The organism is Mucilaginibacter sp. OAE612, assembly GCF_041806395.1.
GTDB lineage: Bacteria > Bacteroidota > Bacteroidia > Sphingobacteriales > Sphingobacteriaceae > Mucilaginibacter > Mucilaginibacter rubeus.
In genome coordinates this window covers 5,247,528-5,305,198 of sequence record NZ_JBGMUW010000001.1, presented here as the reverse complement: position 1 = coordinate 5,305,198, position 57,671 = coordinate 5,247,528, and the positions used below count along the sequence as shown (strand labels likewise).

Annotated in this window: 51 protein-coding genes (1 of these 51 only partly in view); 19 read left to right on the top strand and 32 right to left on the bottom strand. The window is 41.7% G+C overall.

Annotation, left to right across the window (positions count from 1 at the left end):
* The 31 genes from ABID99_RS21910 to ABID99_RS21760 all read right to left on the bottom strand — a co-directional run.
* A protein-coding gene (locus ABID99_RS21910; RefSeq protein WP_373615112.1) for a glycosyltransferase crosses the window boundary here: on the bottom strand, positions 1-1,207 show its 5' portion. The gene continues 77 nt to the left of window position 1, outside the view; only the first 1,207 of its 1,284 coding nucleotides appear in the window; it begins with the start codon at positions 1,205-1,207; its stop codon lies off the left edge, out of view.
* 3 nt (positions 1,208-1,210) lie between these two features.
* Entirely contained in the window at positions 1,211-2,428 is a 1,218-nt protein-coding gene (locus ABID99_RS21905) for a hypothetical protein (protein WP_373615111.1), read from the bottom strand.
* Complete coding sequence (locus ABID99_RS21900) at positions 2,425-3,453, bottom strand: glycosyltransferase family 4 protein (protein ID WP_373615110.1); 1,029 nt, start codon at positions 3,451-3,453, stop codon at positions 2,425-2,427. The genes ABID99_RS21905 and ABID99_RS21900 overlap by 4 nt, the downstream gene beginning before the upstream one ends.
* Entirely contained in the window at positions 3,450-4,448 is a 999-nt protein-coding gene (locus ABID99_RS21895; protein WP_373615109.1) for a glycosyltransferase, read from the bottom strand. Before ABID99_RS21895 ends, ABID99_RS21900 begins: the two co-directional genes overlap by 4 nt.
* Positions 4,448-5,377 (bottom strand): glycosyltransferase family 2 protein, encoded by a 930-nt coding sequence (locus tag ABID99_RS21890; protein WP_373615108.1) that lies wholly within the window; start codon positions 5,375-5,377, stop codon positions 4,448-4,450. Before ABID99_RS21890 ends, ABID99_RS21895 begins: the two co-directional genes overlap by 1 nt.
* A gap of 11 nt (positions 5,378-5,388) precedes the next feature.
* Positions 5,389-6,321 (bottom strand): hypothetical protein, encoded by a 933-nt coding sequence (locus ABID99_RS21885; RefSeq protein WP_373615107.1) that lies wholly within the window; start codon positions 6,319-6,321, stop codon positions 5,389-5,391.
* 3 nt (positions 6,322-6,324) lie between these two features.
* Positions 6,325-7,149, bottom strand: a complete 825-nt coding sequence (locus ABID99_RS21880; RefSeq protein ID WP_373615106.1) for a hypothetical protein — start codon at positions 7,147-7,149, stop codon at positions 6,325-6,327.
* 484 nt (positions 7,150-7,633) lie between these two features.
* Positions 7,634-8,107 carry a hypothetical protein gene (locus tag ABID99_RS21875; protein ID WP_373615105.1) on the bottom strand — a complete coding sequence of 158 codons (474 nt, stop codon included), beginning with the start codon at positions 8,105-8,107 and terminating at the stop codon, positions 7,634-7,636.
* Positions 8,097-9,023, bottom strand: a complete 927-nt coding sequence (locus ABID99_RS21870) for a glycosyltransferase (RefSeq protein ID WP_373615103.1) — start codon at positions 9,021-9,023, stop codon at positions 8,097-8,099. Before ABID99_RS21870 ends, ABID99_RS21875 begins: the two co-directional genes overlap by 11 nt.
* Positions 9,016-9,957 carry a glycosyltransferase family 9 protein gene (locus tag ABID99_RS21865; RefSeq protein WP_188834437.1) on the bottom strand — a complete coding sequence of 314 codons (942 nt, stop codon included), beginning with the start codon at positions 9,955-9,957 and terminating at the stop codon, positions 9,016-9,018. Before ABID99_RS21865 ends, ABID99_RS21870 begins: the two co-directional genes overlap by 8 nt.
* A gap of 42 nt (positions 9,958-9,999) precedes the next feature.
* The gene (locus ABID99_RS21860) at positions 10,000-10,860 is read right to left on the bottom strand and encodes a glycosyltransferase family 2 protein (RefSeq protein ID WP_373615102.1); all 861 of its coding nucleotides are present in this window, start codon (positions 10,858-10,860) and stop codon (positions 10,000-10,002) included.
* Complete coding sequence (locus tag ABID99_RS21855) at positions 10,857-11,966, bottom strand: hypothetical protein (protein WP_090529997.1); 1,110 nt, start codon at positions 11,964-11,966, stop codon at positions 10,857-10,859. The genes ABID99_RS21860 and ABID99_RS21855 overlap by 4 nt, the downstream gene beginning before the upstream one ends.
* Complete coding sequence (locus tag ABID99_RS21850) at positions 11,966-13,354, bottom strand: MBOAT family protein (protein ID WP_129569966.1); 1,389 nt, start codon at positions 13,352-13,354, stop codon at positions 11,966-11,968. The genes ABID99_RS21855 and ABID99_RS21850 overlap by 1 nt, the downstream gene beginning before the upstream one ends.
* 55 nt (positions 13,355-13,409) lie before the next feature.
* Complete coding sequence (locus ABID99_RS21845) at positions 13,410-14,561, bottom strand: glycosyltransferase family 9 protein (RefSeq protein WP_373615101.1); 1,152 nt, start codon at positions 14,559-14,561, stop codon at positions 13,410-13,412.
* Entirely contained in the window at positions 14,558-15,490 is a 933-nt protein-coding gene (locus tag ABID99_RS21840; RefSeq protein ID WP_373615100.1) for a glycosyltransferase family 2 protein, read from the bottom strand. The genes ABID99_RS21845 and ABID99_RS21840 overlap by 4 nt, the downstream gene beginning before the upstream one ends.
* 9 nt (positions 15,491-15,499) lie before the next feature.
* Positions 15,500-16,645 carry a glycosyltransferase gene (locus tag ABID99_RS21835; protein WP_373615099.1) on the bottom strand — a complete coding sequence of 382 codons (1,146 nt, stop codon included), beginning with the start codon at positions 16,643-16,645 and terminating at the stop codon, positions 15,500-15,502.
* Positions 16,624-17,523 carry an NAD-dependent epimerase/dehydratase family protein gene (locus ABID99_RS21830; RefSeq protein WP_373615098.1) on the bottom strand — a complete coding sequence of 300 codons (900 nt, stop codon included), beginning with the start codon at positions 17,521-17,523 and terminating at the stop codon, positions 16,624-16,626. Before ABID99_RS21830 ends, ABID99_RS21835 begins: the two co-directional genes overlap by 22 nt.
* A complete protein-coding gene (locus ABID99_RS21825) occupies positions 17,520-18,146 on the bottom strand; it encodes a DapH/DapD/GlmU-related protein (protein WP_373615097.1) in 627 nt (208 codons plus the stop codon). Before ABID99_RS21825 ends, ABID99_RS21830 begins: the two co-directional genes overlap by 4 nt.
* Positions 18,146-19,054 carry a hypothetical protein gene (locus ABID99_RS21820; protein WP_373615096.1) on the bottom strand — a complete coding sequence of 303 codons (909 nt, stop codon included), beginning with the start codon at positions 19,052-19,054 and terminating at the stop codon, positions 18,146-18,148. Before ABID99_RS21820 ends, ABID99_RS21825 begins: the two co-directional genes overlap by 1 nt.
* Positions 19,055-19,058: 4 nt before the next feature.
* A complete protein-coding gene (locus ABID99_RS21815; protein WP_373615095.1) occupies positions 19,059-20,081 on the bottom strand; it encodes a glycosyltransferase family A protein in 1,023 nt (340 codons plus the stop codon).
* Between the two features lie 54 nt (positions 20,082-20,135).
* Positions 20,136-21,131 carry an STELLO glycosyltransferase family protein gene (locus ABID99_RS21810; protein WP_373615094.1) on the bottom strand — a complete coding sequence of 332 codons (996 nt, stop codon included), beginning with the start codon at positions 21,129-21,131 and terminating at the stop codon, positions 20,136-20,138.
* The gene (locus tag ABID99_RS21805) at positions 21,119-22,036 is read right to left on the bottom strand and encodes a hypothetical protein (protein WP_176625123.1); all 918 of its coding nucleotides are present in this window, start codon (positions 22,034-22,036) and stop codon (positions 21,119-21,121) included. The genes ABID99_RS21810 and ABID99_RS21805 overlap by 13 nt, the downstream gene beginning before the upstream one ends.
* Before the next feature lie 21 nt (positions 22,037-22,057).
* A complete protein-coding gene (locus tag ABID99_RS21800) occupies positions 22,058-22,606 on the bottom strand; it encodes a hypothetical protein (protein WP_373615093.1) in 549 nt (182 codons plus the stop codon).
* On the bottom strand, positions 22,599-23,129 hold the full coding sequence (locus ABID99_RS21795; RefSeq protein ID WP_188834428.1) for a hypothetical protein: 531 nt from the start codon (positions 23,127-23,129) through the stop codon (positions 22,599-22,601). Before ABID99_RS21795 ends, ABID99_RS21800 begins: the two co-directional genes overlap by 8 nt.
* A 98-nt stretch (positions 23,130-23,227) precedes the next feature.
* Positions 23,228-24,493 (bottom strand): polysaccharide ABC transporter ATP-binding protein, encoded by a 1,266-nt coding sequence (locus ABID99_RS21790; RefSeq protein WP_373615092.1) that lies wholly within the window; start codon positions 24,491-24,493, stop codon positions 23,228-23,230.
* Positions 24,494-25,357, bottom strand: coding sequence for an ABC transporter permease (locus tag ABID99_RS21785; protein ID WP_176625115.1), 864 nt, complete (start codon positions 25,355-25,357; stop codon positions 24,494-24,496).
* The gene (locus ABID99_RS21780) at positions 25,350-26,471 is read right to left on the bottom strand and encodes a glycosyltransferase family 4 protein (RefSeq protein ID WP_176625113.1); all 1,122 of its coding nucleotides are present in this window, start codon (positions 26,469-26,471) and stop codon (positions 25,350-25,352) included. The genes ABID99_RS21785 and ABID99_RS21780 overlap by 8 nt, the downstream gene beginning before the upstream one ends.
* Positions 26,461-28,248 carry an asparagine synthase (glutamine-hydrolyzing) gene (asnB, locus tag ABID99_RS21775; RefSeq protein WP_176625111.1) on the bottom strand — a complete coding sequence of 596 codons (1,788 nt, stop codon included), beginning with the start codon at positions 28,246-28,248 and terminating at the stop codon, positions 26,461-26,463. The genes ABID99_RS21780 and asnB overlap by 11 nt, the downstream gene beginning before the upstream one ends.
* Before the next feature lie 160 nt (positions 28,249-28,408).
* The gene (locus ABID99_RS21770; protein ID WP_090529947.1) at positions 28,409-28,906 is read right to left on the bottom strand and encodes a UpxY family transcription antiterminator; all 498 of its coding nucleotides are present in this window, start codon (positions 28,904-28,906) and stop codon (positions 28,409-28,411) included.
* 36 nt (positions 28,907-28,942) lie between these two features.
* A complete protein-coding gene (locus ABID99_RS21765; protein ID WP_090529945.1) occupies positions 28,943-31,363 on the bottom strand; it encodes a tyrosine-protein kinase family protein in 2,421 nt (806 codons plus the stop codon).
* On the bottom strand, positions 31,364-32,146 hold the full coding sequence (locus ABID99_RS21760) for a polysaccharide biosynthesis/export family protein (RefSeq protein ID WP_090529941.1): 783 nt from the start codon (positions 32,144-32,146) through the stop codon (positions 31,364-31,366). It lies immediately after the preceding gene.
* A gap of 106 nt (positions 32,147-32,252) precedes the next feature.
* On the opposite strand from ABID99_RS21760, the gene ABID99_RS21755 reads away from it, so the two are divergent.
* The 7 genes from ABID99_RS21755 to ABID99_RS21725 all read left to right on the top strand — a co-directional run bounded on the left by ABID99_RS21755 (position 32,253) and on the right by ABID99_RS21725 (position 39,503).
* On the top strand, positions 32,253-32,990 hold the full coding sequence (locus tag ABID99_RS21755) for a glycosyltransferase family 2 protein (RefSeq protein WP_373615091.1): 738 nt from the start codon (positions 32,253-32,255) through the stop codon (positions 32,988-32,990).
* 79 nt (positions 32,991-33,069) lie between these two features.
* Positions 33,070-34,173 (top strand): MraY family glycosyltransferase, encoded by a 1,104-nt coding sequence (locus tag ABID99_RS21750; protein WP_090529935.1) that lies wholly within the window; start codon positions 33,070-33,072, stop codon positions 34,171-34,173.
* A gap of 92 nt (positions 34,174-34,265) precedes the next feature.
* Positions 34,266-35,273: a type I glyceraldehyde-3-phosphate dehydrogenase gene (gene gap / locus ABID99_RS21745; protein WP_188834424.1), complete on the top strand. Its 1,008-nt coding sequence runs from the start codon at positions 34,266-34,268 to the stop codon at positions 35,271-35,273.
* Positions 35,274-35,397: 124 nt separating this feature from the next.
* On the top strand, positions 35,398-35,832 hold the full coding sequence (locus ABID99_RS21740; protein ID WP_188834423.1) for a GNAT family N-acetyltransferase: 435 nt from the start codon (positions 35,398-35,400) through the stop codon (positions 35,830-35,832).
* Positions 35,833-35,933: 101 nt separating this feature from the next.
* Positions 35,934-37,124 (top strand): phosphoglycerate kinase, encoded by a 1,191-nt coding sequence (gene pgk, locus ABID99_RS21735; protein WP_090531276.1) that lies wholly within the window; start codon positions 35,934-35,936, stop codon positions 37,122-37,124.
* Between the two features lie 137 nt (positions 37,125-37,261).
* Positions 37,262-38,977 carry a GMC oxidoreductase gene (locus ABID99_RS21730; protein ID WP_188834422.1) on the top strand — a complete coding sequence of 572 codons (1,716 nt, stop codon included), beginning with the start codon at positions 37,262-37,264 and terminating at the stop codon, positions 38,975-38,977.
* A gap of 94 nt (positions 38,978-39,071) precedes the next feature.
* Positions 39,072-39,503, top strand: coding sequence for a GNAT family N-acetyltransferase (locus ABID99_RS21725; protein ID WP_188834421.1), 432 nt, complete (start codon positions 39,072-39,074; stop codon positions 39,501-39,503).
* A 44-nt stretch (positions 39,504-39,547) separates the two neighbouring features.
* Here ABID99_RS21725 and ABID99_RS21720 read toward each other — a convergent pair whose 3' ends face one another.
* A complete protein-coding gene (locus ABID99_RS21720; protein ID WP_188834420.1) occupies positions 39,548-40,777 on the bottom strand; it encodes an endo-beta-N-acetylglucosaminidase H in 1,230 nt (409 codons plus the stop codon).
* A 390-nt stretch (positions 40,778-41,167) separates the two neighbouring features.
* Here ABID99_RS21720 and ABID99_RS21715 point away from each other — a divergent pair, with 390 nt between their 5' ends.
* From ABID99_RS21715 to ABID99_RS21660, 12 genes are all read left to right on the top strand, one after another.
* On the top strand, positions 41,168-43,039 hold the full coding sequence (locus ABID99_RS21715; protein WP_373615090.1) for a CocE/NonD family hydrolase: 1,872 nt from the start codon (positions 41,168-41,170) through the stop codon (positions 43,037-43,039).
* 98 nt (positions 43,040-43,137) lie between these two features.
* Entirely contained in the window at positions 43,138-43,563 is a 426-nt protein-coding gene (locus ABID99_RS21710; RefSeq protein ID WP_373615089.1) for a hypothetical protein, read from the top strand.
* 142 nt (positions 43,564-43,705) lie between these two features.
* Entirely contained in the window at positions 43,706-46,165 is a 2,460-nt protein-coding gene (locus tag ABID99_RS21705) for a TonB-dependent siderophore receptor (RefSeq protein ID WP_373615088.1), read from the top strand.
* 57 nt (positions 46,166-46,222) lie between these two features.
* Positions 46,223-47,458, top strand: a complete 1,236-nt coding sequence (locus ABID99_RS21700) for a PepSY-associated TM helix domain-containing protein (protein WP_373615087.1) — start codon at positions 46,223-46,225, stop codon at positions 47,456-47,458.
* 679 nt (positions 47,459-48,137) lie between these two features.
* Complete coding sequence (locus ABID99_RS21695) at positions 48,138-48,599, top strand: division/cell wall cluster transcriptional repressor MraZ (RefSeq protein WP_373615086.1); 462 nt, start codon at positions 48,138-48,140, stop codon at positions 48,597-48,599.
* Positions 48,596-49,498, top strand: a complete 903-nt coding sequence (gene rsmH / locus ABID99_RS21690; RefSeq protein WP_090529906.1) for a 16S rRNA (cytosine(1402)-N(4))-methyltransferase RsmH — start codon at positions 48,596-48,598, stop codon at positions 49,496-49,498. Before ABID99_RS21695 ends, rsmH begins: the two co-directional genes overlap by 4 nt.
* Positions 49,495-49,902 carry an FtsL-like putative cell division protein gene (locus ABID99_RS21685; protein WP_090529904.1) on the top strand — a complete coding sequence of 136 codons (408 nt, stop codon included), beginning with the start codon at positions 49,495-49,497 and terminating at the stop codon, positions 49,900-49,902. The genes rsmH and ABID99_RS21685 overlap by 4 nt, the downstream gene beginning before the upstream one ends.
* Positions 49,892-51,991: a penicillin-binding protein gene (locus ABID99_RS21680; protein WP_373615085.1), complete on the top strand. Its 2,100-nt coding sequence runs from the start codon at positions 49,892-49,894 to the stop codon at positions 51,989-51,991. Before ABID99_RS21685 ends, ABID99_RS21680 begins: the two co-directional genes overlap by 11 nt.
* Positions 51,988-53,448 carry a UDP-N-acetylmuramoyl-L-alanyl-D-glutamate--2,6-diaminopimelate ligase gene (locus ABID99_RS21675; protein ID WP_373615084.1) on the top strand — a complete coding sequence of 487 codons (1,461 nt, stop codon included), beginning with the start codon at positions 51,988-51,990 and terminating at the stop codon, positions 53,446-53,448. The genes ABID99_RS21680 and ABID99_RS21675 overlap by 4 nt, the downstream gene beginning before the upstream one ends.
* A gap of 117 nt (positions 53,449-53,565) precedes the next feature.
* The gene (mraY, locus tag ABID99_RS21670; RefSeq protein WP_090531268.1) at positions 53,566-54,807 is read left to right on the top strand and encodes a phospho-N-acetylmuramoyl-pentapeptide-transferase; all 1,242 of its coding nucleotides are present in this window, start codon (positions 53,566-53,568) and stop codon (positions 54,805-54,807) included.
* 132 nt (positions 54,808-54,939) lie between these two features.
* Positions 54,940-56,316 (top strand): UDP-N-acetylmuramoyl-L-alanine--D-glutamate ligase, encoded by a 1,377-nt coding sequence (gene murD / locus ABID99_RS21665; RefSeq protein WP_373615083.1) that lies wholly within the window; start codon positions 54,940-54,942, stop codon positions 56,314-56,316.
* Positions 56,317-56,419: 103 nt separating this feature from the next.
* Complete coding sequence (locus ABID99_RS21660; protein WP_090531265.1) at positions 56,420-57,604, top strand: FtsW/RodA/SpoVE family cell cycle protein; 1,185 nt, start codon at positions 56,420-56,422, stop codon at positions 57,602-57,604.
* Positions 57,605-57,671 lie beyond the last annotated feature (67 nt).

Sequence of the window (57,671 nt, the reverse complement as noted above, 5' to 3'; positions counted from 1 at the left end):
TGGCTTCAGCATTATATTCAACAGTCTGGAAATTACCCTTAATTAATTGCTCAAAAAATATAAATAGGTTTTCGGAGGTAACGTCATCATAGTTGTAAACATGTTCTACACCATACTGCTGCATAATAGGTATAGCAGAGCTTGCGGCATTAAATACGGCCAAAACAGGCCTTTTTGTGAGCAGGTATGGAAATATTTTTGAAGCTGTGTATTTAGGATCATCTGACCCAGGGATAAAAAGCGCGTCGGCCTGCTGCAGTGTGAGCAAAGCTTGATAGTAGCTGATACGGTCGGTAATTTCAACAATACGTTCTTCCACATTATATTGTTTTGCCAGGGGAAGTATAGTGGTTATCCCCTGTCCGGCAGGGGCATAACTGGTACCTATGAAGTAGAGTTTGATTTTTTCAAACTGCTCTTTATTGGTATTCAAACCGGTCCTTAATGCATCGAACACCGGGCTAATGGCCTTGTGAAGATCCTTCCCGCCGCGGCCGATATATACCACATTGATAAAGCCATCGTCAAGCAACCCTGCAAAAAGCTTTTGGTTAGTTTTAGCTATTTGCAGGTCGGGTTCAAATGCTCCGAAGGTTATAGTAGCGCCCGGAAGCTTTTGAATTACCGGATAACGTAATTTGAGCTCATCAATGTAACCTGCAGATACACTGATGAGCCCGGACGCATTTTTTATGGCGATGGGCTCCAGGTATTTATTTAAATGGTAAACGAACCAATATTTTGGCGGCCGCTCGCTTTTAGGTTTGTTGATATAATAATCGGAATGCCAGGGATCCTGCATATCAATGACGTAGGGAACCCCAAATCGCTTTTTCCAGTATGCACCCAACGTACAAACCGGGAACTGTGTGGTTGAGAAATAAATAAGATCAAATTTGTTGTCCTTCAGCAGGCGGTTAACCGTTTTGCAGTAATGCCATAACGAGCGGATGGCAATACTGCCCAAACCAACTTTTGAAGTGAGTGCCTTGCGGAATGCTTTCACTTTGTGAACTTTAATGCCCGGAGGGATACTTTGCAACAACAATTCGTCTTTTGCCAGGTCGGCATACTGGGCATCAATGGTTACCACTTTGGCATCCCAGCCGCAGGCTGCAAAATAAGGGAGGCTCATCCTCACGCGCTGCATATCCGCGGCATTTACCGGCGGGAAGTATGGCGAAATAATGAGCAGCTTTTTATTCAATCGTTATACTTTTTGAACAAGACTTAAAAAGGTACGGCTTTCGGTTTCCCAGTTTAATGCTGTTTGGCCAAGCCGGTAGTTTTGTAAACGGGTTTGGTATAAAATATCCGGGTTTTGGAGGTAAAAGCTAATGCAATCCGTTAGTGATTGCAGGTTGCTTTTTTGGTATAGTTTTCCTGTATCCGGATATTGCTCCATAAATAAGGCTTGCGCCTGCGTATCGCTCACTATCATTGCCAGTCCACATTGTATGTAGGTAAAGATCTTATTGGTAAGGCAGATGTCCCTGTTTAAAGGAATGCCTGTTTCGGTGGCTATGCCAATATCAAACTGGCTCGCGAAATCGAAAATCTCGCCCGCTCCAATGGGCTCATGAAACCAAAGTTGATCATCACTTATTTTAAGTTCTTTGGCGAGGTTCAACAATGCAGATCTGTAAGTTTCATTACTACTGCCTAACAAGTGTAACCGAACATGGCCATTTGTAGCAGCTATCGCTTTAATTACATCTTCCAATCCTCGTTTGGGGCCTACCGTTTGCGAAAACCAAAACAGTTTTAATGGTTCGTGAGCTTTATAATTAGGGCTGATTTGCAGCGCTGTTTTAGGAAACACGTTGTTTATTACAACAGGTTTTAAATAGCGGTATTCGCGTTGATAAAATTCTGCAATGAGCGGGCTGGCGGCAGTAAAATAATCAACATGGGGAAAGTATTTTTCCTCAATGTATTTATTGAGCTTGTAACTTTCATTGTGAGTTGATGCAAACTGTCCCGAATGCAAATCTTCCGCATCGTAACCAACTTTTACGTTGTAATGTTTTGCTGCCTGTATGGCTGCGGGCAAGGCGCCGAGGTTATGGGCGATATAAAGATCTGTTTTTATTTTTTTAGCTATAGACAACGCTTCGGTATGTGTGCGGCTGATAGCGTTTTCAGGTATATCGAAATGCCGGGTATATTTAAACAGCAGCGTACTTAACTTTTGGCGAATACGGGTTTTAAGGTAAGTTGCTTTTTGTATCACCGGATCGCCTCCGCAATAAATGTACATACCGGGATATTTGCCTGTTAAAGCTTCATCGGTTTTTTGGGCCCATTGCTGGTAAAAACAGCAGATCACTTTAACATTATAACCAAGCTTGTGCAAAGTTTCGGCTTCCTTCACGAGGCGAGGGTTAGTAGTTGGCTGGCCGGTAGTTATAAAAGTAACGTTTTTCAATCTTTACGCGTTGCCAGCTGGTATAATTCCTCGTATTGTTTGGCCAGTACACCGGCGCTAAATTTTTGTTCCGCTATCTTCCGGCAGTTGGCCCTGCTGATTGAGTCAATGCTGTTAATCGCCGTTATCATGTCGGCTTCTGTGGCGCATACAAAGCCATTTGACCCGTTAATGACTATCTCCGGTATTGCGCCGCGATTAAAACCGATAACGGGTGTACCACAGGCCAGTGCTTCGGCCATTACAATACCAAAGGGCTCATCCCAGGTTACCGGCATCAGGAAAGCTTTTGAGTTACGAAGCAAGTCATTTTTCTGAAGGTTATTGACCGGGCCTATGTACTTGATCTGCTCGCCATCAATATAGGGTTTTACCTGTTCATTAAAATATTGCTGGTGTATTGGCTCATTGGGTACATTGCCTGCTATTACCAGTTTTTGATTTGTTTTTTTTGCCGTGTGTATAGCAATAGCTGTCCCTTTTTCATGCTGGATCCGGCCTAAAAAAGCGAGGGGGGCATCATTGGGAACACCTGCATTAAAATCGTAGTCGTTTAAATCCACCCCGTTATAAATAGTAGTTACATCAGCAAACGCATTGATTTGATTGGCTATGTAATTGCTGCAAGCGGTAAATTTCAATGTGTTTTTATGAGCGATACTTACTGCCTTTTTTACCTGCGATACGGTAGGGGGCAACTGATAGGATACGATTTTTGGGATTCGGCTTAACATTAGCAACGCAATATTGCTCATGCGACCGAAGGTATGTACAATATCAAAATGCTGAAAAGCAATTTTTGATGTAAGCCGGTTAATTTTCACCAGATCTTTAACGCCATAATTTGCCGATTCATGGTAGCTAATGAGTTTACAGCCCGGCTGCGAATGTTCTTTGGCATACAGGGTAATATCGTGGCCTTTTTTTTTAAGTTCCTGGATCAGCATAAAAGCAATGCGTTCGATGCCGCCGTATTGCTCGGGAGGCACCGGGATCAGCGGGTTTACTATAATGGCTATTTTCAATTTTGTGCGTGTTGCTCAGCTTCCCGGTATCTTAACCCGGTTTGTCTGAGGAGGAACTGGTAAGTGTCCGAGTGCAATGCAATGTATTGTTTGATGTAATTTAATTGACGGCCGTTGCCAATTAGCCATTTTCCAAACAGCAGCCAGTCGGCAATGGTAAAGTATTTGTATATTCGATTGTCCTTCAGGATAAAGATATTGGCAAGGAAAAATGTAGCCGTAGGGACTGGTCTTTGCAGCCGGTGGTATGCAAGACTTTCCTTCATGGTTTTCGTTTTGTCTGGAGATGCCGTAATGAAGCTTGCCAACAGCATGACCTGTGTAGCTATCCAGCTATACCGATCGTTATCGCGCGCCGTAGCCAGGGTAACAGCAAAATTGGCTAATGGTTTACCATGAAGGTAAATCGGATGCTCAAAAGAACGCTCCCTGATCAGTTCGACTGCATTAAATAGTATAGACTGCGGCACTAAGTATGCTGATGCATGCTCCCCGCGGTACAACATAGCTCCGTTCGAGTGTAAAGCACTTATGGCCTGCCTGTGTTGTGGCCACCAAAAGTATTGAGATTGCCCGTCAGGCCAGATAGTTTTATGTGTATTTGTCCAAAGGTTACCCGGTTCTTCATACCAAAGTACCATGTTGCACCATGAAACTTTTATGTTAGCATCGTTATCCATAACCGCCGTCATCTCTTTCAAAAAGTCGGGCTCCCACCAGTTGTCGTCTTCCAGGATACTGACGTATGGCTCATCGCAACCGGCAAAAGCGAGGTTAAAGCTAGCGACAGCTCCAAGGTTCTTAGCGTGGTTTTTCATGATAAACCGATGGTCATTTAATGACGAAATAAACGCCGCAGGGAAAGGATCCTCGGGGCAATCATTGTGCACTTCGCAGACCCAACCGGTAACAGTTTGGTTAAGCAGGCTTTTTACAGCGCGCGTCAACAGGTGGTTCCTTTTATAAGTAAATAAGTAAATGCGGCAACGCGTCATTATTGGGGTGCGTCTGATAGCAGCAATTTTAATTTTTTCACGATTTTCCAGCCGATAATTTTTTGAAGTAAGCGGGTGTAACCGCCTGCCGGAAATGTTGAAGTTGTGCCGCCAAGGTCTTTTATCTTGTGTTCCGCCCCTTTAATAAGTGTTTTATGGAAGGGGTAAAAAGAGTATATAAAGTTTTGAAAACAGGAAGCGCATACCTTTTTAACGCGGGTGCTGGGTTCAAAGGCCAGCATGTGTGAAGTACCCATATTGATGGAATCATAGGCGGATTGGGCGCCTTTTGTCGATTTTAATGACGACAAGGAGCTTTGCAGCCCGCTTCTGTAATAGAGCAGCGAATTTTCGGCGAAACGAATTTCGCTGGCATTGAGCAATACCCTGATGATAAATTCAAAATCATTGATCAGGCTCAGGCGCTCATCCCACAATCCCGATTTTCTAAGCACAGCCCTTGGGATTAGCCATAAGGCACATTGCATCATGGCTTGTTTGCCATCCATTGACGATACCAGCCAGTCAATGGGTTTACAATCCTCCCTGATGAGGTCTTCATTTACTTTAAAGGAACTAATATCATCGTGATAAAAACGGCCCCAGGCGGCTGAAGCTACTACATCATCGCTATCACCAATCCGTTTAACCTGTTCTGCAATATAACCGGGCGAGATCAGATCGTCGGCATCCATAAATTTAATAAGCCGGCCGCTTGAAAGACCAAAGGCCTTGTTTGCTGCAACGCACTGCCCGCTGTTTTCCTGCTGATGAACGCTGATGCGCGGATCGGTAAACTGTTTAAGTACCCTGGCGGTGTCATCCGTAGAACCATCGTTAACAATAATGAGCTCCCAATTGGTATAGGTTTGCTTAAGCACCGAATCAACAGCTGCGGCAATATATTTGCCAGCGTTGTAAGCGGGCATGCAGACTGAAACTATCGGATTACTTTTTTCCACTCAGTAGTAAAATAAGGCAGTTTAGCCTTAAAGATATAATGACGAACAATATCAGACGAATTTGTTTTTTCGTTTTTATCGGCGTAAAGTATCCGGTACGGCTGGTTTAAAGGCTTCCCCTCCAGCCAGGATATAATTATTGCGTTTAGTGTTTGCTCAAACATGGGGGGGTGAACATTCTGTACATTTTTCATAAGGTATGCACAGGTACGTTCAACAAAATGCCAATCTATTTTTGATGAATTGTAGGCAAGAATGCCACTGTTGATCTTTTTGCACATGGAAATGTTCAGGTCCTTGCTGATAACATCCTCTGGTAAAACATAATAAGAAGCAGGTATGGTATCCTGCATAAAGTAGTTTTCATTGTTTCTGTAAGCATCGATCAGTTCTTTCGGCTCATTAAAAAACAGCATATCACTATCTAACTGTATGATATAACGATTGTTGATGCGCATATCTACCAGTTTCCTGAAAAATGCGTTCTCTTCGCGTAAGGCCCTTAGCAGCGGAAAATCCTTTTCAGGCAATACTTCGTCAATTTGTATGTTCAGGTCTTTAATGCTAATGATATTGACATTAGGGAGCGCCTTGATGATAAATCCGCTTAGTTCCGGGCTTAAAGTGCCGTCTGAATAAACATTGATGCGTATATGGCCTTTCAATAACCTGGCAAGGGAATAGGCGCAAAAAATAGTTTGGTGCCAGTATTTAGCACCTGTAAGATAACTTACCTCCAATTTATAATCCGAAGATAATGTTACCGGGGATAACTTCAGCGCTGCTTTTTTCATTTGCCGCTCGCCCCGCTGCATGCTGAGCCAACCTTTCAGCCCGAAATGACTGATATGGTACCTTACCGAAAAGGTGGGTTTAAAAAAATACTTGTATGCTATTTTACCTAAGGTCACGGGCTATAAAAAGTGTTTCCAGGCTTGTTTAAAATAACCTTCTTTTGAAAGGTCTACATAGTGATGAAGAATGCCTGTTTTGTTTTTGATCTGATCCGGGCTGGGGTTAACAATATAATCTCCGGTTTTTAAAACAGTAGCGTCGGTATTGCCTATGAGCATGGCCGAGAGCGCCTGCTCTAAATAGTAAGAAGTACCTTCCAGTTCCTCCAGTGTTTTAACCCAGTTTTCCAGCTCGTCCCAGTCAATGGCTTCGCTTTTTAAACCGATAGCACCCACATTAAGCAATGGTTTTACAGTTGAACCTGCCAGCTGTTCCATTAATTGCTGAGAATAGCCATAGGCCTCCACACAATCGAGCATATGCAGCGGCTGTTGCGGACCGTTAAGCCATTTGACCAGATCTGCAGGTTCGTGCCAAAAAAGCATGTCCGAATCCAGTACCAGTTTCCAGTCATCGCCTGGGATGGTGTGCACATCGGTTAGTTTTTTAATGTGAGGATATACTGCTCTTTTTTTATGCAGGTACGGATAACGTGTTTCGGGCAATGTGTTTTGCAGGTTTTCACTGATTTGCTTCACTGTAATTACCTGTGCGCCGGGCAGCTGTTTTGCTACCCTCTCCACCAGTTCAGCATTAAAGCTGCCGTCATCAACCAATATGAATTTAAATTGCGCAGCAGTTGACTTAATTAACGATTGGATGCAATAAAGCGTTTGGTACAGGTAGTTTTTACCTGTTAAAAAGTAAATCGGCAACCCATTAGTATGTGAAACTACCGGGGGCAACTCAAGCGAACGCTGTTCCATCTCCCTACGCCCGTTCATTATGTTTCGGTAATTGAAATAGCCACCAAAACGCCTGAATTTTTGTAATTGTGAACGCGGATTGCGGTATAAAAAATTAATGACTTGTTGTAACAAGGAAAGCTATAAATTAAACAACGAGTCGCGCCAGAATAAATGTCGGACGTTTGCAGTATAATGCCTGCCCACGATGCCTTTTTTTTTCATAGGCTTAATCTGTTGGCTATCCTGGTGATCGTTTTTTATAATCTTTGTTGTCCAGGGTATTCCAATTGATGAACTTGCTATATGAGCAAAAATAGTTTGTTCGGTAAAATAATGCACATAGTTACTTACGTGAAACAATAATTCCTCCAGCCGAAAGTCTTCGCAAATTCTGGGCCCATAAATAATTAATAAGCCCGAACTGAAGGTATAAGTATCATAGAGGTTATTACCGTAGAAATTCAAAACGCGGTCATCATAAGTTGAGTGTCCCTCCTGGCTTCCGCCGCAAACAAACCCGTTATGTTGGGGAAATATATTTTTTAAAATCCTTGTAAAAAAGTATGTCACTGTCTATCCATATTACAGGTTGGATCTCGGCCTGGTGAAGTATCACAGCCAATTTTTTGCCAAGCACATGGCTCTCGGCATAGTTTAAAAGATTGATCCTGTTTTTGCCCTGATGATATACCGCGCTTTGTTGCCAGTGCTTAACAATAAGCTCACCCGGCCAAAACTTAAATTTACTTTTGATTTCTTCCGGAGATAACGATCCGTCGGATGCGATGATCAGTTTGGGAATCTCTTCCCAATATTTTGCAATAGAATATACGGCCAGGCGCGTCATATCTATGATGCTTTTGCCTGTCATCATAAGTACAGTATAAGCCGATGATGCTTTGGGCTGCCCTACAACAAGGGGCTTATATTTAAGTAAGCTCCTGTAAAGTACTGGTAAGCGATAAGCCAGTGAATTGCTTATTTTATTGAGCATGGTTGTTCTTTATAAGGCCGTCATACATACCACATGCGCCCTGCCATTTTATATATGCCGCAGCATTTTTCCATGCTTTGTAGGTAAACCAGGCTTTAGCTTTCCGTAATGTAGCCCCCGATTTTGTAATTTGTTGCCATGGGTTTATACCGTGGCTTTGCAGTAGCTGCACCCATGATTTATTGGTATTGTTAAGCAAACGTGCAAGGTAACCTGCGTGCATACGTTGAGCAGGAATAATATGTTGTAGTATGAGCTGAGGGAAATAACCAACCTGCCAGCCGCCTTTAAGGATCTCGAGCACAATATCGTTATCGCCGCCGGAGCTTAAGGAGTTACCCAACCTATCGCTGATGTTGTTTTTGCCCTGTGTTATTTTTTCCAAATAGGATGATAGCGCTTCGCGTTTTATAGCCATCCCTGCGCCTATGGGTGCAGCTGTTGGATATTGATTATTCCATGCCGCTGTTAAGGGGGTATCGCCAAGGTCGCGCAGGGCCAGGCTTCCGTAAAATTCCCACAGCCATTCGGGAGGGTTAGTTTCAAACAATGGGATTGATTTACCACCTATAGCGCCCACTTTGGGATTTTGGCCAAATATACTAAGGGCTTTTTCAAGATAGCCGCCTTCAATCATATTATCATCATCAACCATTACTATAATATCGCCCGTTGATTCATTGAAACCCTTAAGCCGGGCATAGGTTAAACCTTGCTTTGTTTCATCTATAATTTGAACGGCAGGGTGCCAGCTTAAATTAAGCTGCTGCCGGAAATTGTTAGATGAATTATTGTCGATAATGATTAACTCCCATTGGTTGGCAGGCAGTGATTGGCTTTTTAAGGCCGAAAGCGTTTGCTGTAATCTTGCTGTATCCGGGTTATAAGTAGGGATGATTACGCTTAATTTAGCCATTATATAAGATATCGGCAGGTAAAGGTTCGTTAATTAAAGCCAACTGTTCTATTACAGCCGCCTCAACTGTGCCAGGTAAAATCATTTGCATGCATTTTTTATCGTAACGGCAGGTATTATGTAACCAGCATGGTGAGCATTCAACCGCAGAGTATACATTTTTAAAACTGATATACCCCGATTGGTCTGGCCTTTCGCGCCCACCATATATGATTACCGACCGGCAGTCGACTGCGCGTGCCAGATGCATCATAAACCCTACGTGTGATACCAAAAGGGCGGCATTACTTAATATGGCTGCTGTTTGCCGGATAGTAGTTTTCCCGCGCAGATCGATAACGTTTTTCAGCGGCGCATCTGTTTGAGAACCTAACTGGATGAATTTGTGGGTTTGGCAAAGCAGATCAACAACCTGTTGATATTTTTTAATGTCCCATTCTTTATTACCCATCGGGAACAATGCTGCTGAGCCGGATGTTGTTATTACGATATGGTTTTTTGCCCACTGCGCTGCTTCCAGCTCATTAGCAGTTAAAATTAAAACGGGCTTAAGATCTATTTTACCTTTAAGCTGTAAATCATCGGCCATTTTTAAAATGATATGCTTTTCGGGTATTTCGTCGCCGTCGGTTTCGGGATGATAAACTGTGTATTTTGGAAAAACAGTTTTTACGTTGAAGGCTTTAAGAAGCATACCCGATAATAATGCCCCAAAAGGTAAAATAAGTTTGATATTCGGATTATGCTCAAAGAGTTGTTGTTGGTTACTTTTTACCCAAATATTTTTATTTCTGCGCCCGTAGAGCTCCCGGCTTAATACAGTGAGCAGCAGATTATCGCCCAGCGATTCGCCAAAAGCAATGATATAGGATGGTATACCGTATTTATAAAAGTAAAACAGCGTTGATTTTATAGTTTTAATTCGGTTTTTCAAAATATTGCTTTGAGGCTTCCAACAGCTAAGCGTATTATCATCTTACCTTTTCATACTCCAGTACATCATTCTTAAAAATGTTTTAAACCTGAATGGAATGCTCAGCCCGTTTAACCCAGTTATGTAGTATAAAATATTGAACCAGGCAAAAGCTATACTTTGTTTTTCCTTCGCCAGCCACAGGCAGCAGTAAATTGATTGCTGCAAACATGTGGCTTTATCATTGATATTGCCGAGGGCTTTACGTGTTGACAGAAACTTATAATGATAACTGAAAAAACGATAGTCATAAGTTGATGAGCTTAAACCAGCCTCGCCAAAACGCGCGATATCCAGATTGATGTATTTGGTTTTAAATACGGGGTTACAAAATACTTTCAATGTTAAATGGTAGTCAGCAGCCACCTTAAACTTTATGTTGTATTTACCGGTGTAATTAAATATCCCGCGTTTATAGAAAATGCCCTGGTGATGGATGCCGCGTGATAATACTTTATCAATAGTATCATCCGCATATTTTGTTTTTGATGTAGCACCTACCACATTACCATATACAAGATCGGCAGGTTCATTTTGAATGGCCTGATGAACCTGACCCAACACCGTGGAGTTGCTGAAAGTATCATCGCCCCCTATAAAGTAAAGCCATTGACCGCTCGCCATATCAATTCCTTTATTCATGGCATCATAAATGCCCTTGTCGGGTTCAGAGATAAACAGCATATTATGATTGCCTACTTTTTTTAAATTGCTGATAATATACTGTGTATTATCATTTGAGCCACCATCAACCAAAATCAGTTCGTAGTTTTTAAAGGTCTGGCGGGTGATGCTATCTAATGCCTGCTGTAGCGTGCCTTCACAATTATATAGCGGCATGACGATGGAAAAAAATGGCTTCAATTGAGGTTTGATGTTAATACCTTGTCCGCTTCATTTACCCAGGTATCCAAGCCCTGCGGGTTCCAGTGCGTGTCACTGCGGTAGAAGAGATTGCGCTTCTCGGCTTTGAAAGTTTTATATAATGGTATTACAGGAAGATCAGTTTTTTGCTCAACTCTTTCTAACAGATGATTATAAGGCATCCGTTTATCGTCATAGATTGAAACCGCATTTGGGATCACTGAAAGGAAAACCTTTTTAAAGCCAATAGCCCGATAATAATCGCGTGCAATATCCAGATTGCGGACTATAGAATCTAAAGCGGCCCCGGTTTTAGGCTTGAATGCTGACTGTAAACTGGCGGTATCGACGGTAATATTATAAAAAAGTCTTTTTTTATCAGTACTCTCCGTTACCTCTTTGGCTACGCGATTAAAAAGTTTATAGTTGAGTGATGCTTTGATCTCTTTGAAAGAGGTCGCCAGTTTATTATCAAAAAGAATTAGTTCGAGATTGCGGCTTAGATCCTTGTTAAAGATGACATTGCCTACCCGTTCAAAAATAGATGCTGCCGGCGGTTGGTTACCCAACCGGGGGGCATTACTAAAATTTAGGCCATTTTTAATTTCATTATTTGTCCACCTTGTTTCATCTGTTTTGCTGATATCATAGCTGACCAGGTTACGCTCGGCAAATTCCATTATGAGATAGTTTTGTTTGGTACTATCCAGTTTAATTGGACCGAAGGCAAAACGACGATCAAGGAAAATTACATTATCAAATGCATCAAAAGCGCCGTAAAGTATTTTATCTGCCAAAAAGCTGTCGCCTATAATATATAATACCCTATTGGTGTTTTGCCTGCCGGGTTTGGGGTTGTAGTGTTTAAAAAGTTCGAGTTCAAATTTGTATTGAGGCAGATTTGACATGCCGTAAAGATCGCCATAGCGCCACTTGTCCGAATAGGAAAAAAAGGCTTTATACCAGTTGGTTTCCTTTGTTGTTTTGGAATAAATGTGGCTGAAATATTTGTCAAAATATAATTTATTGATGAATGACCGGTTCATGGAACTAAGCAGCAACGCAACACTAATGAGCAATATGAATAAACTGGTAACCTTACGCATTAAAACTGGAAATAAATAAACTGAGCTTCGTTAAAGATCCCTAAAAAGTAACAGGCAAGGATAAGCCCGCCTATAATGACCGCCTTTGTTGTGTTTGAATAATCTTTCGCTTTTCGCAGATAACGTTCGCCTAAAAGCAGGATAATGATAATAAAGGCACAATACCAAAGTTCAGGGACAGACATCAAATTACCGGCCGAATAGGTAAATCCTTTACCGGCCAATATTTTACTTAAAATATAAAAAGCATCGGATACTGTAGCTGCCCTGAAAAACACCCAGGCAAGAGAAACCAGGTTAAAAGTGAAAAGCCATTTCAGGAAGGTAAAGCCTTTGATCCCGATATCGTACTTGTTGAATAACTGGTAAGCAACGAGCAGCAAACCATGAATCAGGCCCCAAACAAGATATTTCCAGTTGGCGCCATGCCACAGGCCGCTTATCATAAATACGATAAGCAGGTTAATGCAGGTTACCCGGAAATTAATCTTGCTGCCCCCCAACGGGATATACAAATAATCACGAAACCAGGTGGAAAGTGAGATATGCCAGCGTTTCCAAAAATCAGAAACATTGGAGGCGAGATAGGGCAAGTTAAAATTCTGCATTAGCTCGATACCCAAAACGAGGGCCGTGCCAACCGCGATATCCGAATACCCGCTAAAGTCGCAATAGATCTGGAATGCAAAAAAATAGGTAGCTACGAGCAGTTCAAGTGCCGAATGACCATGCGGATTATTGAAAACAGGGTCGACGTAAAGGCCCAGTCTATCGGCAATCACCACTTTTTTAAACAGGCCCATCGCCATAAAAAATAAACCAGTTATCAAGTTACTGCTTCGGAAATTGTTCACCCGATGTAACTGGGGCAAAATATGCTGGGGCCGTTCAATTGGGCCTGCTACCATTTGCGGGTAAAACATTACATACAAGGCATAAAGGCCAAAGTGACGCTCGGCGGGTTGATTACCCCGGTAAACCTCAATGGTGTAGCTCATAGCCTGGAATGTATGGAACGATAAGCCAATAGGCAATATAAAATCAAGCAATGGTAATTGCGGGCCATGGAATGTGTCAGATAGCAAATTCAGGTTCGCGGCCAAAAAGTTGAAATATTTATAAAAGGCCAGTACACCAATATTGGTGATCAGGCTTAAAATGAGATAAAACCTGCGGGTTTTGCCTGTGGCTTTTTCTATCAGGATACCGGCACAATAATCAACAATAATGGTAAACAGAATGATGAGGATGTATACCGGCTTAAAGTACATGTAAAAATAGCTGCTTGCGGCTAAAAGCCACATCCATCTTAATTTATGTGGGAGCAGGTAATATGTAATGGTTACAATTACAAAAAATACAAGGAACAACAGGGAGTTAAAAAGCATTTAAAAAAGCAGATATATAATTTAGTTTACAATAATTTTGACGTCAGCGCCTGGTTTAGCTTGCATTATTAAGAATTGATATTGCCTTATTACTGATAATTATAGGATCGACATTGTTGATATTCAGGTTGGAGCCGCGCTTGTATAAATCGTTGAGTAACGCATAATTATCTTTATTGTTAAACTCTTCAGAAGGATAAAACGTGTATATATTGTTTGCAATGGTTAAGGGATAGGGGACAAAACGACCGAAATGGTTGCCATTAGAGATACAAATTGCGGTAGTTTGTGTACCTGCAGCTATATGTATAGCACTGGTATCATTTGAAATTAGTAAATCTGCATTGTTGATAAGTTCAATTAATTCGACAAGATTAGTTTTACCGGTTTTATCCTCAATTTTTTCTTTGTTTTTTGATTGTGATATTATTTCCGTAGCCAGGCATGAATCTGCAGATGAGCCCGCAATTGTAACCGTAACTTTAAATGTTGAATTTGCCATTATGGAATCAATTGCTGTTGCAAATAAGTTTGTTCCCCACCTTCTATACTCCTGGCCCGCACCGGGAAATATTACCAATTGCAAAGCCTCTTTTTCGATTAGCTTACTTTTGGTTGGCAAATTTAATGCGGTATCAATTCTTTGACCTGTAAGGGTTTCAATAAATTTGCGATTTCTCAGGTATTCAAAATAATCAGTTCCGGGCACATCTATAATACTGTCATAAAATTTATAAGAGCGTTTTAATTCTTCTAATGATTCCATATTAGTATAATCGCCGCTGCTGCAAATCTTTTGTTTGGCTCCAAGTTGGGATATAAACTCGTCGGTGTGCAATACTCTTGAATGAACCGGATTGATTAAGATATCAAATGCTTTTTTTTTAAAGGCAAATGATAACCTTATTTTTTCATTTATATCATAAATTATCGAGGGCGTTATCCAAATAAATTCATCAATAATATCTTTATCATATGCCTCGGCTATATCTTTAAATCCTATATTTCCAAGGAGCGTCAGTTTATAGCCTTTAAATTTTGGTGCGTGTTTGATACATCTTACATAGTTTCTGAAAAGAATGTAATCGCCAAGAGCATCAAGTCTTACAATTAAAATCCGGTTACTTTTAAAAGGAAGGGACGTTTCGTTAAAGAAACGGAATAAGATCCTCAGGAACTTGTTTGTACTTCTTTTTAGTAACATCATGAGTAATATCCAAATACCTTATATAATTTGATCCTGATCCTGTTAAAAAAAACAATTTTCTTCCATTCATGAACAGTGCCGTGAGCATCTGCCGCCCATATTTTCTGATGATCGGCCTCCCATTGCACCTTCATTTTTGGTGAATGAGTTTTGGCCTGGTCATGCACGTTGGCAACGGAAAGCGGCTCTTTGATCAATGCCCTGCTGTGTCCTTTTACCAGCCTGAGCCATAATTCAAAATCAAGGGAGCAATGAAGCTCCTCCCAAACGGGTTCATGAATGGAGGCACTCCAAAAAGTGGAGGGCTGTACGAGACTCGGAATCTTGATAAAATAATCAATAAAAGGCAATACCCGTGTTGTGGTTGTTTTGCCCGACAGCACATTGTAGTCGTTCCCGTAACCGTATATAAAATCTGCTTTGGTGCTCATAAATTTATTTAACACCTTATGGAAAACACCTTTAAGATAGTAATCATCACTATTGATCCAGGCGTGGTACCGGCCCGATGAAAGACTGAACCCCTGATTAATGGCATTACTTTGCCCGCTATCTTTTTCACTTTGATAGTAACTGATCCATGGGGCATACTTTTCAATAATCTGTTTGGATTGATCGGTACTGCCGCCGTCAATGATGATATACTCCAGGTTGGGATAATTTTGCAGAAGCACGGCCCTGATGGTTTGCTCCAGAAAATCGGCCTGGTTATATGATGGGGTTACGATGGTAAGCTTAGGCCAGTTTATTCTGTTATCATAAATAGCTGGCGCAACCTCCTCATCCCAGGGCCATCCGGTTTTACCGGACGGAGGTAGGGGTAACTGGTGCAATAATCCGTTTTCGGTACCGGCTACTATGGGCAGGGGCAATTGAACGCCTTTATTAATAAAGTTTGAACGGTATAACTGAAGATCGGGAAGGGTCATGTTTTTTGTTCAGTCAATGATCTGCAGAAATGTTCGGCCAAATTTTTTAACGCTTTCATGATAAGTGTTACTTTCAAAGAGCGGGGGAGGGGTTTGATGTTCACTGGACTGCTGAAGCAGTTGCGCTAACTGGTTAACATTATGGGGATTAAAAAAGCATGCCGAGCTGTTAACCAGTTGCTCCCTATGGATCTCAATATCTGAAACCAGTAAAAATTTATTCATTAGCTTAGCATCCTCCACAACAGTGCTCCAGCCTTCAAACAACGAAGGCTGTATAATGGCAATGGCATTATTCATCAACTGAAGCTGATCACGCCGGTCGATAAAACCCAGGAACTTAACGTTGTTGCCGATGTTATTGTCTTCAACAAACGCCTTCATCTCTGTAAAATAATGTGGGTTTCGGTAGTCGTTGGTGTTACCGGTAAAAGCTACGGTAATTTCAATGCCTTCCGTCTTTAGTTCTTTAACTGATTTTAGAACTACCAGCTGATTTTTATGTTTCCAGAACTGGTTAGGGCAGATAAAATAACGTGCGGGTAACCGATATTTTTCAAGCAGTAATTTGATGTTGATATCCTGATACGAAGGATGTGCTACCGCGAAAGGCAGAACGCTTACCTTAACTGTATGCTTAGGGAAAATAGATTTGAAATGTCCAAGCGCGGTATTGCTGCTCACAATTAAATGCCCGGCCGAGGCTTGAATTTCCTGCTGGTTTTGCAGGCGCGAGGCAATATCATCTTCACTGAAAAATTCAGGGGCAAAATGTTCCTGGAAATCAGCTACCCAATATATTTTCTTTTTAGCAGCCGATTGTTGCTCACTTTTATAATAAGGAAAAACAGCGTCAAGGGCTTTAATTTTCTGGCTAAACAGACGGATTTTAAACAGCCGGTTTGTTATCCTGTTTAGTAATTGGAAACCTTTGTTTGCTTCGCCCGAACCCAACTGAAAGCTGATATAAGGATAATTGAATTTTTGCTGCGCGGTCCAAAAACTTTCGTAACTATCGGTAAGTAAAACAATATGCGGCTTTTCCTCATCATTAAGGGCGTTTAACGCATTTACCAGGTTTTCGATATAGTAAGTACCGCCTATCCAGTTTTCGTTGTAGGTGTAGCTTAGTCCTATTCTTTTCCTTTTAGCCATTTACAATAGGTATTAATACCATCGTCAAAATTTACTTTTTGTTGGTAGCCCAGGCTAATTAGCAGGCTGTTATCGGCTTGCCAGTATAACGGATCGCCAACGCGGTTGGTGCCTGTAAATGACAAACCGCCGCTAAAGCCTATATATTTCAAAAAAGTTTCGGCTGCTGTTGTTATAGTGATGGTATTATTATTAGCAATGTTTGTAATACTGAACCCGGGCTTGTCGGCATTGATAAACAGGTTCATGGCGTTTACAATATCGGTAACATGAATAAATTCGCGTGTTTCGTTACCGGTACCGAACAATGTGATATTTGTTTGAGCCTGCGATTTTTTGTAAAGGTCCCAAAACAACTGCTTTTTCAAACCGGCTCCATATGCGGAAAACACACGGAAGATATGAACATTTAAGCTAAAATGATCGTGATATAGCTGGCAAAGCTCTTCGGCTTGTTTTTTATGTACACCATAGGGTGAGAGCGGACTAAGCGCATGAGATTCTGCAATAGGTAGCATTTGCGGATTACCGTAAACTGCCGCGCTTGACAATTGGATGAGCCTGCAATTGCCATTACCTTCTTTTATGGCATTGAGGATGCTCACGAGGTGATGAACGTTTAGCAGGTAATCGCGCTCAGGGTTATTGAATGATTCGGGCACTGACGCAGCCCCTGCACAGTTAATACACCAATTGAACTGTTGCTCATGAAATACCTTCTTAAAATCGGCATTGGTGGCATCAATTAAAAAGTAGTTGGGATCGTCATATTCTACCATTACATCAGCGCCATACACTTCATAACCTGGCTGATTTTTAAAATAGCTGTAACAGGCCGAACCGATAAATCCTTTGGAGCCTATGACAAGTATTTTCATTGCTGTGGTAATGCTTTTATGAATTGTGCCGGGTTGCCGGCAACCATGGTAAATGGTTCAACATTTTTAGTAACCACTGCTCCTGCTGCTACGATTGCGCCTTTGCCAATGGTAACGCCTTTTAAAATTACAGCGTTCAGGCTGATCCAGGCATAGTCATCAATTATTATCGGTGCAGTGTGTACATTGCCTTTATCGGCCCAGTGCCCGTTTTGTACCAGGTGCATCCATCGTTCGGCCCTTTCAATGGCTTCAAGCTCATGCGCATTTGTGTCCATAATATTTACATTATGTGAGATTTGCACAAAATTACCAATGGTTATACTTTCGCCCGACCAGATCCTGGTGTGATCGCCAATGTAGCAGTTTTCGCCAATCACAATTCTACCGCCGTATTTAAATATATTGAGCATCCCCCGGATATGGGTTCCTTTGCCAACCACTATTCTTGATTTGTCGAGCGAGTTCGAAACCACCGCCTCCGGATAAAAAGTGGCCCCGAGATCGGTAATGCTTAACTGAATGTTGCGTTTTGCCTGTTTTTCATTAAGCAGGTAAATTAAATGGACAAGGTTTATTTTTTCAAAAAGGCCAAGCAATAACCGTTTTATGAATTGTTTCATTATGCTATCTTAAAAAATTGAAGCGCCCTGCGTATAACAGAACTTTTGTATTTTTTGTTAAGCCGGGCATAAACCTGTTTTAAATAAGCGATATCCAAAAGCATTTTTTTAGGATGTTTTAGCGGGAATGTCATTGTGCCCAATGGCAGATCGGCAATAGCATCATCTGCCGAATGCGTATGTGTCCCATTCCCATAGCCGATATTTTTTACAAGATTTACGCAAGGATTAATGGCCATGCCACCGTTGATCAGAATGCTATAGAACCATTGAATATCCCAGGTATTTAATGATTTGTTAAAGGATGATTCAAACATGCCGTAATAACTACGGAACCAGTCGGTAGTACCAAGTTGAGCTTCAACCTTATCCTTTATTTGCTGCTTGGGCCAGTCTTTCATTTCTATGTCATAAAGTTTCCATGCACGTTTCCAGGTGGCCCAACCCCAGATACCGCCATGCCCCCAATGATATGATTGGGCATCTTTTTTCCAGCCATCGGTTAGTAAATTTGAACCTGATATTGACATTACCCTGTCGTCAAAACGGTATTTTGTCAACAGCTCCTCGCAAAAGGGGAAAAATGTTCTATCGGGCAGGCAGTCGTCTTCTAAAATGATGCCTTCGTTAACATTTTCAAAAAACCAGTTGATGGCTTCGCTAACTGCCGATTTGCAGCCGAGGTTTTTATCCCTTAATAGTGTTTTAACTTCACAATCCCAGTTTATGCGCTCAATTACCGAACGTGTTTTAGCGCATAGGTCGATGTCATCGGGTTTATCAGGTCTTGGTCCGTCGGCAGCTATATAAAGGTATTTAGGTTTAATTTTAGCTATGGCTTCAAAAACCATTTCTGTAAAAGCCGGGCGGTTAAATATTAAAAAAAGTATCGGTACGGAATATCCCATAAGCTTAATAGCTTGTGAAAGCCTGGGCTGTTTTTACAGTTTTTAATAATTGTTTTATATGCTGGTACTGATTTTTTATCAGTTGCCTGTTTGTTAACAGCGATTTGAGCTGGCCAGATTTTTGGTAGTATGAGATTTTTTGTTCGACGCTTACAGGCCGGAATCTGATAACCTTTTGATAAAACAAGTTAACCGTTAACTTGATTAAGGATTTTGCTGCGGAAAGCAGATCGTGATTTATGATCTGTTCGATAGGCCGTTTATTATCATTAACCAGTGCAAAATAGCCATTGAGCAAAACGCTGCTGTAATTTAACCAAAATGCAACCTTTAATATATAGTTGATATTTTGCCTTTGATGGGGAACAAAGTGTTTAAACTTTAGGTTATCATCGGCGATGATCTTATAGCCCATCAAATAATTCATCAGGCAAATCTCAACATCCTCGCCCGAAAGCAGTTTTTTACCTATCCGGCCGGTTGTTACCTGCCTCCAATTGGCGTTCTTCAGTTCAAGCAGGATACTTTTCCGGTAAACAGCCCCGGCACCATAAACCCAATGGCTATCGGCTGCCCATATTTGAGGGCCCCAGACCGTGGTGAATTTCAGTAGATCTTCAGAAATTAGGGCTGGTTGTTCAGCTTCTATAACTCCACATCCCCCTAATACACCAATTTGGCTATCACAGTTCATGATTTTAAAGGCACGCTCAATATAATCGTCGAAAAGCCAATTGTCATCATCGCAAAAAAGAAGGTATTCATACCGGGCATAGCTCAAGCCCATGTCTCGCGCATGGCTTAATCCTGCAATCGGTTGACTCAAAACACTGAACGGAACATTGGTCAACTTGTATTTCTCCCATTCGGCCGCAGCTGTGGTAGCTGTCCCATCTGTTGAGGCGTTATCAACGATAATAACTTCCCACTTAACAGCTGCTTGTTGTAAGGCCAGGTGTTTAATGGTTAAGGGAAGCCGTTTGCTGCTATTGTAACAGCAAACTATGACAGATATACCGGGACTCAAATTATTGATGGGGTAAAATATATGACTGCTCGGCTTTTTCCCGACTTGATTGTTTTATTGGAGCGATGTGATGTCTGCGAGCCAGCTTTCCAGTGTAATTATTTCCTTTTCGCAAACTATATTATTTTCTAACAATGCTTTATATGCATTCAGCAGATTAACCTCAATGGTATTATCCGCAGATATAACAGTAGTTACTAAATCCACTATTTTACTACAATGCTGGTACATGGGTATCTCTGATGTGAAATCATCCATATAATTATGCAGGTTTCTTTTTTGCACAACCGTGGCATTGATAAAACCAAGCTGATAACCATAAAGCCACATAATTGGCTGTGCCACTAAACCACGAAGAATATCCGTAAAGCGGAATGTTACATATGTTGGAAGATAAAGCAACGCAAATAACTCTTTCCGTATTATGGTATTTTGAGTGTTAAACGGACAAACCGTTCCACGGTTTAAAACAATGGGTGGCTTGTCATCAAAATAGCAGGGGGTATTATCTGTTAAGCGGTAAATCGCGTCTACATCAGGGTCTTCATCAGCTAAGCCCTGCCAGATTCCAACGTTACAATTCTGTCTTGAAGTAAATTTTTCAATTTGAAAATCGGTATTGATAAGGTCGAGCGGGAGCCCGCGGGGCCATATTTTTTGTTTTGTATAGTATTGGTAAATATTAACAAATCCTGCAGGCCCGTCTATCATGTCAAATTCACTCTCAAATACCGGAAAGTCCCAATTCTCCTTTGGGTAATTGTCATCATCGATATCAATTATATATGCTGCTTTTTGCCCAATGGCCGCCAGGTAACCGAGCATTTTACGGCAATAATGGTTAAAGGGCAGCACTTTTGATAATTGATATGGTAATGTTTCCTGCCGGTCGACAGAAAGATATTCAACATTATCACAGTGCCAATCTTTGGGCGACTTTTTGTCGCCAACTACTATCAGGTGATAATCGGACAGTTTTGAAAAAGAAACGACGGCCTCTGTTGGTTCAAATATTGATGTTATTACAATTGCTTTTTTTAGGCTTTCCATTTAGAAAGTTTAATGGGATGGATGTAAAGTAAATTTTCCGGGAAATTATTTACAAGATCGGTAAGGCTATTGTTGTATTTATCGAGTATGGTATAATCTTGAGCTGTCCACAATGGGAAACCTTTTAAGTTAAGGTCCGTTTCGGTAACGATTTCATTTGCCGATAATACTAACGAGGTAGGCAAACCAACCTCCACAAACAATTTAGTTACGGCTGTTATGCCGCAATAATGACTAAATTGTTTGATGGTATCGGCACTTATAATAAACACATCTGAATAACCACCAACCACAGGATACCGAAGATGGTGTTGTTGTTTAGTGATCAGGTTTTTTAAATAGCGCAATACTTCCCGCAGTGGCATTGTAAACCAGTCTTTCAGTGTTTTTGGGGCGTCCCAAATTTGCCTGAAATTCAAAGGCCCTACCGATAAACCAAACTTATTGAATATAGCTAAAGCGGTGTTGTAATCGGGAAGAAAGCTTTTCGCTTCAACACCACTCAATTCTATGTTATAATTAAAGCCATCGGCCACCCTTTCCCAACGCTTGTTTAGGTCGGTTTCATGCAGGTTGATAAGCTCAGGGATGAAACATGTGCCGGCTTTTAGTTTAAAAAAGCCCGCATAGTTGTTCTCATTTATTGCGGGGTTCAACAGCAGATCATCTGCAACGAAAAAATAGTGATCATATTTATCGTCAAAAAAAGAACCCAAGCTCTGGGTAACATATCCCTGAAAGTAGAATGAGTTTTCATAAACAGAAATTACATTGGATAAATCGCCGGTATAAAAAGGAACCAAATGGTAGATGTTGGTAAATCTATTATGATAAATTTTTTCTAAAACAGGTATGTTTTTATTGTACTGGTGGTTGTAAATAATTATCAAGGCAACCTTACTCATTTGGGCTAATGTGTTTAATAATTAATGTTTTGGCAACATCATAGAAAGCAATTGCTGCTTCTTGGTACTGTTTAGTACAAACCTGTTAAGCATATCATGGTTACAAGCTGTAATTTCTTTGTTTATAAGAGCCTGCTCCCGGCTGATATTTATAATCAGGGCCGTTAGTTCATCAAGCGTGTGACAGTAGGTGATTAAGTCATTGTGCTCATTTTTAAGCGACTTATCAACGTTATAAAAAATTGTCTTAAATCCGTTTTTGATACTTTCCAGACCTGAGTAGCCGGTAAATTCACCAATTGTGAAGTTGATAAAATATCCGCTTTTTATTTCGTCATTTAGTTCATTCATCGGGATAGACCTTTCTGTAAACGCGATGTTTGAAGAGACATTAAGACGGCTGGCCGTATCAAGAATGTTTTGGTAAACTTTCGGGCTATATACGGTACCTATAAATAGTATATGAACATCAGTGATCCCGTTATTTTTTAACAAGTGCAATGTTTCTAACAGATCGGGAAAATAATTCTTATCATCAGAGATGCGTGATACGACGTTTAAATTAATCATTCAAAAAAAGCGGGAATAAAACCCTTTTGCATTTAAATACATCATTCCCGTAATGGCTGTCGAGTTCATTTTCCTGGTATTGATTGATGCAAACCAGCGTATCATTGGGATTATCGAAGTAGCTTTCGGGATAGTTGTAAGCACCCTGTGCTGCATTGGTTACATGCCAATAAAACCGGTTACTATGATTAATGAAATCTTTTGCCCTGTAAATGTTATGCAAACCGATGACATGAACACTATCATATACACTATTGGCAAAATATTTTAACCTAAGCGACCAGTACATTGACCTTAGCATTTTTAAAGGAGCCCTGAAGTTTCGTATGGTGCTGAGCCTGGTTCGTACTACTTTTATTTTCTTTTGCTTAAATATCGGATCGTAGTATTCCCTGATGTAGTTATCAATTATAAGAACGGTTGGGGCAATGTTATTTTTCTGGGCGAAAACAGCCAATTCATAGACGAGCTTTTCGGCACCGCCTATAACCAGATGGCCATTTACAATTAAAATTTTACGCATTGCAAAGGAGGGGAGTTGTTTTCTTCAATGAAAGAAAGGTTCCCCCGATCGTCTAAAAACTTGGGTAATTGTATGATGCGCGGGCCTTCCATATGCTGTTATGCCTGGTAACTGATATCAAAATCAAGTTTAGGGTGAATTACACCCGGAGCTAAAGCACTGTTACTCCCCTTGCTTTCATTTTCAACCTCAAACCCGATAAAGTCATCAGCACCGAATAACAGGTAGCGCTGATTTTCACCGAAAATTAACTTGAATGAATAATTACCGGCATTCAACAGGTTTGGCGGGATAGTACACTTAACCGTATACAAGCCGGTTTTTGAATCGTTATTGGTTGATATAAGTACGCCATTATGAAATACAGGAATCTCATCGCTGTTTTTTAACTCAAATGTGGCATCGAGGTTAATGCCTGCCTTTTGATTAAAAAAGATCATCTCAAAGCTAACACCTGTCGAAATGGAAATACTGTCGCCCGTAAGCGGGCGGATAATAAATTTAAGCACCCTTATATTTTCATTTCCCGGCGCTGAGCTTAGATCACCATGATGCTCAAATGTTGCCCGGGTATTATTATTGGTTTGATAAAAGCTAACGGCTTCAAGCTGGCGGTTTTCATATATTAGCTGTCCGTTGGCAAGTACAATGCCCCGGTTACATAATGTTTTCACAGCGGCCATATTGTGGCTCACAAACAAAACCGTGCGCCCTTCGCTTTTGCTCACCTGTCCCATTTTACCGAGACATTTTTTCTGAAACTCGGCATCGCCAACTGCCAGTACTTCATCTACTATCAAAATTTCGCTTTCAAGGTGCGCAGCCACCGCAAAGGCCAACCGTACATACATTCCCGACGAGTAACGCTTAACCGGCGTATCGATGTATCTTTCAACCCCCGAAAAGCTCACGATCTCATCAAACTTTTGTTTGATCTCGGCCTTGCGCATCCCCAGTATGGCACCATTGAGATAAATATTTTCCCGCCCGCTCAGTTCCGGGTGGAAACCTGTGCCTACTTCAAGTAAACTGGCTATCCGGCCCTTTAGTTTTACCGAGCCGGTAGTAGGAGAGGTAACACGGCTTAAAATTTTAAGCAGGGTGCTTTTACCTGCTCCGTTGCGGCCTATAATGCCAACAGCATCGCCCTGTTCAACTTCAAAATTAATATCGTTCAAGCTCCATACCACATCACTTTCGCCTTTGATGGTACGATCATTCACTTCGCCTATTTTTAAAAAAGGATCTTCCTTACCCCGCAGACGTGCCCAAAAGCGCTCCAGGTCGCGGGAGATAGTGCCCGTACCAAAATCGCCTAGTTGGTAGGCTTTTGATAAGTTTTCAACTTTTATTGCCTTACTCATTTATACAGTATCAACAAAAGTTTTTTCAACCTTATTAAATATTACTATGCCTGTAAGCAGTATTACAATAGTACTAACGATACTGTAAGCTAACAGCTCCCAGTTAAAGCTTCCTTTGCCTAAAAAGCCATACCTGAACGTTTCAATTATGGCCGTAATGGGGTTAAACTTAATAAGCCAGCTGTATTTAGGATATTTAGCCTGTGCCACCGATAAAGGGTATATAACCGTTGTTGCATACATTAAAAGTGGTACGCCAAAGGCCACTATAAACGCTATATCCCTGTATTTTGTGGTAACAGCCGATATGATCATACCTAAGCCTAAACCCAATGATGCTATCATGATAATGAGTAATGGCAGCAGCAAGGCTGCTATATTGGGAATAATATGTTCGCCCTTTAAGATAAATATGATGTACAGGATTATGAAAAGTAGAAACTGAACCGCGAAACGGATCAAGTTTGAAAGCACAATACTTAAGGGCATAATAAGTCTTGGAAAATATACCTTGCCAAGTATACCGGCATTATCTTTAAAAACAGTTGACGTTTTGTTCAGGCAATCGGCAAAATAGTTCCAAATGATGGTGCCGGCCAGGTAAAAAAGTGGCTTGGGCAGGCCATCAACCGGGATGCCGGCCAAATTGCCAAATATCAGGGTATAAAACAGGATAGTAATAACCGGCTGAATAAAAAACCACACCGGGCCCAAAATGGTTTGCTTATAAAAGGAAATAAAATCGCGCCTAACGAGTAGCACAAGCAAGTCGCGGTAATGCCACACCTCTTTAAGCTTAAGGTCGAGCAAGCTGCCTTTCGCATTTATTTCGATGTCCCATTTTTCAGGATGCAAATCAGTCATTTATCAGCTGCTCAAGTTTGGTCATATAATCGCGCTCGTTAAAATGGCTTAAACATTTTTCCTGTAAGCTTTTGCGGGTATCAGCAGCTAAGTGTTTTTGCAAATGCTTTGTTATTGCTTTGTTAAGTTCGGTAAGGTTGTCCGGGTCAATGGCTTCTCCCAGTTCGCCGTTCCGGATGGCGTCAATACTACCATCGGCATTGCCACAAATAACGGGTAAGCCGCAGGCAAGGGCTTCAATAAATACAATGCCAAAGCCCTCCTTTTTGCTTGGTAAAACAAACAGGTCGGCCAGCAGGAAATAGTCGGTAAGTTCGGCTTCATCAATAAAGCCGGTTAAAATTACCTGTTCCCTTACATCATGCGCCGCTATTAATTCTTTTATACGGATGTGTTCCTGCTCATCATATTTGCCCGAAAGTATATATTTTATTTGCGGGAATTTTGACTTAAGGCTCCCCAGAGCATTAATTACCTGGTCATACCCTTTGTATAGCTCGGTAGATGCCATGCGTGTTAACGAAAATATGATAAAATCATCGTGGTTTAAACCATAACTGCGCAACAGTTTTTGTGGCTTCGTGAAGATATTGGGCAAACGCATAAAAGGGTCAATGGCATTATTCAGGACAATGCATTTATCTGCATTCAGGTTATGCCTTTTTATCATTTGCTGTTTGGTATAATTACTTACACAAATTACGCTGTCGCAGTGTTTAAGCATCAGGCGCTTTAAAAACGAAAGTGGACGCCAAACCTCAATACCGTGTACTACAAGCCATAGCCGGCATTTAGGGTTAATCAGTTTAATTAACAGGCCAATGATAGCCAGGTTAATATGACTTAATATAGCAACATGGGGCTTTGCGGAATGGCCAATGGTTTCTAAAACAAAACCTGCCCGGTTTATGCCAAACCCTTTGAAATTTGCAGAAGGTAAATATTGCGCCATCAGGTCATCCTGCTTATCATAAGCCGACCAAAGCTCAAAATTCCAATTGTTTTTTAAGGCAGCACGATGCAAGGAATGACCAAGTGTGCGTGTCATTTTCTGGATGCCGCCGGTAGTGCTAAATGTTTGTAAAGTAAAAAGAATTACATTTTTAGCCATCATTTTGAACCTGGTACAAGGCGAAAGCCTTTGACCAATGAATGCTGTCGTTTTTAAACTGTTTTATAGCATTTTGTGCCGCTTTCCCTTTGTAATTATCAGTATCGCTAATTAGCTGGTGCTCCTTCATCCATTTTTGTAAGGGGAATGTGAAACCCATTTTAGGCCTGTTCCAAACCTCGGGCGGAATAAGGTTGTCGAAACTTTCAATAAGAAGTTTTTTCGGCTGGCGTTTATTAAATCTGATGGCTGGTGCGATATTCCGGGCTGCACGATTAAAATCTTCATCCAAAAACGGAACTCTGACTTCAAGACCATGGTTCATGCTCATTATGTCGGTATCCCTAAGCAATTGGTTTTGCATGTAGAAATGCGTTTCAAACCATTCTGCATGCTCGTTATTATAACCGTGTGGTGCGGGCGACAAAGCTGCGCCGAACAATACATCATTAATATGATCAATGCTTGTATCCAGTAAAGCAGAAACATCAGCCAATGAAAATAATCCACGCAAAGCCAGGTAATCAGCTACGGGATGGTTAACAGCGAGGAATGCCAATCTCTTATAATGATCAGGCAAAAAATGACCGGATATTTTTAACATCCATGATGGCAGTTTACGCAGATAGCCAAGATATTTTATGCGGTTAAATGAGGGATAACCTCCAAAAAGTTCATCGGCGCCCACACCTGATAATACGGCCTTCAAACCATCGTCATGGGCATATTTACTAATAAACCAGCTGTTAATGCCATCAGTGGTAGGCATATCCATAGCACCAATAATTTGCGAAAAAACCGCTTCAAAATCTGATTGTTTTACCAGGTGTGAAAAGTTTTGGCCATTTATTTTATTGTTAATGATGTTTTGATAGCTGCGTTCATCATAACTTTTTTCATCAAAAAATATAGAAATGGTTTTAAGTTGCTCTTTTTTTTGCCGATTGGCCAGGAGTGTGAGCAGGCTTGAATCAATCCCCCCGCTTAAAAATACACCTATGGGTGCATCGGCAATTAATTGCCTTTTCACACCCAGACTAAGTGCATTGTAGATTATCCGATGCGCTTCATTTTTATCGGTTATTACACTTTGCAAACCATCAATATGATATCTGCTTAAAGTATACCCCGCGCTCCTGTGGTCCCAGCATAAAAAATGTCCTTTGGGCAAGCTGAATACATTTTTTAATGTGGTATAGGGTTCAGGAATATGGCCAAATGCCAGTAGCCTTACCGGCCAGTCCGGATCTTTTTCGATATTCAGTCCCGACTGTTTAAATGCCCGTACTTCAGATGCAAAACAAAGCTCGTTGTTTGCAGCCGAATAATATAGCGGTTTTATACCGGTGGTATCACGTACAAGGTAAGTCAGGGCTTTGCCAACATCATATAAGGCAAAAGCAAACATACCCCTGAACCTTGCAAAAGCCGCGGTGCCCCAATTAAGATAGGCCTGGAGTATAACTTCGGTATCGGTGCCTGACTTAAATTGTGCTCCTGATCTTAGCAATTCCTGTCTTAATTCGGGGTAATTGTAAATTTCGCCATTGAAGGTGATCCATGCATTTTGACCTACATCTGCCATGGGCTGATGCCCGTTGCTGCTGAGGTCAATAATTGATAACCTGCGGTGACCGAAAACAAGGCTGGCTTTTTCATCTTCAAATATGCCCTCATCATCCGGCCCCCCATGCTGTAACGCGCGGCACATTAATTTTACGCTATTCCTGATCTCGTTTTGGGATATTTTTTCAGAAACGATTCCTGCTATACGGCACATTGTTCATTAAATTTCATAGCTTCGCCCCGTAAGTTACATTGATATCTTGTAACTAATTAGTTATTAATTACTTGTGTTGCAGGGCACAAGCTGTCTATTTATTGAATTTTCGGCGCAAATAATGAAATATTATCTGTTGTCCAAAACAATTCCTTTTATTTTAAAACCGCTCAATGAGCGATGCAGCAACATTAACGATAATGGAGTAACCAATACTTTCCAGTCGTAATATCAGTTGTTTTTGCGATCTGCGTGATACAACTTCGCCTGTCATGCCCTTTAGTGCACCTGCTCTGATGATAATCTTCTCGCCCGGCTGCAGGTCTTCCTCTGTTACCTCCAGTTCATATGGACTTGCCATGAGTAATTTAAGTTCATGGATCTGCTTATCAGGCATAACTGCAGGCTTGCCCGAAAAATAAAGGAACCGCGCAATACCTTTGGTCATTAACACTTCGGCCTGCTCTTGTTCGGCAATATTTACAAACAGGTATGATTTTAACAATGGTTCCTCAACCCATTTTCTGCGGTCGCTCCATTGTTTAAGCTGACGGTGCAGTGGCAGGTAAACATTAATGCCTTTGCTCACTAATGCATCATATGCCTTTTTTTCGGCTCGTGGGTTGGTGTAAACCGGATACCATTTGTTTACTGCCATATTGATTTTAGTAACAATCTTTTTAAATAAACAAGCTTATTTAAACCATCGTTTTAAATTCCACCATTTTTTCTTTTCATCATCAAGATAATAGCCCGAACCTTCGTAGCCGCTGTAATCTGAATAATAGTAATATCGTGTGCCTGTATTTTCGCCGGTAAATTTGGTAGTGTAATATCTTGAATGCAGCAAATCTTCTTCGAATGCATTTAAAATTATCACGGTATTATCGAGGTGATATTCCTGCGCTATGCGCTGTGGCACAGTTGCGGCATAATATTTTGATTTGCCTGACCGGATCACAAAAACATTGATGTCACTTATCCTGATAAGCGGTATAGCATCTGATACCAGTCCGATCGGAGCGGTATCAATCATCACTATATCATACATCGTTTTAAGTGTTTCAATTAAAGCGTTCATCCTTTTGCTGTGTAGTAGCTCTGATGGGTTAGGCGGTACGGGCCCCGACACTATAAAATCAAGGTTTTCCTGTTCAGAGTGATGAATGATATCATCAATTTCAGTTTGGTGTGCAAGGTAATTGGTCAAGCCAATATCATTGGCCACATGAAAAGTTTTATGCAGCCTTGAACGACGTAAATCGGCTCCTATTAATATTACTTTTTTATCAATAAGTGAAAGTGTGCTTGACAAATTTACGGCAACAAATGATTTGCCTTCGCCGGCTACTTCCGAGGTTATACAAATAACTTTGCTTGCTTTTTCTGACGAAAGGAAGCTAAGATTAGTACGTACAGAACGGACCGATTCGGCAAAAATTGATTTGGGTTTGCTGATAGCAAGGATTTGTTCGCTGCTTTCGTCAAGGGCATACGGAAATTTTCGGATAACGCCCAGGATAGGTATGCTGGTTAGACTTTCAATGGTTTCCTTATCATAAATATAGGGGTTTAATATCCTGATGAGAATGATAAGCCCCAGGCCTATAGCCAGACCTAATATAGTAGCAGTACGGTGGATATTATGTTCATTGGGCGAAACTGGATTAAAGTTTGGCTGAGCCAGCTCAATAATAGTTGCACCAGGCAAAATCCCGGCACGGCTGATCTGCGCTTCCAGTTTTTTTTCGGACAGAAAAGAGTATACCTTATCATTAATATCAAAATCACGCTGCAGGCTCACCATATCACGCTGGGCGGCAGGCAATGCCGCTATAGTTGAGTTAACCTGGCCAAGTTGATTATCAAGATATTGAATGTTTTTTTCAATGCCAGCCCGGATCTGTTTTATATTGTTTAAAGCGGTGTTTTTAATTTGGATAATGCTTTGGTTAATGTTTTGAATAGGCTGCGAATCGGCATTATAGGTAGTTAATAAACTTGCCCGTTCCGTAATCAGGTTGTCCAGGCGGCTTACCATAACTTCTAACGATGGTAGATTAGCGCTGCCTACATTAAAGTTTAAAGTTACATTGTTTTTTTCCTTGGCTATTTCGCTGCTAAGCTGGTCGAGTGCTATTAATTGTATTTTTAGTAACGATTTGTTTGATTCAAGCTCGGTTGCCTTGGTTACAGAAGTAGTTGATGCGGATGTAACGTCAAGGATCTTGGATTTTTTCCTGTATTTTTCTATCGAGTTTTCAGAGCCTTTTACTTCAGTCGACAGATAATCCAGCTGACTGTCAATAAAATCGATCATTTGTGAAGCTGACTGCGCCTTTTGGTTCCGGTCAAAAATCACATAATTGTTCATGATCGCATTAAGTACATCCGCTGCAAACTGCGGATTGGAATCTGTTTGCTGAATGGCAATTATATTTGAGTTTTTTGCTGTTTCGCCAGCATATAAATTACCCTGTACCCGGCCGATAAAATCTTCGGGGATATTGAACTTAAATAAATAAATTGTTTTGGATGGAATTAACCCCGGGTATTTAATTCTGAAACTGGTATTGCCAATGGTTACAATATCGCCGTATTTGTAGTTGTTTTGAATCTCCTTACCGTTTATGCTATAGGTAAGATTGAAGTTTTGAGCACTGATCGGCTTAAAAGTTATCAGGCTATGGAAAAAATTAAGGCTATCAAACTTTACCAGAGTAATACCGAGAGGCTTTTGCGGATAGGTTTCGGAGGTACGTACCCTGCCCGAGATATAAAAGCTGATACGATAGTCGAGGTCTTTTATTGCTGTTAGGATGAGGGTACGGCTGGTTAATACTGAAGTTATACTCTGAATTTTTGACGGGCCGCGTTCGGGCGTGGTCATTACACTGATAATGTCAGAAATCTCTGATTTTTTTTCTTCTACCTTAAGCGTCCCCCCGGTAGCATATGTTTTAGGTGTATACCATAAATAAGTGTACGAGATAGCTGATGTAATAACAACGGATGCCAATATCCAGTACCAGCGGCTGAGTAGTATTTTGCCGATCTTAAAATAGTCAATTTCCTGGTTGGGCAGCTTTCTTTGTACTTTTTCTAACTCTTCCATTTACCGATGAGAAAGCGTAAAAATAATTAAGGCAGTATTAAGCAACAGTAAAACCGGCTGCGTTATTACCGAAAGGTTTTGCAATTTATCATTGCGTATGGTGCGCTTGTTTTGTGCTATATAAATAACATCTCCACTTTGAAGTATAGCACGGGGATCATTTATTGATTGGATATCCCGCAGGTTAATTTCAGTAACCTGGGGATTTTTTTGATCGCCTCTTATTATTTTTACATTTGCTTCATTAGCCTTATCTGTCAGGCCTCCTGCTTCTCCAATCATTTCAACTAAAGTGGTCCTGTCTTTTGTTAACGTATAATTTCCCTGCCCTTTTATTTCGCCAAGCATGGTAACCTTTAGGTTAATTATCTTTAGTTCAATGATGGGGTCTTTCAACAGGTTTGTACGGTAAAGCCCCTCAATTTGTTTTGCTGCTTCTGGCCTGGTAAGGCCTGCAACTTTTACATGGCCGATAACAGGCAGCGCAACAGTGCCGTCGTCTTCAACCTGGAACGTTTGTCCGGCAGTGCCTCCTCCTCCCCCTCCTCCCGCATTAGTGGAAGGCGCTTCATCTACTATATATTTTATGCTTTGCAGGTTCCTGATCTGTAATATATCCTGTGCTTTAATGCGGTACGGGCTTATTGCGACATCGCTTGCTTTTGATATGGTATCAGTAACATTATTCTTTTGTTCAAAAAGATATTGATATTGTTTGCTTGAGCAGGAGGTTAACAAAAAAAGTATTCCAGTAATTAAGCAGATAAATGTATAGTTGCGCATGTTCAGCTATAAAGTTCCAAGTTATATTTAATATAATTAGGCTTCAAAGTCAAAATTACATAATTTCGGGGTATTAATACGTTGTATTTTTCCCAAAGTTGCAAGGTTGAAGATCTCGGTTATCACTGTTGTTTACAATGCCCAGGATACTATTAAAAGATGTATCGAATCTGTTATCGGCCAGAATTACAACAACATTGAGTATATTATAATTGATGGCGGCTCAACAGATAATTCCCTGCAAATAATTAACCAATATAAATCGCACATCAAAGTTTTGATATCTGAGCCTGACCAGGGCATTTATGATGCAATTAATAAGGGGATCCGTTTAGCAACAGGCGAAATAATAGGTATACTTAACGCCGATGATTTTTTTGCAGACCTGGAAGTTTTATCAGCAGTGGCACAGGCTTTTTCAAACAGTGATACAGAAATCATTTACGGAAACCTTGATTATATAAATTCTGCAGGTAAAATCACCCGTAAATGGAAAAGTCACAAATGTGGAAAAAATTCCTTTAACCGTGGTTTTATGCCCCCACACCCTACCTTTTACTGTAGACGCTATTTGTTTGAAAAACACGGCTTTTACAGTCTTGAATACGGTTCTGCAGGCGATTATGAATTAATGGCGAGGTTTCTGCATAAATGGCAGGTAAGGAGCTTTTATCTTAACAAAGTTATGGTTAAAATGCAGGTAGGGGGTATAAGCAACAGCAATTTAATGAGCAGGTTTAAGGCGTGGTCATTTGATTTGAAAGCGATGCGTAAAAATAATGTGTTTTTACCCGTTTTGGCAATTGTGCTGAAGCCCCTTAGGAAAATTTCACAATTTCTTTAATCTTTAGTTAACCTTTTGTGTTTCCTGTCGTATAAGTATTTATAAATGAATAAGCCGGTCACTAACACATTTATAGCATATGCTTGAATTTCTACGCTCTTATCATTTTGTTTATAATGTGCTAATAGTTGTATTTTCAACACTTATTACATTATTATGTATCCCTTCAATATTACATGTTGCGCGTGCCCGCCATTTATATGATGATGTTGGCCATTTCAGGAAACAACATGATCATGGTATTCCCCGCTTAGGAGGTGTTGCTATTTTTGTAAGCTTTACTATTACAGTTTTGTTATTCAGTATTATCGACAAATCGTTGCCGATTAGTTACCTGCTTACCGCATGTATTATTTTGTTTGCAATGGGGCTGAAGGATGATCTTTCGGGGGTTAATTCAAGTACCAAATTCATGATCCAGTTTGTGGTTGCCGCCATACTTGTTATCCCCGGAGATATCCGGATCAGCAGCATGTATGGGGTGTTTGATATTGCATCGCTGCCATATATCCCCAGTGTAATATTGTCAATACTTGTTATTATGCTTATCATCAATTCTTTTAACCTTATTGACGGTATTGATGGGTTGGCTGCAACTACCGGGATTATTGCCAACAGCGCTTTTGCGGCGCTTTTTATTTATATGAACCAGTACGAGCTTGCAGCAATTTCACTTGCCATGGTTGGGGCGGTGGTTGGTTTTTTGCGTTTTAACGTAACTCCTGCTAAAATATTTATGGGCGATACCGGCGCCCTACTCATTGGCCTGGTATCGGCAGTAATGGCTATTAAATTTATTGAGTTAAGTAAAGTTTCGACGGTCAAACTGCCTTTCATATATACAGCACCGGCATTAATCGTAGCGATACTTATAGGTCCTGTTTTTGACACGCTAAGGGTTTTTACTATCCGGATCTTAAACAAAAAATCCCCTTTTGATGCAGACCGCAACCATATCCACCACCGTATGTTAAAAATGGGTTTAACGCATCTGCAAACTACTTTTGTTTTAGGATGCCTGAACCTTGTTTCGATAGTAATGGTGCTGGTATTTAATAATTTAAATAACTCCTGGCTTATTGTTCTTATATTTTTATTGTCGATATCCTTTAACGGGATGATCACTTATTTTATCCGTTCAAAAAAAGGCGAAGCCCTGGTAGTCCGGAATTTTAGCGACTAATAACCAATTGTAACCTGCAAGTAGTAATACCGTAAATAAGCAAATTAACCATCCATCTTCATTAACTTTGATGCTTTATTTATCAGCATACCATGAAGATAGCTATAAACGGGTTTGGTCGCATTGGCCGCATATTTTTAAGGAATATTTTATTACATCCCGAAATACGGGTGGTAGCTATAAATGATCTTACCGATACGCAAACCCTCGCGCATTTATTTAAGTATGACTCTGTTCATCGAGGGTTTAAGGGTACGGTGAGTTTTGATGATAACAATCTTGTTATTAACGGTAACTGTATACGGGTATTTGCCGAGCGCGACCCTTTTAACCTGCCCTGGAAGGCTCTGGATATTGATATCGTAATAGAGTCAACCGGTAAATTTACTTCCAAACAGGGTGCTGAGGCTCATTTAACCGCCGGGGCACGGCAGGTTATCATATCTGCACCATCAACCGATAAAAATGTACCAACTGTAGTGCTTGGCGTAAACGACCAGGAGGTTGACCTACAATCTCCTGTGCTGTCAAACGCATCATGTACAACTAATAATGTTGCCGCAATGGTAAAAATATTAGATGAAAACTGGGGCATCATTGATGGTTACATTACCACCGTTCACTCTATGACAGGCGATCAAAGCCTGCATGACGCACCTCATAAAGATCTTAGGCGGGCAAGGGCTGCATCGGCTTCTATTATACCCACCACTACGGGGGCTGCTAAAGCAATAACAGCTATATTCCCTCATTTGGACGGCCGTTTGGGCGGAGCAGGGATTCGTGTACCGGTACTTAACGGTTCATTAACTGATTTTACCTGCAGCCTCAAAAAGCAGCCAACCATAACTCAAATTAATGAAGCATTTAAACAAGCTGCCAACGGGCCAATGAAAAATGTACTTGAATACACTGAAGACCCCATTGTGTCAACTGATATATTGGATAATCCGCACAGCTGCATTTTTGATGCGCAGCTAACGTCAATAGTGGGTGGCCTTGTAAAAGTTGTTGGCTGGTATGATAATGAAATGGGATACAGCAGCCGGCTGGCCGATTTGGTAGTACGAATAGCCGAACTTAAAAAACAGCCTGCCTAAACAATAGTATAAGTTATTTTCTGTATAATTTTGAGTAGCGCCCGGTATACGCGAAATAAGCGTTGCTGCTTTAATTTAATGGAATTAAAATTTCCTGTTCCATGAATTTTTTCAATTTTGCTGCATGATCAGGTTTGTAAAAGTTGATGAGCTGCTGCATCTACGTAATGAGGTACTGCGCGAAGGCAGGCTCACTCTTGATGAATGCCGTTTCCCGTCAGATGATAATGAAGGCAATTTTCACCTTGGCTATTTTGTTAATGATGAACTGGCTTGTATTGCTTCGTTTCACCCGCAAAGTTATGGCGAATTTAACGGTACAGGATACCAGCTCAGGGGTATGGCCACTATCGAAAAATATAGAGGGCAGGGCTTCGGCAATCAGTTGGTTAACTTTGCTTTGGTATACCTGCGAGGGCATAAGGCCGATTATCTGTGGTGCAATGCCCGTAAAAAAGCAGTGCACTTTTATAACAACCTTGGTTTTGAGGTCGTTTTGCCCGAATTTGAGGTGCCGGGCATTGGTCCTCATTATGTAATGTATGTTAAAATAAGATGAAATTTTGGCCGATTAAAACAGCTTTTTTCGTTTTTCGTTCAGTATTTTGAATTAAAATGCCCAATTTGCGCCCGTTCATAACAAATGACCCTTTAATAGATATGAAAACAGTAGATCAAATTAGTTTTGCAGGTAAAAAAGCCCTCATCAGGGTTGATTTTAACGTGCCTCTTGACGAGAATTACAATATTACCGACGATAACCGTATGACGGCAGCTTTGCCAACCATAAAAAAAATATTGAAAGATGGTGGCAAAGTTATTCTGATGTCGCACTTAGGCAGACCGAAAGATGGTCCTACAGAAAAATATTCATTAAAACATATCGTATCTCATTTGTCTGATCTGCTTGGTCAGCAGGTACAGTTTGCTGATGATTGTATCGGCGAGCAGGCTGTTGAAAAAGCGAAAGCGCTTGGTAACGGCGAGGTTTTATTATTAGAAAACCTTCGTTTTTATAAAGAAGAAGAGAAAGGTGATGTTGCCTTTGCCGAAAAATTATCAAAATTAGGTGATGTATATGTGAACGATGCATTCGGTACCGCTCACCGAGCGCACGCTTCAACCGCTATCATCGCTCAGTTTTTCCCTGACGCCAAATACTTTGGCTACCTGATGGCAGCCGAATTAAACAATGCTGAAAAGATCCTGAACAACGCACCTAAGCCATTTACAGCTATTATGGGCGGTTCGAAGGTATCGGATAAAATAGAGCTTATTGAAAAATTGCTTGAAAAAGTGGATAACCTGATTATTGGTGGTGGCATGGCTTATACATTTGCTAAAGCTGATGGTGGTAACATTGGTACCTCACTGGTTGAGATGGACAAGCTTGATCTGGCAATCAGCCTAAGGCAAAAAGCTAAAGAAAAAGGTGTAAACCTGTTATTGCCTTTAGATAACATCATTGCCGATGCATTTTCAAATGATGCTAACACGGATGTTGCCAAAACCGGCGAAATAAAAGATAACTGGATGGGTCTTGATATCGGCCCGGAAACGGTTGCTTTATTTAGCAAGGTGGTTGAAGAATCAAAAACCATTTTATGGAACGGCCCGATGGGGGTTTTTGAAATGGAGAAATTTTTAGGCGGAACCAAAGCCATTGCCGAAGCTGTGGCCAAAGCTACTGAAAACGGTGCCTTCTCGCTGATAGGTGGTGGTGATTCTGCCGCTGCGGTAGCCAAATTTGGCATGACCGATGAAGTAAGCTACGTATCAACCGGCGGCGGTGCTTTGCTTGAATACATGGAAGGTAAAGAATTGCCAGGTGTAAAAGCAATCAACGACTAATAAGGATTAAAACAGACAAAAAAAGCTCCGGTAACGGGGCTTTTTTTGTTTAAATCCGTTGCTGATCAATTTATTCCCTGATAATTATCTTAACTTCAAATTGAGTTTTGCATTGTTGTTTAAGCCAATTATGAAATATGATCAACATTAATTCGGGAGGAGAGGCTCAACACACGTTTGACGCCATTGTGATTGGATCGGGTATCAGCGGCGGATGGGCTGCCAAAGAGCTGTGCGAAAAAGGGCTGAAAACATTGGTACTGGAACGTGGCCGGAATGTTACACATTTAAGGGATTATCCAACAGCTACTAAAAATCCCTGGGATTTCCCTCATCGCGGGCATTTACCTGAAGCTATAAAAAATGAAAATCCGATAGCTGAAAAGTGTTACGCATTTAGCGAGGCTACAACTCATTTTTTTGTTAAAGATAAAGAACACCCGTATGTTCAGGAAAAGCCGTTCGACTGGATTCGCGGGTACCAGGTGGGAGGGAAATCATTGCTGTGGGCCAGGCAAACCCAGCGCTGGAGCAAGTTTGATTTTGAGGGCCCGGCAAGAGATGGCTTTGCTACAGCATGGCCTATAAGTTACAACGATATTGCACCATGGTATAGTCATGTAGAGTTATTTGCCGGCATTGCCGGTAACAAGGATGGATTGGAAACGCTGCCGGATGGCGAGTTTTTACCGCCATGGGAAATGAATGTGGTTGAAAAGCAGATTCAAAAAAGAATAATGGATGCATACCATGACAGGCATGTTGTTATTGGCAGGTGCGCGCATTTAACCAAACCGCAACCAGTTCATTTACAACAGGGCCGGGGGCAATGCCAGGCCAGGAGTTTATGTGAGCGCGGTTGTCCGTTTGGGGGTTACTTTAGCTCTAATTCATCAACCTTGCCATGGGCGGCCAAAACGGGGAATCTTACCCTCCGGCCCGATGCCGTAGTACATTCAATTATTTACGATGAAAAAAAGGGAAAGGCAACAGGTGTCAGGGTAATAGATGCACACACTAAATCGGTTACCGAATATTATGCCCGTATTATTTTTGTAAACGCAGCTACGTTAAACTCTAACCTTATTTTACTCAATTCAAAATCAGGCAGGTTTCCAAACGGTTTAGGAAACGATAATGATTTGCTTGGCAGGTATATTGCATTTCATAATTATCGCGGATCGTTAACGGCAACCATTGATGGTTACCTGGATACCTATTATTATGGCCGGAGGCCTGCTGCGGTTATGATGCCAAATTTCAGAAATGTTTACAAGCAGGAAACCGACTTTTTAAGAGGGTATATGACGTTTTATAGCGCTACAAGGAGCAGTTGGGGGCATGCTGTTGATGGCGATCAGATTGGGGCTAACTATAAGGAAAATATCTCCGAACCGGGCAACTGGAATGTATATATGATGATGCAGGGCGAAACCATTCCCAAGGCCGAAAATAGGGTGAGCCTGAGTAAAGACCGAACAGATGAATGGGGAATACCGTTACTGTCAGTTTCGGTAGATTATGATGATAATGATGTAAAATCCCTAAATGATTTTTTGCAGCAGGGTGCTGAGATGCTTGATAAGGCTGGATGTAAAAATATCACCCCTAATGATAGCAAACAGGCGCCTGGTTTAGATATCCACGAAGTTGGAGGGGTAAGGATGGGAACCAATCCCAAAAACTCGTTGCTAAATAAATGGAACCAGCTGCATGAATGTCCTAATGTGTTTGTAACCGATGGAGCTTGTATGACATCTACCGGCACTCAAAATCCTTCTTTAACTTTCATGGCCCTTACTGTGAGGGCTGCAAATTATGCTGTTGATGAATTGCGGAAAAATAATATTTAGTGCTTGGCTTTCTGTTAAGCCTATTGACAGATTACTTATCGGGTTTTCAGATAGATTGGATGATTGATAAATAGTATTTTCGCAGATATTGAAATTGGTTAGTCTACATATCCGGAGTTTTGAAGAGAAAGACCGCCAAAAACTTAGTGAAATCTATCTGCTTTGCCGGATCCAGACTTTTTACTGGACAGACAGCTCCTTGTTTACGTTGAATGACTTTGACGCTCACACACGTGATGAAGATATATGGGTAGCCGAATATGATGATCAGATAGCAGGCTTTATGGCAGTATGGCCTCCCGATGCTTTTATTCATCATTTGTATATCGACGCCAGATACAGGGGAAAAGGTACTGGGAAAGCACTGCTTGCTTTAGCAGCTCAAACTTACCCAACTCCGCTTAGTTTAAAATGTCTCATTAAAAACGAGGCAGCGGTTCAATTTTATCGGGCTTTAAATTGGGAAGTGAGAGATAGCGGCACTGACAGCCTTGGAGATTATTACGTAATGCAGCAAAGTATATAATAAGTAATGAGCGTTCCCAATATGGAAACGCTCATTTTATTTAATTATTGAATTTTAACCGAAGTCACCACATCATTTGCATTTGGAAATAGGGTGGTAAAATTAGCTGTGTTTGATGTTCGTGTCCAGGATGTACCGGTAGAGTTATCGTTTGCATACATCGTCACTGTCCAACCGGTTGGGATCTTTACCGACGAAGCCCAGTTATCTACAAAGCCATAAGCCTGCAATTGTGCCAGGGTATAAGTGCCCTTAGGTATGGCACTCGTTACTGTACCGCCGTAATTGATGTCCTGGTAAAAAGTTATCCCTGTAGTACTGGTTCCCGTATATACAGTGGACTTGCCGTATAACGCGTTTGATACACTCGAAAGGTAAGTATGTACGTCGCTATTAGGCAAATTGTAATACAGATAGATGCCATAATTGTTATTTACAGTTTGGGTTGCCAGTGATGCTGCTGTTGATGAACTGGTACTTTGAATATCAATAGCGGCCGGGCCAAGGTTGGCTGCGGTTAATCCCGGAACATTTGGAACAGAATAAGTGCCATAAATAGCGTTCCAGCTATAGTTAACTTTTGAGCCTACCGTTACACCATTGTAGCTCAGCCGTGACGCAGCCGGGCCATAAAAGTAAAACGAAATTATTTTGGTAGGCATCAGGTTACGTAAGGCAGTAACAAGGTAAACAAATGAGCTGTCGTTTGGCTGACCGGTACCATTGGTGCCATAGTCGGCATATTCATCGTCAAAGTCAATACCGTCCAGGCCGTAAGTGGTAACGGCGTTGCTTAATTGCTGAGCAAAATCATTTGCGGCAGCCTGAGATGGAAAATTAGAGATCCCCGCGCCCTGGTGATTGCCCAAAATAGATAACAATACCTTAATACCTTTAGCCTGCAGGCTTTGAATATAAGTGGCTTTATTGTTGAGTACGTTGGTTACTTGCGGGTTAAAGTACAGCACTGCTTTTTGCGTGCCGGTGTCATAGTTGATGTTGGCCGCAAATATAATAGCAATATCAAAAAGCTGCTCCCCGGTTGAAAGGGTATAATTACCCACATTGCGGATATCATTATTATTTACCTCCACATAGCAAACACCCTTAGGCCCGGCCACGCCTATGGCATTGGTGCTTAACTTTGACGGAGTGTTGCCGGCATCAGTAGGCAGTGCCGCTTTTTCTTTTTTACAGGCGGATGTGAGGAGTACAACTGCGCCGAATAAGGCGGTTAGTGTTTTTGTAAGTGGTAGATTAAAGTTTGTTCTCATAATTGGTGTGTTTGTTAAATTGTTTATAAAAAGATAAATTGTTTTAGCATAACTGGTTTGCATAAAGCCGGCCCATGGCATAGCCAGGGGATAGTCACTATCTCAAAAAAAAACTGTTTAAATATTTTAGGTTGCCGGGCGCTTAGGTCCTCGCTCCGGTATTATTTGGTTCAAAGTAATAGACCATTAAACGTGTATAATCGCCTACAGGTTTTAATTATTATTTTATAAAAATATTACTATGGTTAATAAATGTGCTTATTACACTTAATTTTAACTATAACAAAAACCTTTGTTCTGTAACAAAAAAGAGGCTTTTTGTAAATTGCCGTATGGTTAGTTGTCCTTTTTATTTTATTCGGCTACATTTGATTGACTGACAAAAATTTTATGAAGAAAAATTTACTTTTCATTTTCTGCCTTTTGCTTTCGGCATCAGGCCTGTACGCGCAGCCCAAAGCGCCGGATGCTGATTACATTAAAGCCAATTACCAGAAATATGAATACCAGATCCCAATGAGGGATGGTAAAAAGCTGTTTACCTCGGTATATGTACCTAAGGACCAGTCAAAAAAATATCCTTTTATGATGGACAGGACCCCGTATAGCGTAGCGCCCTATGGTACAGAACTGTATAAAGGCAGCCTTGGGCCATCATCATTATTCGCTCACGATGGGTACATCTTTGTTTACCAGGATGTACGTGGCCGTTGGATGAGTGAAGGTATTTACGAAGAAATGACCCCCGAAAAGGAAGATCATAAAACCAATAAAGATGTTGATGAAGGCACGGATACTTACGATACTATCGACTGGTTACTGAAAAACATCCCCAATAACAATGGCAAGGTTGGTGTGTGGGGTATTTCGTATCCGGGCTTTTATACCACAACAGCTTTGTTAAGCCGTCACCCGGCCCTGGTAGCCGCATCGCCGCAGGCTCCAATTGCCGACCTGTATCGCGATGACGCATTTCATAACGGTGCCTTTATGCTGGTAGCAAACTTTGGTTTTTATCCGGGCTTTACCAACAGGCAGGACGATAAACCAACCCAGCGCCGTGGCAAAGGCTTTGACGCAGGCACCGAAGATGGGTATGACTTTTTCCTGAAGATGGGATCGGTAAAAAATTCAAACACTAAATACTATAAGGATACTATCCGTTTATGGAACGAAATGCTTGATCACCCTAACTACGATCAGCATTGGAAAGACCGTAATGTGCTTTATCATTTGCATGATATAAAAACAGCGGTACTGGTAACCGGCGGCTGGTACGATGCCGAAGATTTATACGGAGCTATCAATACCTATAAAACGCTGGTTAAAGAAAATCCTAAAACCCCGGTTTACTTTACCATGGGCCCTTGGGTGCACGGGGGCTGGGCACGAGGTGACGGGGATCACCTGGGCGATGTGGGGTTCGGCGGCCCTACAGGCCCTTTCTACCGTGAAAAAATTGAGTTCGCCTTTTTTAGCCACTATTTAAAAGGTACTGCTGACTTTGACCTGAAGCCGGTATCAACGTTTGAAACCGGTGTTAATCAGTGGAAAACCTATAACACCTGGCCTCCAAAAGAAGCTACAGAAAAAAATCTATACCTGCTTCCCGGTGGCAAGTTGTCTTTCGCAGCCCCTGTAGCAGTTGCAAATACTTTTGATGAGTTTATATCCGACCCTAACAAACCGGTACCTTTCATCAATAGTATTGATATGGATATGAAGCGCGAATACATGACCGCCGATCAGCGTTTTGCATCGCAACGTCCGGATGTGCTTACTTACGAAACTGATATTTTAGATAAGGATGTAACCATCGCAGGTAATATCTGGACCAATCTTAAAGTATCAACTACTGGCACAGATGCTGATTGGGTGGTTAAAGTGATTGATGTTTATCCCGACTCTACCAAAAATACCAAATGGGCTGGCAAGGAGGTGTACCTGAGTGGCTACCAGCAAATGGTACGCAGCGAGGCCATGCGCGGCAAGTTCCGCAACGGTTTTGATAAGCCCGAACCTTTTGTGCCTGGAAAAGTAACGCCGGTAAATTTTGAATTACAGGATGTGCTGCACACCTTCAAAAAAGGGCACCGCATGATGGTTCAGGTGCAAAGTACCTGGTTCCCGCTTATCGACAGGAATACACAGCAGTTTCAGGATATCATGAAAGCTAAGGATACCGATTTTAAAAAAGCTACGCATAAGGTTTACACCTCCAAAACAAACCCTAGTTACTTAAAGGTTAGGGTTATGGAATAAAATACTTGCAATGCAAGCACGACAGCCTCATGTATTTACATGGGGCTGTCGCATTTTATACCATAATGTCGTAAAGGTTATTAATTAAACCTATAGCCATGTATAAATATATCATCCTTTTTATGATAGCTTCAGTCTTATTGGGCTGTAAAAAACATAATCAGCAAACCGGCTGTCCAAGCCAGGCCTGCACGCTGAACTTCGCATCGCTATATGTAAATTTTGTTGATAAGGATGGTCAAATGGCATTTGGAAAAGATGTAAAGGTTGTAAATCTACGTACCAAACAAACCATAATAGCTAAAGGAAACCCGGGGCCTCCTTCAACAACTGTAGGCCCGCATTTGTATACCATCGCTACAGATAATAATAAAAATGAGTTCTCGACCGAAGGCGATGACGTGGAGCTTACTGTAACCAATATCCAAACAGATGCCACCCAAACCGCGCTGTTTAAAATTTCGGGTGGATGTAATTGCCATATAGCTAAAGTATCCGGTCCGGCTACTATAGTACTTAATTAATACATTTTTTTCCTACGATAAAAGGCTGCAAGTGAAAATTGCGGCCTTTATACTTGCGCTTATTTAAACTAATTATAAATAAAACTTGCAGATAAAAAGTCTTTTTATACTTTTGCGCTTAATTAGACTTAATCTAAATAGAATGACGAATAATCTTTACTATTACCTGCGCACAATCCCCTTTTTAATTTTATTCCTGTTTGTAAATATCTCGATCCTTAAAGCTGATGACGAAGGCAATAACGGCAAAATAACCGGTGTTGTTAAAACCAGCGACGATAAACCGGCATCTTTTGTAAATGTTGCCATTAAAGGGTTAAACAAAAGTACTACCACTACCGATAACGGATCATTTGCCTTTCATAATATTAAACCGGGTACCTACACCCTGGTTACTTCATACGTTGGTACAAAAACCGAAGAGCAAACCGTGACAGTTTTCGCAAATAAAACAACGGTTGTATCTTTTAAGCTTAACGAAAGCTCGGCCCAGTTAGATGAGGTTGTAGTTTCATCAACTAAAACCATCAACCGTAAAAAGTTAACCATCGGCAAAATGAACGTATCGCCGATGGACTTGCCGCAGAGTGTTACCGTAATAGGCCGTGATGTGCTTGATCAGCAACAGTCAATACGCTTAAGCGATGTTGTCAAAAATGTGAATGGTGTATATTTATACAGCAGCCGCGGCAATACCCAGGAAACATTTGGCGCCCGCGGTTATAACTTCGGAAGCAATAACATGTTTAAAAATGGTTTCAGGGTAAACTCGGGTGTTGTGCCAGAGATTAGTTCACTGGAACGTGTTGAAATATTGAAAGGCAGTGCTGCATTGTTATACGGTAACGTTGCGCCAGGAGGCATCCTGAATATGGTAACTAAAAAACCCTTATTTACGCAGGGTGGCCAGGTATCAATGACCTACGGCAGCTATGATCTTTACCGCCCGTCGTTTGACGTTTACGGCCCTATATCTTCCAAATTAGCATATCGCGTAAATGGTACCTATGAAAATGCCAAAAGCTTCCGCGACAATGTAAAATCAGAAAAAGAATACATCAATCCTTCATTCCTGTACAAAATAAGTGATAAAACAACTTTAATTGTTGAAGGTGATTATCTTAACTATGATTTTACCCCCGATTTCGGAACCGGACAAATCAATAACGTTATTGCCAACGTTCCTCGTAACCGGTATTTGGGTGCATCATGGTCAACCGGTAATACCAAACAAACTACCGCAACGGCAACCATTAACCATCAGCTTAATAGCCTTTGGCAGTTAAGCGGCGGTTTTTCATACCAGCACTTTAACCGCCAATACCAAACCACCGAACGTGTATTGCCTAACCCCAATGGTGACTGGGGCCGCACGCTGAACCGGGCTAAAACGCTTGAAGATTATTACACCGGCCAGTTCAATATTACCGGACAATTTAACACAGGTGCTATGAAACACAATATTTTGGCCGGTGTTGATGCCGATTGGTACCGCAATAATGCTTATACCTACGTTACCACCGTGGATGGGGTTTCGACTTATCTTGACCAAACAAATACTAAGCAAAAAGCGGTTTATGATACCATCAACATTTTTGACCTTAATAAGTATATCCTCCGTACTGATAAACCGCAGATGAACCCGTTTTATAGCATTTTAACGGCTACCAATCGTTTTGGCGCTTATGCTAACGATTTGATCAGTTTATCTGAAAAAGTTAAGGTGCTTGCGGGAATCCGTTGGTCATACCAGTATGTAGCGCCTACGACAGTTACCAATTACAGTCCTATTGCCCCAGCCAAACCAGCTGCCGGGAAAGAAGATAAAGCGTTTTCGCCGCGTGTTGGGATCATTTATAAACCGATAGCAAATACTGCCTTGTTTGCAAGCTATTCCAATTCTTTCATTACGAATACGGGGTCTGATACTAATGGCGCTCCGCTTGATCCGTCGATAGTTGATCAGTATGAAGTTGGCGTTAAAAATGATTTCCTGAATGGCAACCTGTCGGTAAATGTAACAGCATACCGTATTAAAAATAATAACCTGGCCCAAACTGCACCTTTCGGTCCCGATGGGAAAGAGAACACCAATACCAACATCAAAGTGCTGAGCGGTGAAACCAAAAGCGATGGGGTGGAACTTGATATCGCCGGTCACCCGGTAAAGGGCTTGGATGTACTGGCGGGCTATAGCTATACCAATGCCAAATATACTAAAACAGGAACCGCGCTGGGCAGTAACATAGCCGGCCAGCCTTTGCTGAATACACCAAAACACACCGCCAATACAAGCATATTTTATACCTTTTACTATGGCGATTTAAAAGGATTCAAAGTAGGTGCGTCTGTTTATTACCTGGGCGATCGTGTTGCGGGTAATGCCAATACAGTTGGTCAAGCCCAAACTATATCAAGATTAGTTAATGTGCCGGGCTTTACAACGGTTGATGCTTCGGTGGGTTATACTTATAAAAAGATTTCCATTATTGGTAAGATCTCTAATATTGGCAACGTGCTTAATTACAATGTGCACGAAAACTATAGCATTAACCCTATACCGCCAAGGCAGTTCCTGACCACATTGAGTTATAAATTTTAATTAATTAAACTAACCGGGCATGGCAACATGCCCGGTTTTTATGCTTATAACAAACTGATGAAAGTATTTTTTCGCACCATACACCTTTATTTAAGCCTGGCAGCCGGGGTGATTATTTTCTGCTCGTGTTTAACAGGTACAATGCTGGTTTTTGAAAAAGAAATTCAGCAGGCGCTTCATCCTCAGCGGTATTTCGTAAAGCCGCAGGAAAAGAGGTTGCCGCTGGCTGATTTAACAGCAGGGGTATTAAAACAAATCCCTAAATCAAAGCTGGCAATGGTTATGGTTTATGATGATCCTGAGCGTGCGGTAGAAGTAGCCCTAATAGTGCCCGAAAAAAAAAGTAAGAAACCCGCGGATGCGCCTAAAACAGAAAAGCATGCCGGAGTTCATGGAAAAAAAGATGCGAAGCCAAAAGACGCCGAGCGGCCAAACCTCACCGCTTTTGTGAACCCCTATACCGGGCAAATAGTTGATCAGTTTAATCGCAGGCAAACGTTCCTGTATTCGGTTGAGATGTTTCACCGCTATTTATTAGGCGGTAAAAATAGCCCAGGCGATTGGGTGATCAGTCTTTCAACCTTGTTTTTCCTGGTGATATTGATAACAGGCGTAATACTTTGGTGGCCTAAAACCAAAGTAATCATGAAGCAGCGTCTTAAAATAAAATGGGATGGCAGCGGCAAACGCCTTACCCATGACCTGCATATTGTTACCGGTTTTTATACTTCTATATTTTTGATCATTATTTGTGCTTCGGGCCTGGTAATGACCTTTAAGTGGGCAAATAATACCTTGTTTTTTCTTACTAACTCAAAAATTGCTGGTAAAGAAGATATCAAGGCTCCGCTTTCTGTTCATCAACCCGGCGTTACCGCCATCTCGCCAGATGCGGCTGTTAGTGCCTTAGGCAACAAAATAGCTGATGCCGAAAATTACACCATCCGTTATCCGCGCGATACGGCAGCGGTTTATACTTTTAATGTGCTTAAAAAAGGTTCCGCTGAACTGGCCACTGATACTTATTATATCGATCAGTACAGCGGCAAGCTTGCCGGAGTTATTTTGTATGCTGACAAAAGTCTCGGGCAGCGTATCAGAGGGGTAATTAAACCAATCCATACAGGTTCCATTTATGGCTGGCCTACCCAGGTTTTAGCTTTTCTTATTACACTTATTTCGCTGATCTTCCCGGTAACCGGGGTTATGATGTGGTTAAACCGGATTCGTAAAAAGAAGGAAAAACCAGTTCGTGGCAGAATGAGAGTGGTATCTGCTGAGGCAACGGTATAATACAATATCATAAGGGATTTATCATTCGGGCTTATAAAGGAAATCTCGTTTTTACAATATTATTATAGGGTACGAAGCGGTGATGTGATGGAAAGGGCCCTACAGGTTCGCCATTTAAGTCGATGATTGCTTCGTACCTTGCAATCACGGATGTGGTATCAAAACTTACTATTCATCTCACCGGCTTCCCAACCCCGATCCAATAAGGCCGGTAAGGGCTCCCATACTTTCTTATATCTTACCAATATTTCCAGCTTTTCCGCTCGTTGTCGGTAATATTCCGTAATATTTCTATGCAAAAGGGACGGAATGAGTGCGTTGCATTATGCTAAGGCCGGGGCTTTGTACTTTATAGGTGTATATGCGATTTGTTATGTTCAATAGCTTAATATACAAAATATTAGTACCCCAAGGCAGGTCAGATAGCTGAGGTTATCAAAGTAATGCTTTCGCAATAAATGGGTTTTTCTCCCACTTTCTAATAATTCAATATTTATAGCTGAAATGTGATTTAACTAATTGGTTATTAGTCCCTTTTGTTGCAGGTGAAATTTTGGAAAATCTTCAAAAAATATAAAACAGACCCGGCTAAAAATTGTTGAAAACTTTTAGTGGGGGAAAGTGGTAGAAAGTGGTAAAAGTATTTACTTTTACGTTACAAAATTGCCCAAGTCATACAATGTCGTTTTTAACCGGTGAATTTGAGTGTAAGCTTGATCCTAAATTTAGGATGATGATACCGGCTGGCCTAAAAAAAAAGCTTCCTGAACTGGAATCTGAAGGCCTGGTGGTCAATCGTGGGTTTGAAAAATACCTTGTCATATACACTAAAAAGGAATGGGATAAACGACTTGAAGAACTGAGCAAACTTAATGAATATGAAGAGGATAATATAGCCTTTATACGATATTTTACCCGTGGGGCCACCGAGCTTATGCCTGATGCTGCCGGCAGGGTATTGTTGCCGAAATTCCTGTTGGAATATGCGGGTATAAAAGGTGATGTAGTGCTGGCTTGCCAATTGAATAAAATAGAGGTTTGGGATGCCGAAGCTCACCGTAAACTGATGGATGATGAGCCAAAAAGTTTTGGTGCATTGGCAAAAAAGGTGATGGGTAATAAAAGTAAGGAGCAGGAATGAGTGAGTACCATGTACCGGTAATGCTGAAGGAGTGTATTGATGGGCTGAATATTGATCCGGACGGTACTTATGTGGATGTGACTTTTGGAGGTGGCGGGCATTCGCGCGAGATTTTGAAACATCTGGGGCCAAAAGGCAGGTTGATTGCTTTTGATCAGGATGCCGATGCGCAGCGGAATATTATTGATGATGAGCGTTTTGTTTTTGTGGATCAGAATTTCAGGTATCTCAAAAACTTTTGCCGTTTGCACGGGGCTATTCCCGTAAATGGCATTCTGGCCGATTTGGGTGTATCATCACACCAGTTTGATGAGGCCGACCGCGGGTTTTCCATCCGGTTTGATGCCGAGTTGGATATGCGTATGAACCAGTTGGGCGAGCTGACTGCGAAGGATGTGATAAATAATTATTCGGTTGCCGATCTGCACCGGATTTTTGGCATTTACGGAGAAATCCAGAATGCAAAATCATTGGCAGAAACCATTGCTACTGCAAGGTTGAATATGCCGATAGTTACTATTGCTGATCTGAAAAATGTGATCAGTAACCGCATTCCGAAAGGAAAGGAAAATAAATACCTGGCACAAGTGTTCCAGGCGTTAAGGATAGAGGTTAACCAGGAGTTAGAGGCATTAAAAGATTTTTTAATGCAGTCGGCTGAGGTTTTGGGCGTTGGGGGCAGACTGGTAGTCATGTCATACCACTCGCTTGAAGATAGGCTGGTAAAAAACTTCATTGCCAAAGGTAAATTCAGCGGCGAGGTGGAGAAGGATCTTTATGGAAATGATAATAAACCGCTTGATGCTGTAAGCCGCGGGGCTATAACGGCGTCGGCAGATGAGATAACCAATAATAACAGGGCACGGAGCGCTAAATTAAGGATAGCTGTAAAAAAATGACCAATCGTTTACGTACAGAAATTCAGGAGGAGGAAGAAGTTGAAGAGGTAATTGAGGAGAGGCCTGCGAGGGAGCTGCCTGATAACTTTTTTACGCAACTTTTTACCAAGGGCTTTCTTACAACCGAGAAGGCCACCAATGCTTTGCCCTTTATTTTGTTTTTAGCCTTTTTGGGGATGGTGTATATAGGAAATATGCATTATGCCGAAAAATCGGTGCGTGAAATTGACGCGCTTACCAAAGAGGTTAAGGAACTGGGCTGGGATTATAAATCGACAAAGGCCGATATGGCTTTTAAAAGTACGCTTACCGAAGTGGCCAAGCGGGCAGATACATTAGGCTTAAGTCAATCCGTTGATCCACCGGGAAAAATAACAGTGAAGGAGGTTTCAGATGGGAATTAGGACTAACATACTGGCCAGGGTTTATTTAGCCTTTGGTCTTGTTTTGCTTTTGGCCATTGCCGTTGTGGTACAGCTTTGCCGCCTGCAATATGTTCAGGGCGATAAGTGGAAAGCTATGGCTGCCGATCTTTCGGCGCAATACCAAACCGTTGAAGCGGCAAGGGGTAATATTTTTTCTGTCGATGGAAGCTTGCTGGCTACTTCGGTGCCGGAGTATGAGCTGCATATGGACATGCTGGCCAGTGGTATTGCATCGGATACGGCGTTTAACAACAATATCGACCTGCTGGCTGCAAAGCTGTCGGGTATGTTTGGTGACAGATCGGCAAGGGAATATTCGCGTGTATTGCGCGAGGCCCGCCGGGATAGTTCACGCTATGTGTTGATCAGGCGTAAGGTATCTTACCAGGATTTGAAAAAGATCCGGCAGTTCCCTGTGTTTAACATGGGTAAATATAAGGGAGGGTTAATTGTTATTCAAAAAAACAGAAGGATCCTGCCATTTCAATCACTGGCTGCACGTACTATCGGTTATAAAAATGAGAACGTAAAGAACCCGGTTGGGCTGGAAGGTGCTTATTCGTCGTACATTAATGGCGAAAGCGGCAGGCGTTTAATGCAGCGGATCCCGGGCGGTATCTGGATGCCGGTTGACGATGATGATGAGATAGCGCCTAAAGATGGCGCTGATATTATTTCAACCATCAACGTAAACTTTCAGGATGTGGCTCAGGATGCATTAAAAAAACAACTGGTAAAAAGCGCGGCCGATCATGGCTGCGTTGTGCTTATGGAGGTATCTACCGGCGAGATCAGGGCGATTGCTAATTACACCCGTACTAAGGACGGTGATTATAAAGAGCAAATGAATTATGCTATCAGTAACGCTATCGATCCGGGGTCGACCTTTAAACTGGCATCGTACATGACCATGCTCGATCAGCATAAGATTGACACCAGCACCATAGTTAATGCTGAGGGTGGTAAATATAAATTCCCGAAAGGGCCGACAATTACCGATACCGAGCATGATAACTATGAAATGTCGGTAAAACGTGCTTTTGAGGAGTCATCAAACGTGGCGGCTGCAAAATTGGTTGATCGGTTTTACCACAATAACCCGTGGGAGTATATCAATAAATTGTACAGCTATCATTTGAATGAAAAGCTTCAGTTACAAATTCCCGGCGAAGGCAGGCCGGTGATCAAAAATCCGTCAAACCGCAGCTGGAACAAAAATTACAGTTTGCCTGAGATGGCTTATGGTTATGAAATGAATATTACGCCGCTGCAAATGCTGGCTTATTACAATTCAGTGGCCAATAATGGTAAAATGATAGCCCCGCTGTTGGTTCGTGAGATCAGAAGATTGGGTAACCCTATTGAGCAATTCCAGGCCCGGGTGATCAATGAGCAGGTATGTTCGGAAGCTACGCTGGGTAAGGTACGTGGTATGCTTGAAGGTGTAGTACTTAATGGTACCGGCAAAAATGTTATTAAAAATAAGCTTTACAGTGTGGCGGGTAAAACCGGTACAGCACAGGTGGCTAACGGAACAAAAGGTTATAAGGATAAAAAATACCAGGCCTCTTTTTGCGGTTATTTTCCGGCCGATCATCCTAAATATTCGATGATTGTGGTGATCAATAATCCAACCCAGGGCGACTACCTGGCTGCAAAGGTTGCCGGCCCGGTATTTAGGGAAGTGGCCGACAGGGTTTATGCCAACGATCTGGACATTAACCAAACCCCGCAGGCCCATTATGTAGGCAATACGGTAATGCCGCAGGTAAAACAGGGCAATATGAAGGCCCTGAAAAAGGTTTATTCAAAATTGGGTGTTAAACCGTTGTATGCTTCGGCTAACAGCACTGTTGATACAAGCAATGGTATCCCGTTTGAAGAGGTAAATTATAAAAATGGTACCGTGCCTTCGGTAACAGGCATGGGGCTTAGCGATGCGTTATATGTAATGGGTAATGCCGGCTATAAGGTTACTGTACGCGGTAGCGGTATAGTAACCAATCAATCGGTTACCGGAGGAAGTGCAATACCAAAAGGATCACGAATTTTAATAGAACTGCAATGAGGTATTTAAGCGATGTAATTGATGGACTGGCCTTCACTGAGTTGCAGGGAAGTGCTGATGTGGAGATCACGGCGATAGCTTTTGATTCGAGGGCAGTGATCCCCGGGGCCATGTTTGTTGCCGTAAAAGGCACCGTTGTTGACGGACACGACTATATTGACCAGGCCATAAAAAAAGGTGCTGTAGCAGTGGTTTGCGAAGACCTGCCTGCCCATACTACCGGCGAGGTTGACTTTTTGATGGTGGCCGATTCGGCTGTGGCGCTTGGCATTGTAGCTGCTAATTTTTATGATAATCCATCAGCCAAACTGAAACTGGTTGGGGTAACTGGTACTAATGGCAAAACAACTATCGCAACGTTGTTATATCAGCTGTTCCGCGATCTGGGGTATAAATGTGGCTTGCTTTCAACTGTCGAAAATCAGATCAATGGTAAAGTAATCCCATCAACCCATACCACGCCTGATCCGGTTGAGCTAAACAGTTTGCTTGCCGAAATGGTAGACAGCGGTTGTGACTATTGCTTTATGGAAGTAAGCTCACATGCCATCTCGCAAAAACGTATCGAGAGTTTGGTTTTTGCGGGTGGTGTGTTTACCAACTTAACGCACGATCATTTGGATTATCACAAAACCTTCCTGAGGTATTTGAATGCCAAAAAGGAATTTTTTGATGGTTTACCTAAAGATGCTTTTGCGCTTACCAACAGCGATGATAAAAATGGTAATGTAATGCTGCAAAATACAGCAGCACATAAAAAAAGCTATGGCCTTAAAACCATGGCCGATTATAAAGCCCGAATCCTCGAAAATCAGTTCAGCGGCTTATTACTGCAAATTGACGGCGAGGAAGTATGGTTTAAAATGGTGGGCACATTCAATGCTTACAACCTGTTAGGTGTTTACTCTACCGCGATGCTGCTTGAGCAGGATAAAGCGAAAGTGCTTACGAGCCTGAGCAAACTTACAGGTGCCGAAGGCCGCTTTGAATATATCACAGCACCGAACAAAGTTGTAGGTATAGTTGACTATGCCCATACGCCGGATGCTGTGCAGAATGTGTTGAGCACTATACATGATATCCGCAAGGGAAATGAAAAGGTGATTACGGTAATTGGCTGCGGCGGCGACAGGGATAAAACCAAGCGCCCCATCATGGCCAAAACCGCATGTGAGTGGAGTGATAAAGTGATCCTGACATCCGATAATCCGCGTACCGAAGATCCGGCGCAGATCATCAAGGAAATGGAAGAAGGTGTCGACCCGGCATTTAAGCGTCATACAGTAAGCATCATCGACAGGCATGAGGCGATTAAAACAGCCTGTATGCTGGCAAATCCGGGTGATATTATCCTGGTAGCGGGCAAAGGGCACGAAAAATATCAGGAAATAAACGGGGTGAAAAACCACTTCGATGATATGGAAGAACTGGAAAGGCAATTCCAGGATTTGGTATAACCATCAACTAATTGATAGAGAGTAAAAGGAATTAAAAACGCAAATCTGCAAGAACTAAGATGAGCAAGTCAATCATCTGCACATCTGAAATCTGCACATCTGCAAATTGAAAAAGCAATGTTGTATTACCTGTTTAACTATTTAAGCAAAAATTACAGTATCCCCGGGGTAGGTGTATTTCAATACATCACGTTCAGGATGGCGATGGCTGTAATTACTTCATTGCTGATCACTACTGTTTATGGCAGGCGGCTAATAGATTATCTACGCTTTAAACAGGTGGGCGAAACCGTAAGGAATTTAGGTTTGGAAGGCCAGATGCAAAAATCAGGTACGCCAACTATGGGTGGTATCATCATTTTGCTGGGTATTTTAATACCAACACTGCTGTTTGCCAAGCTGGAGAATGTGTATGTGATCCTGATGATCATTACCACCGTTTGGCTGGGAGCTATCGGTTTTCTGGATGATTACATTAAAGTATTTAAAAAGAATAAAGAAGGCTTAGCGGGCAGGTTTAAGATTATTGGTCAGGTGGGTTTATCACTTATTGTTGGCTGGACAATGTATTTCAACAGTAATATCATCATCCGCCAGGAAGTTGTGCTTCCGGTGAAGGATGATGCTCCGGTTGAGTTTCACATGAAGCGTAATACTCCGGTTTACACTCAGGACGTACACTCTACCAAAACAACAATGCCATTCTACAAAAACAATGAGTTTGATTACGGCAAAGTGTTGAAGTTTTTGGGTAAAGGTTATGAGCAATACGCGTTGGTGGTGTTCCTGTTTTTTGTGATTATCATCATTACGTTCATATCAAACGGAGCAAATATTACCGACGGGATTGATGGCCTGGCGACGGGCACATCTGCCATTATAGGTATTACGCTGGCTATACTGGCCTATGTATCGGGTAACACGGTTATTGCCGACTATCTGAACATCATGTACATCCCTAATTCGGGTGAGCTGGTAATTTTCGCCGGTGCCTTTGTCGGGGCTTGCGTAGGCTTTTTATGGTACAACTCGTACCCGGCACAGGTGTTTATGGGTGATACTGGTAGTTTGGCTATAGGTGGTATCATAGCGGTATTTGCTATCATGATCCGTAAGGAACTGATGCTGCCATTGCTGTGTGGTATTTTCCTGGTAGAGAATTTTTCGGTGATTATCCAGGTTTCATGGTTTAAATACACCAAAAAGAAATTCGGCGAAGGCAGGCGCGTGTTTTTAATGGCGCCGCTGCATCACCATTACCAGAAAAAGGGTTTCCATGAAGCAAAGATTGTTACCCGCTTTTGGATCATCTGTATCATACTGGCGATAGTGACGGTGATAACGTTGAAACTTCGTTAGAGGTTAGTGATTGAAGCTTAGAGGTTAGGGAAAGAAAAATATTAGAAAAGCGAATCGGTGATATCATTGAATCACCAAAAAGAAATCGGTGGAATCACCAAAAGATCGGTGTAATCCCAAAAGAAAAAAGAAATGAGTCAGGACAATAACATATCAACGCAGTCAATTCCTAAAGTGAGGATAGTAATCCTTGGTGCGGGAGAGAGCGGTGCTGGAGCAGCCTACTTAGCGCGGCAGCAAGGCTTTGATGTTTTTGTGTCGGATTTTGGCGGCATTGCCGATAACTATAAAAAGCAACTCGAAGATTGGAATATTCCTTTTGAAGAGAAACAGCATACTGAAGAACTGATCCTGAATGCGGTAGAAGTGATCAAAAGCCCCGGTATTCCGGATAAGGCCCCGATCATTAAAAAACTGCATGAAAATGGGACACCTGTGATATCGGAGATTGAGTTTGCCGGGAGGTACACTGATGCAAAGATCATTGGTATAACAGGTTCAAACGGTAAAACGACCACCACCAGCTTAACCTACCACATTTTAAAAGATGCGGGGATGAATGTTGGGTTGGCGGGCAACATCGGCAAAAGCTTTGCCTACCAGGTTGCCACCGAAAAGTTTGACTGGTATGTGCTGGAGCTAAGCAGTTTTATGCTTGATGATATGTTCAGGTTTAAAGTTGATATAGCGGTACTACTAAACATCACACCTGATCATTTGGATAGGTATGATTATAAACTGGAAAATTATGCGGCATCCAAATTCAGGATAACGCAGAACCAGACTGCAGCCGATTATTTCATTTATTGTGCCGATGATCCGGAAACAATAAAGGGAATGAAAGAGCGAACGTTCGGGGCACAGCTGTTGCCGTTTTCCATACAGCAAAAATTTGAACCGGGGGCATACCTGGATAACAGCGACAATATTGTCATTAACACAACACAAGAACATTTTACAATGTCAATTCAAGATCTGGCCCTGCAAGGCAAACACAACATTTACAACTCCATGGCATCGGGTATTGTGGCAAAAGTGTTGGAGCTACGCAACGAAACGATGAGGGAGAGCATGGGCAACTTTAAAAGCATTGAGCACCGCCTGGAGTTTGTTGCCAATATATCCGGTATCCGCTTCATCAACGATTCAAAAGCTACCAATGTTAATTCAACATGGTACGCTTTGGAAAGTATGACCAGCGATGTAGTGCTGATTTTGGGTGGTGTTGACAAAGGAAATGATTATAGTATGCTTAATGATCTGGTTAAGCAAAAGGTAAAGGCCATTGTGTGTTTAGGCAAGGATAACAAACGCATCCACGAAGCCTTTGATGATATGGTTGAAATTATAGTAAACACGTCATCAGCCCAGGAAGCGGCAACCGTAGCTTATCACCTGGCAACTAAAGGCGATACGGTGCTATTATCACCGGCTTGCGCCAGCTTCGATCTGTTTAAAAACTACGAAGACCGCGGCAGGCAGTTTAAGGACGCTGTGAAGGAATTGTAAGTAAAACAGTCCATAGTCGATGGTCGATAGTCCATAGATTATGAAAATTAAATCATGGTCTATCGACTATGGGCTATGGACAAATAAAGAAAATAAAGTTGCAATGCATAGGATATTAAACAATACAAAAGGAGATCGCTGGATATGGCTTATAGTCATATTGCTTTCTGTTATATCCTTGTTGGCGGTATACAGCTCGGTAGGTACGCTGGCATTTAAGCAAGGTAAAGGGGTCGAGATCATCCTCATGAAACACGTGTTCATGATAGTGGGTGGTATTGCGCTGATGTATTTCTCGCACAAGCTTGATTACCGTTATTATGCCGGTATCTCTAAGGTAATGATGATCGTTACCATTCCGCTGTTGCTGTATACATTGGTTTTTGGTAGTCATATTAATAACGCAAGCCGCTGGATAGCTATCCCGGGAACGGGTTTAAGCTTTCAGACTTCGGATTTGGCCAAGCTGGCATTGATCACTTACCTGGCCCGTACATTATCGCGCAAGCAGGAGAACATTAAAGATGTTAAAGAGTCCTTTTTGCCTATCATGGGTTCGGTTTGTGTGGTGTTTATCCTGATTGCATTAGCTAACCTTTCAACAGCGTTAATGTTATTTGGGGTTAGCATATTACTGTTGATCATCGGCCGGATCAGTATCAGGCAAATAGCTATTACCTGTGCTGCAGGTTTTATATTGTTGCTGGGCGTAATATTCCTTGGTCCGAGGAGGCATACCTACGTGTCACGTATGAAGGTGTTTATGCACCCCGAACTGGCAAAGGCCGATAAATCTTTCCAAAGCGATCATGCAAAAATTGCCATCGCAACAGGCGGGTTATTTGGTAAAGGTCCAGGGAACAGCACAGAAAGAAATTACCTGCCCGAGTCATACTCTGATGAGATCTACGCCATTATAGTTGAGGAGTATGGTTTAGTAGGAGGTATAATCGTAGTGGGGATCTATGTATTCTTGTTGTATCGATGTATCAAGATCATAACTAAAGCGCCAAAAGCCTTTGGGGCATTGCTGGCGTGTGGTTTAAGTTTTAGTTTAACCATACAGGCTTTTGCCAATATGGCCGTAGCTGTAGGCTTAGGGCCGGTAACCGGCGTGCCGCTACCGTTGGTAAGTATGGGTGGTACTTCGATATTGTTTACAAGCATCGCCTTTGGTATTATACTGTCGGTGAGTAAAGATATTGAAGAACCTAAAAAGGATAAGGCTATAAAGGAAGATAACACCGGGCCGAATAAGATCATAGTGGGAGAGATAAGGACGGCGTAGACACCCCCCCAGGCCCCCAAAAGGGGGAGGAATAGAGGTGACTAAAAAGCGTAATTAACAAATGGAA

Bases quoted from the DNA above. Each gene is read 5' to 3' on its own strand.
- ABID99_RS21800 (WP_373615093.1), bottom strand. From the start codon at position 22,606: ATGATTAATTTAAACGTCGTATCACGCATCTCTGATGATAAGAATTAT.
- ABID99_RS21740 (WP_188834423.1), top strand. From the start codon at position 35,398: ATGATCAGGTTTGTAAAAGTTGATGAGCTGCTGCATCTACGTAATGAG.
- ABID99_RS21855 (WP_090529997.1), bottom strand. From the start codon at position 11,966: ATGCGTAAGGTTACCAGTTTATTCATATTGCTCATTAGTGTTGCGTTG.
- gap (WP_188834424.1), top strand. From the start codon at position 34,266: ATGAAGATAGCTATAAACGGGTTTGGTCGCATTGGCCGCATATTTTTA.
- ABID99_RS21845 (WP_373615101.1), bottom strand. From the start codon at position 14,561: ATGATGTTACTAAAAAGAAGTACAAACAAGTTCCTGAGGATCTTATTC.
- ABID99_RS21780 (WP_176625113.1), bottom strand. From the start codon at position 26,471: ATGATGGCTAAAAATGTAATTCTTTTTACTTTACAAACATTTAGCACT.
- ABID99_RS21795 (WP_188834428.1), bottom strand. From the start codon at position 23,129: ATGCGTAAAATTTTAATTGTAAATGGCCATCTGGTTATAGGCGGTGCC.
- ABID99_RS21835 (WP_373615099.1), bottom strand. From the start codon at position 16,645: ATGGCTAAAAGGAAAAGAATAGGACTAAGCTACACCTACAACGAAAAC.
- ABID99_RS21660 (WP_090531265.1), top strand. From the start codon at position 56,420: ATGCATAGGATATTAAACAATACAAAAGGAGATCGCTGGATATGGCTT.
- ABID99_RS21850 (WP_129569966.1), bottom strand. From the start codon at position 13,354: ATGCTTTTTAACTCCCTGTTGTTCCTTGTATTTTTTGTAATTGTAACC.
- ABID99_RS21765 (WP_090529945.1), bottom strand. From the start codon at position 31,363: ATGGAAGAGTTAGAAAAAGTACAAAGAAAGCTGCCCAACCAGGAAATT.
- ABID99_RS21820 (WP_373615096.1), bottom strand. From the start codon at position 19,054: ATGGGATATTCCGTACCGATACTTTTTTTAATATTTAACCGCCCGGCT.
- ABID99_RS21790 (WP_373615092.1), bottom strand. From the start codon at position 24,493: ATGAGTAAGGCAATAAAAGTTGAAAACTTATCAAAAGCCTACCAACTA.
- ABID99_RS21770 (WP_090529947.1), bottom strand. From the start codon at position 28,906: ATGGCAGTAAACAAATGGTATCCGGTTTACACCAACCCACGAGCCGAA.
- ABID99_RS21880 (WP_373615106.1), bottom strand. From the start codon at position 7,149: ATGAACGGGCGTAGGGAGATGGAACAGCGTTCGCTTGAGTTGCCCCCG.
- ABID99_RS21805 (WP_176625123.1), bottom strand. From the start codon at position 22,036: ATGAGTAAGGTTGCCTTGATAATTATTTACAACCACCAGTACAATAAA.
- murD (WP_373615083.1), top strand. From the start codon at position 54,940: ATGAGTCAGGACAATAACATATCAACGCAGTCAATTCCTAAAGTGAGG.
- rsmH (WP_090529906.1), top strand. From the start codon at position 48,596: ATGAGTGAGTACCATGTACCGGTAATGCTGAAGGAGTGTATTGATGGG.
- ABID99_RS21875 (WP_373615105.1), bottom strand. From the start codon at position 8,107: ATGCTCAATAAAATAAGCAATTCACTGGCTTATCGCTTACCAGTACTT.
- ABID99_RS21760 (WP_090529941.1), bottom strand. From the start codon at position 32,146: ATGCGCAACTATACATTTATCTGCTTAATTACTGGAATACTTTTTTTG.
- asnB (WP_176625111.1), bottom strand. From the start codon at position 28,248: ATGTGCCGTATAGCAGGAATCGTTTCTGAAAAAATATCCCAAAACGAG.
- ABID99_RS21810 (WP_373615094.1), bottom strand. From the start codon at position 21,131: ATGGAAAGCCTAAAAAAAGCAATTGTAATAACATCAATATTTGAACCA.
- ABID99_RS21675 (WP_373615084.1), top strand. From the start codon at position 51,988: ATGAGGTATTTAAGCGATGTAATTGATGGACTGGCCTTCACTGAGTTG.
- ABID99_RS21685 (WP_090529904.1), top strand. From the start codon at position 49,495: ATGACCAATCGTTTACGTACAGAAATTCAGGAGGAGGAAGAAGTTGAA.
- ABID99_RS21825 (WP_373615097.1), bottom strand. From the start codon at position 18,146: ATGAAACAATTCATAAAACGGTTATTGCTTGGCCTTTTTGAAAAAATA.
- ABID99_RS21890 (WP_373615108.1), bottom strand. From the start codon at position 5,377: ATGCCCGCTTACAACGCTGGCAAATATATTGCCGCAGCTGTTGATTCG.
- ABID99_RS21840 (WP_373615100.1), bottom strand. From the start codon at position 15,490: ATGACCCTTCCCGATCTTCAGTTATACCGTTCAAACTTTATTAATAAA.
- ABID99_RS21895 (WP_373615109.1), bottom strand. From the start codon at position 4,448: ATGACGCGTTGCCGCATTTACTTATTTACTTATAAAAGGAACCACCTG.
- ABID99_RS21710 (WP_373615089.1), top strand. From the start codon at position 43,138: ATGTATAAATATATCATCCTTTTTATGATAGCTTCAGTCTTATTGGGC.
- ABID99_RS21680 (WP_373615085.1), top strand. From the start codon at position 49,892: ATGGGAATTAGGACTAACATACTGGCCAGGGTTTATTTAGCCTTTGGT.
- mraY (WP_090531268.1), top strand. From the start codon at position 53,566: ATGTTGTATTACCTGTTTAACTATTTAAGCAAAAATTACAGTATCCCC.
- ABID99_RS21700 (WP_373615087.1), top strand. From the start codon at position 46,223: ATGAAAGTATTTTTTCGCACCATACACCTTTATTTAAGCCTGGCAGCC.
- ABID99_RS21785 (WP_176625115.1), bottom strand. From the start codon at position 25,357: ATGACTGATTTGCATCCTGAAAAATGGGACATCGAAATAAATGCGAAA.
- ABID99_RS21695 (WP_373615086.1), top strand. From the start codon at position 48,138: ATGTCGTTTTTAACCGGTGAATTTGAGTGTAAGCTTGATCCTAAATTT.
- ABID99_RS21730 (WP_188834422.1), top strand. From the start codon at position 37,262: ATGATCAACATTAATTCGGGAGGAGAGGCTCAACACACGTTTGACGCC.
- ABID99_RS21715 (WP_373615090.1), top strand. From the start codon at position 41,168: ATGAAGAAAAATTTACTTTTCATTTTCTGCCTTTTGCTTTCGGCATCA.
- ABID99_RS21720 (WP_188834420.1), bottom strand. From the start codon at position 40,777: ATGAGAACAAACTTTAATCTACCACTTACAAAAACACTAACCGCCTTA.
- ABID99_RS21750 (WP_090529935.1), top strand. From the start codon at position 33,070: ATGCTTGAATTTCTACGCTCTTATCATTTTGTTTATAATGTGCTAATA.
- ABID99_RS21870 (WP_373615103.1), bottom strand. From the start codon at position 9,023: ATGGCTAAATTAAGCGTAATCATCCCTACTTATAACCCGGATACAGCA.
- ABID99_RS21830 (WP_373615098.1), bottom strand. From the start codon at position 17,523: ATGAAAATACTTGTCATAGGCTCCAAAGGATTTATCGGTTCGGCCTGT.
- pgk (WP_090531276.1), top strand. From the start codon at position 35,934: ATGAAAACAGTAGATCAAATTAGTTTTGCAGGTAAAAAAGCCCTCATC.
- ABID99_RS21705 (WP_373615088.1), top strand. From the start codon at position 43,706: ATGACGAATAATCTTTACTATTACCTGCGCACAATCCCCTTTTTAATT.